At 71.4% G+C, this 56,857-nt stretch carries 50 protein-coding genes and 1 tRNA gene (1 of these 51 running past the window's edge); 25 read left to right on the top strand and 26 right to left on the bottom strand.

Annotated elements, in window-relative coordinates:
- The first annotated feature begins 105 nt into the window (after positions 1-105).
- A tRNA-Val gene (locus tag AB0K28_RS23525) sits at positions 106-180 on the top strand.
- A 266-nt stretch (positions 181-446) separates the two neighbouring features.
- Complete coding sequence (locus AB0K28_RS23530) at positions 447-896, top strand: NUDIX hydrolase (protein WP_364373566.1); 450 nt, start codon at positions 447-449, stop codon at positions 894-896.
- 35 nt (positions 897-931) lie between these two features.
- Here AB0K28_RS23530 and AB0K28_RS23535 read toward each other — a convergent pair whose 3' ends face one another.
- From AB0K28_RS23535 to AB0K28_RS23550, 4 genes are all read right to left on the bottom strand, one after another.
- A complete protein-coding gene (locus AB0K28_RS23535; protein WP_364373569.1) occupies positions 932-1,597 on the bottom strand; it encodes a hypothetical protein in 666 nt (221 codons plus the stop codon).
- 61 nt (positions 1,598-1,658) lie between these two features.
- Positions 1,659-3,191, bottom strand: coding sequence for a hypothetical protein (locus AB0K28_RS23540; RefSeq protein ID WP_364373572.1), 1,533 nt, complete (start codon positions 3,189-3,191; stop codon positions 1,659-1,661).
- Between the two features lies 1 nt (position 3,192).
- On the bottom strand, positions 3,193-3,513 hold the full coding sequence (locus AB0K28_RS23545) for a hypothetical protein (protein WP_364373575.1): 321 nt from the start codon (positions 3,511-3,513) through the stop codon (positions 3,193-3,195).
- A gap of 195 nt (positions 3,514-3,708) precedes the next feature.
- Entirely contained in the window at positions 3,709-4,305 is a 597-nt protein-coding gene (locus tag AB0K28_RS23550; RefSeq protein WP_364373866.1) for a GntR family transcriptional regulator, read from the bottom strand.
- Between the two features lie 62 nt (positions 4,306-4,367).
- Between AB0K28_RS23550 and aceE the strand changes: the two genes are divergently transcribed.
- Positions 4,368-6,827, top strand: a complete 2,460-nt coding sequence (gene aceE, locus AB0K28_RS23555) for a pyruvate dehydrogenase (acetyl-transferring), homodimeric type (protein WP_364373578.1) — start codon at positions 4,368-4,370, stop codon at positions 6,825-6,827.
- Between the two features lie 27 nt (positions 6,828-6,854).
- On the opposite strand, the gene AB0K28_RS23560 is transcribed toward aceE, so the two are convergent.
- The 7 genes from AB0K28_RS23560 to AB0K28_RS23590 form a co-directional block, all read right to left on the bottom strand.
- Positions 6,855-8,144 (bottom strand): HAMP domain-containing sensor histidine kinase, encoded by a 1,290-nt coding sequence (locus tag AB0K28_RS23560; RefSeq protein ID WP_364373581.1) that lies wholly within the window; start codon positions 8,142-8,144, stop codon positions 6,855-6,857.
- Positions 8,141-8,830 carry a response regulator transcription factor gene (locus AB0K28_RS23565; RefSeq protein ID WP_364373584.1) on the bottom strand — a complete coding sequence of 230 codons (690 nt, stop codon included), beginning with the start codon at positions 8,828-8,830 and terminating at the stop codon, positions 8,141-8,143. The genes AB0K28_RS23560 and AB0K28_RS23565 overlap by 4 nt, the downstream gene beginning before the upstream one ends.
- A 93-nt stretch (positions 8,831-8,923) precedes the next feature.
- Positions 8,924-10,261: a cation:proton antiporter gene (locus AB0K28_RS23570; protein ID WP_364373587.1), complete on the bottom strand. Its 1,338-nt coding sequence runs from the start codon at positions 10,259-10,261 to the stop codon at positions 8,924-8,926.
- A complete protein-coding gene (locus AB0K28_RS23575; RefSeq protein ID WP_364373590.1) occupies positions 10,218-11,624 on the bottom strand; it encodes a cytochrome P450 in 1,407 nt (468 codons plus the stop codon). Before AB0K28_RS23575 ends, AB0K28_RS23570 begins: the two co-directional genes overlap by 44 nt.
- Complete coding sequence (locus tag AB0K28_RS23580) at positions 11,618-12,943, bottom strand: alpha-hydroxy acid oxidase (protein WP_364373593.1); 1,326 nt, start codon at positions 12,941-12,943, stop codon at positions 11,618-11,620. The genes AB0K28_RS23575 and AB0K28_RS23580 overlap by 7 nt, the downstream gene beginning before the upstream one ends.
- 11 nt (positions 12,944-12,954) lie before the next feature.
- On the bottom strand, positions 12,955-14,511 hold the full coding sequence (locus AB0K28_RS23585; protein WP_345386419.1) for an NAD(P)-binding domain-containing protein: 1,557 nt from the start codon (positions 14,509-14,511) through the stop codon (positions 12,955-12,957).
- A gap of 278 nt (positions 14,512-14,789) precedes the next feature.
- Entirely contained in the window at positions 14,790-15,542 is a 753-nt protein-coding gene (locus AB0K28_RS23590) for a DUF4352 domain-containing protein (RefSeq protein ID WP_364373597.1), read from the bottom strand.
- Between the two features lie 136 nt (positions 15,543-15,678).
- Here AB0K28_RS23590 and AB0K28_RS23595 point away from each other — a divergent pair, with 136 nt between their 5' ends.
- Positions 15,679-16,425, top strand: coding sequence for an SDR family oxidoreductase (locus tag AB0K28_RS23595; RefSeq protein ID WP_364373600.1), 747 nt, complete (start codon positions 15,679-15,681; stop codon positions 16,423-16,425).
- Positions 16,426-16,522: 97 nt separating this feature from the next.
- On the top strand, positions 16,523-17,407 hold the full coding sequence (locus tag AB0K28_RS23600) for a hypothetical protein (RefSeq protein ID WP_364373603.1): 885 nt from the start codon (positions 16,523-16,525) through the stop codon (positions 17,405-17,407).
- A 173-nt stretch (positions 17,408-17,580) separates the two neighbouring features.
- On the opposite strand, the gene AB0K28_RS23605 is transcribed toward AB0K28_RS23600, so the two are convergent.
- The 3 genes from AB0K28_RS23605 to AB0K28_RS23615 are packed head-to-tail and all read right to left on the bottom strand — an operon-like array spanning position 17,581 to position 22,814.
- On the bottom strand, positions 17,581-20,799 hold the full coding sequence (locus tag AB0K28_RS23605) for an AAA family ATPase (RefSeq protein WP_364373605.1): 3,219 nt from the start codon (positions 20,797-20,799) through the stop codon (positions 17,581-17,583).
- On the bottom strand, positions 20,783-22,081 hold the full coding sequence (locus AB0K28_RS23610; protein ID WP_364373607.1) for an oxygenase MpaB family protein: 1,299 nt from the start codon (positions 22,079-22,081) through the stop codon (positions 20,783-20,785). Before AB0K28_RS23610 ends, AB0K28_RS23605 begins: the two co-directional genes overlap by 17 nt.
- 22 nt (positions 22,082-22,103) lie before the next feature.
- A complete protein-coding gene (locus AB0K28_RS23615) occupies positions 22,104-22,814 on the bottom strand; it encodes a Crp/Fnr family transcriptional regulator (protein WP_345386401.1) in 711 nt (236 codons plus the stop codon).
- A gap of 179 nt (positions 22,815-22,993) precedes the next feature.
- On the opposite strand from AB0K28_RS23615, the gene AB0K28_RS23620 reads away from it, so the two are divergent.
- Complete coding sequence (locus AB0K28_RS23620) at positions 22,994-23,602, top strand: sigma-70 family RNA polymerase sigma factor (protein ID WP_364373611.1); 609 nt, start codon at positions 22,994-22,996, stop codon at positions 23,600-23,602.
- Position 23,603: 1 nt separating this feature from the next.
- Here the strand turns inward: AB0K28_RS23620 and AB0K28_RS23625 are convergent, their stop codons facing one another.
- The 3 genes from AB0K28_RS23625 to AB0K28_RS23635 form a co-directional block, all read right to left on the bottom strand.
- Positions 23,604-24,893 (bottom strand): hypothetical protein, encoded by a 1,290-nt coding sequence (locus tag AB0K28_RS23625; RefSeq protein WP_364373614.1) that lies wholly within the window; start codon positions 24,891-24,893, stop codon positions 23,604-23,606.
- A 245-nt stretch (positions 24,894-25,138) separates the two neighbouring features.
- Complete coding sequence (locus AB0K28_RS23630; RefSeq protein WP_364373617.1) at positions 25,139-25,558, bottom strand: hypothetical protein; 420 nt, start codon at positions 25,556-25,558, stop codon at positions 25,139-25,141.
- Between the two features lie 125 nt (positions 25,559-25,683).
- Entirely contained in the window at positions 25,684-26,850 is a 1,167-nt protein-coding gene (locus AB0K28_RS23635; RefSeq protein ID WP_364373620.1) for an alpha-hydroxy acid oxidase, read from the bottom strand.
- 89 nt (positions 26,851-26,939) lie between these two features.
- Between AB0K28_RS23635 and AB0K28_RS23640 the strand changes: the two genes are divergently transcribed.
- Positions 26,940-27,590, top strand: a complete 651-nt coding sequence (locus AB0K28_RS23640; protein ID WP_364373623.1) for a metal-dependent phosphohydrolase — start codon at positions 26,940-26,942, stop codon at positions 27,588-27,590.
- On the opposite strand, the gene AB0K28_RS23645 is transcribed toward AB0K28_RS23640, so the two are convergent.
- Genes AB0K28_RS23645 through AB0K28_RS23655 form a run of 3 tightly spaced genes read right to left on the bottom strand, consistent with a single transcriptional unit; the run spans position 27,543 to position 29,767 of the window.
- Entirely contained in the window at positions 27,543-27,806 is a 264-nt protein-coding gene (locus tag AB0K28_RS23645; RefSeq protein ID WP_345386385.1) for a DUF4031 domain-containing protein, read from the bottom strand. The genes AB0K28_RS23640 and AB0K28_RS23645 overlap by 48 nt on opposite strands.
- Positions 27,803-28,567 (bottom strand): HAD family hydrolase, encoded by a 765-nt coding sequence (locus AB0K28_RS23650; RefSeq protein WP_345386383.1) that lies wholly within the window; start codon positions 28,565-28,567, stop codon positions 27,803-27,805. Before AB0K28_RS23650 ends, AB0K28_RS23645 begins: the two co-directional genes overlap by 4 nt.
- Positions 28,568-28,585: 18 nt before the next feature.
- Positions 28,586-29,767, bottom strand: coding sequence for a cytochrome P450 (locus AB0K28_RS23655; protein ID WP_345386381.1), 1,182 nt, complete (start codon positions 29,765-29,767; stop codon positions 28,586-28,588).
- 371 nt (positions 29,768-30,138) lie between these two features.
- Between AB0K28_RS23655 and AB0K28_RS23660 the strand changes: the two genes are divergently transcribed.
- From AB0K28_RS23660 to AB0K28_RS23675, 4 genes are all read left to right on the top strand, one after another.
- The gene (locus AB0K28_RS23660) at positions 30,139-31,380 is read left to right on the top strand and encodes a hypothetical protein (protein WP_364373628.1); all 1,242 of its coding nucleotides are present in this window, start codon (positions 30,139-30,141) and stop codon (positions 31,378-31,380) included.
- A gap of 51 nt (positions 31,381-31,431) precedes the next feature.
- Entirely contained in the window at positions 31,432-32,118 is a 687-nt protein-coding gene (locus AB0K28_RS23665; protein WP_364373631.1) for a DUF2786 domain-containing protein, read from the top strand.
- An 89-nt stretch (positions 32,119-32,207) separates the two neighbouring features.
- On the top strand, positions 32,208-32,522 hold the full coding sequence (locus AB0K28_RS23670; RefSeq protein ID WP_364373634.1) for an Ldh family oxidoreductase: 315 nt from the start codon (positions 32,208-32,210) through the stop codon (positions 32,520-32,522).
- Between the two features lie 96 nt (positions 32,523-32,618).
- The gene (locus tag AB0K28_RS23675) at positions 32,619-33,383 is read left to right on the top strand and encodes an SDR family oxidoreductase (protein ID WP_364373637.1); all 765 of its coding nucleotides are present in this window, start codon (positions 32,619-32,621) and stop codon (positions 33,381-33,383) included.
- 130 nt (positions 33,384-33,513) lie between these two features.
- Here AB0K28_RS23675 and pgm read toward each other — a convergent pair whose 3' ends face one another.
- Positions 33,514-35,145 (bottom strand): phosphoglucomutase (alpha-D-glucose-1,6-bisphosphate-dependent), encoded by a 1,632-nt coding sequence (pgm, locus tag AB0K28_RS23680; RefSeq protein WP_364373640.1) that lies wholly within the window; start codon positions 35,143-35,145, stop codon positions 33,514-33,516.
- A gap of 97 nt (positions 35,146-35,242) precedes the next feature.
- Between pgm and AB0K28_RS23685 the strand changes: the two genes are divergently transcribed.
- Genes AB0K28_RS23685 through thrS form a run of 3 tightly spaced genes read left to right on the top strand, consistent with a single transcriptional unit; the run spans position 35,243 to position 38,814 of the window.
- Complete coding sequence (locus AB0K28_RS23685; RefSeq protein WP_364373643.1) at positions 35,243-36,145, top strand: LLM class F420-dependent oxidoreductase; 903 nt, start codon at positions 35,243-35,245, stop codon at positions 36,143-36,145.
- 39 nt (positions 36,146-36,184) lie between these two features.
- On the top strand, positions 36,185-36,781 hold the full coding sequence (locus AB0K28_RS23690; RefSeq protein ID WP_364373646.1) for a GH25 family lysozyme: 597 nt from the start codon (positions 36,185-36,187) through the stop codon (positions 36,779-36,781).
- Between the two features lie 41 nt (positions 36,782-36,822).
- Positions 36,823-38,814: a threonine--tRNA ligase gene (thrS, locus tag AB0K28_RS23695; RefSeq protein WP_345409254.1), complete on the top strand. Its 1,992-nt coding sequence runs from the start codon at positions 36,823-36,825 to the stop codon at positions 38,812-38,814.
- Positions 38,815-38,947: 133 nt separating this feature from the next.
- On the opposite strand, the gene AB0K28_RS23700 is transcribed toward thrS, so the two are convergent.
- A complete protein-coding gene (locus tag AB0K28_RS23700) occupies positions 38,948-39,673 on the bottom strand; it encodes a PIG-L deacetylase family protein (protein ID WP_364373649.1) in 726 nt (241 codons plus the stop codon).
- Positions 39,674-39,708: 35 nt separating this feature from the next.
- Positions 39,709-40,230: an Asp23/Gls24 family envelope stress response protein gene (locus tag AB0K28_RS23705; protein ID WP_364373652.1), complete on the bottom strand. Its 522-nt coding sequence runs from the start codon at positions 40,228-40,230 to the stop codon at positions 39,709-39,711.
- A 76-nt stretch (positions 40,231-40,306) separates the two neighbouring features.
- Between AB0K28_RS23705 and AB0K28_RS23710 the strand changes: the two genes are divergently transcribed.
- A complete protein-coding gene (locus AB0K28_RS23710; protein WP_364373654.1) occupies positions 40,307-40,837 on the top strand; it encodes an HIT domain-containing protein in 531 nt (176 codons plus the stop codon).
- Here the strand turns inward: AB0K28_RS23710 and AB0K28_RS23715 are convergent.
- The 3 genes from AB0K28_RS23715 to AB0K28_RS23725 form a co-directional block, all read right to left on the bottom strand.
- Positions 40,793-43,051: a hypothetical protein gene (locus AB0K28_RS23715; protein ID WP_364373657.1), complete on the bottom strand. Its 2,259-nt coding sequence runs from the start codon at positions 43,049-43,051 to the stop codon at positions 40,793-40,795. The two genes, AB0K28_RS23710 and AB0K28_RS23715, sit on opposite strands and share 45 nt — an antisense overlap.
- Before the next feature lie 170 nt (positions 43,052-43,221).
- Positions 43,222-44,784 (bottom strand): family 10 glycosylhydrolase, encoded by a 1,563-nt coding sequence (locus AB0K28_RS23720; RefSeq protein WP_345386362.1) that lies wholly within the window; start codon positions 44,782-44,784, stop codon positions 43,222-43,224.
- A 130-nt stretch (positions 44,785-44,914) separates the two neighbouring features.
- Positions 44,915-47,053 (bottom strand): elongation factor G-like protein EF-G2, encoded by a 2,139-nt coding sequence (locus AB0K28_RS23725; protein ID WP_364373660.1) that lies wholly within the window; start codon positions 47,051-47,053, stop codon positions 44,915-44,917.
- Between the two features lie 256 nt (positions 47,054-47,309).
- On the opposite strand from AB0K28_RS23725, the gene pgsA reads away from it, so the two are divergent.
- From pgsA to AB0K28_RS23775, 10 genes are all read left to right on the top strand, one after another.
- Positions 47,310-47,981, top strand: a complete 672-nt coding sequence (gene pgsA, locus AB0K28_RS23730; RefSeq protein WP_364373663.1) for a phosphatidylinositol phosphate synthase — start codon at positions 47,310-47,312, stop codon at positions 47,979-47,981.
- Positions 47,978-48,889, top strand: coding sequence for a phosphatidylinositol mannoside acyltransferase (locus tag AB0K28_RS23735; RefSeq protein WP_345386358.1), 912 nt, complete (start codon positions 47,978-47,980; stop codon positions 48,887-48,889). Before pgsA ends, AB0K28_RS23735 begins: the two co-directional genes overlap by 4 nt.
- Positions 48,886-50,016, top strand: coding sequence for a glycosyltransferase family 4 protein (locus AB0K28_RS23740; protein ID WP_364373666.1), 1,131 nt, complete (start codon positions 48,886-48,888; stop codon positions 50,014-50,016). Before AB0K28_RS23735 ends, AB0K28_RS23740 begins: the two co-directional genes overlap by 4 nt.
- Positions 50,017-50,056: 40 nt before the next feature.
- Positions 50,057-50,599: a hypothetical protein gene (locus AB0K28_RS23745; protein WP_364373669.1), complete on the top strand. Its 543-nt coding sequence runs from the start codon at positions 50,057-50,059 to the stop codon at positions 50,597-50,599.
- Between the two features lie 62 nt (positions 50,600-50,661).
- Positions 50,662-51,678: a DUF3048 domain-containing protein gene (locus AB0K28_RS23750; protein ID WP_364373671.1), complete on the top strand. Its 1,017-nt coding sequence runs from the start codon at positions 50,662-50,664 to the stop codon at positions 51,676-51,678.
- Positions 51,679-51,808: 130 nt separating this feature from the next.
- A complete protein-coding gene (gene pdxS / locus AB0K28_RS23755) occupies positions 51,809-52,723 on the top strand; it encodes a pyridoxal 5'-phosphate synthase lyase subunit PdxS (protein WP_345386354.1) in 915 nt (304 codons plus the stop codon).
- 204 nt (positions 52,724-52,927) lie between these two features.
- Positions 52,928-54,592, top strand: a complete 1,665-nt coding sequence (locus tag AB0K28_RS23760; RefSeq protein ID WP_364373674.1) for an alkaline phosphatase D family protein — start codon at positions 52,928-52,930, stop codon at positions 54,590-54,592.
- Positions 54,593-54,747: 155 nt separating this feature from the next.
- Positions 54,748-55,326, top strand: coding sequence for a pyridoxal 5'-phosphate synthase glutaminase subunit PdxT (gene pdxT / locus AB0K28_RS23765; RefSeq protein ID WP_345386351.1), 579 nt, complete (start codon positions 54,748-54,750; stop codon positions 55,324-55,326).
- 3 nt (positions 55,327-55,329) lie between these two features.
- Positions 55,330-56,079 carry a YebC/PmpR family DNA-binding transcriptional regulator gene (locus tag AB0K28_RS23770; RefSeq protein WP_345386349.1) on the top strand — a complete coding sequence of 250 codons (750 nt, stop codon included), beginning with the start codon at positions 55,330-55,332 and terminating at the stop codon, positions 56,077-56,079.
- Positions 56,080-56,305: 226 nt separating this feature from the next.
- Positions 56,306-56,857, top strand: the 5' end (the start) of a protein-coding gene (locus tag AB0K28_RS23775) for a sugar ABC transporter permease (RefSeq protein WP_364373678.1). Its footprint extends 1,476 nt past the window's final position; only the first 552 of its 2,028 coding nucleotides appear in the window; the start codon lies at positions 56,306-56,308; its stop codon lies beyond the right edge, outside the window.

Below are 56,857 nucleotides of genomic sequence, written 5' to 3' on the forward strand. Positions count from 1 at the left end.
CCTCTGACGCGGCCCACGACGGGCCTCCCCGGGCTATTGGTTTCGCCGTACGTCCCCGAGTGCGGTATGGTTTTCCCCGTCGGAACCGCAAGGGGCCGGCAGGGCGGGCGATTAGCTCAGCGGGAGAGCGCTTCGTTCACACCGAAGAGGTCACTGGTTCGATCCCAGTATCGCCCACCACAGCTCAGAGGCCACATCCCCGGTTGGGAGCGTGGCCTTTTGCTGTTGTTGGACGCCCCTGCCCGGGGGTGCCTGACCAACTGCCTGACGACGACTCCTGATCATCGCCGCGGGGAAGATGCTGTCCATCGCGCTCGCCCCTGCTCCATCACGGACCGTATCCGCTGCCGGCAGCCCCCACCGGTGACCTTCCATGCTGGCCCCACGCCAGCCGCTAGCGTGGTCTGTTCCACCGGTTCTGTGTGCGCTCGTGAGGAAGTCAGCCCGTGAACCATTCCGAGGAGCCGCCGGCCATCGCCGCGGCCATCATCGTCGACCAAAAGCGGGTGCTGCTCATTTGTCGGCGGCAGGCTGAAGGGTCACTGCTGTGGACGTTCCCCAGCGGCAAGATCGAGGCCGGTGAGACCGGCGAGGATGCCGCCGTACGGGAAACGCGCGAAGAAGTCGGCATGATCGTGCGCGCGGTGAAGACACTGGGCGAGCGCATTCACCCGAGCACCGGCTGCCTCATGATCTACGTCGTGTGCGAGGCGCTCGCCGGCGAAGCCCACGTCGCCGATGCTGACGAGGTCACCGCCGTTGAATGGTGCTCACGCAAGCGGGTCACGGAGCTGGTGCCGTACCCGTTCTTCGAGCCCGTGCAGGCTCATCTGGACGCCAACGTCGAAGAGGAGGTCGCCAGTGGAGCCGCACTCCACCTTGGTTCAGGGCGTTGATCTTCTGAGGCCGGTGGATACGGGCCCGACGGTTGTCATAACTGGCGTCTCGCCTCCCCGACATGGCGGAGTATGCCGTGGGCGTGTGCGGTGGCGGCGAGTGAGGCGGCTTCGTCGAGGAGCGTCAGCGCCTTGTCACGGTGTCCTTGCGCGGCGGTGAGATAGGCGAGGCCGATGAGGTTGGCGGCTACGCCGGGGAGGAAGCCGATCTTTCGGCGGAGATGGGTCGACTCCTCCAGCCGTGCCTGTGCCTGGTCCAGGCGACCCGCTTTATGGTCCGCCATGCCCAGGTGCCGGAGGGCGTAGGACGCGGTCAGGGGGTCGTCGGCTTGCACGGCCTTCTGATGGGCTTGTTCGAGCACGGGCAGTGCGGTGGTGTCGTCGGCTCGTACGACCTGGTGGAAGCAGCCGATCCAGAACAGGGCCTCCGCCTCGCCGTGCACGTTTCCCAGGTTCCGGTGGAGTTCGGCTGCACGCTCGAACAGACTCAGCTCCTGCGGGTCCTCGTGTCCGTCGTTCAGGAAGCGCGCGTGCGCAATGCGGCCTCGCGCTAGGGCCAGGTCCGCCTCCACCGCGTCGAGTTGCCGTTCGGCCGTCCCTACGGCGTCGGTGTCGCCTCCGAAGAGTGCTCGTTCGTAAAGCCGCCTGGCCTGCTCGATCCGATCGTCCGCACTCATCCGGTGTTCGGTCGCTTCGTCCATTCGTCGAACCTTAGAAGATCTAGGATGTGCGGGCGCCTGTCTTCTTGGAGGTGGATGCCGGTTACGTCCTTACGGTGCTGGCCGCGATGCGTCGGCGTATGGTGGCCAGTGCGCGGTCGGCTCGGGAGAAGTCGACGCGCGTTCCCTGCCCGTCATCCGTGCTGACCTTGGTCGTCACGGTGAAACGGTCGCCTGGCACGATGAGAGTGAACCGTTCTGCCACGGTGTTCTTTTCCGGTGCGTCCACAAAAGCGTAGGTCGGTTCGGCGTCCTCGGTCTTCTTGGCGTCCGGAGGAAGATCCAGCCGGACCGTCTTCACATTTACCGAGACGATGTCCCGATAGCGGTATTCGCTGGTTTGTTCTTCCCGCTCACGCCGACCGGTCACGGAATCCAGCGCCGTGCGGTATGCGCCGAGTTTGTGATCCGCCATGCACACGACGAAGACGGTGTAGCGGGATGCGACATATCCAGGTCCGATCCGATGATGTCGCACCAGTTTAGTTCTCGGAGGATCGGCGGGGCCGACGATTACAAGGGGTTCGGTAATGCGCCCGGTGCTGTGCAACTCCTCCATCACGATGCCCAAGCGGGCTAACGCGCGATCGACCACCACAGCCACGTCATGCTGCAACCATCGGCTGATCTGCGCATGCGAGGGAAGGGCATCCTCATAGACGCGCAGCTTCTCCCTATAGTCGTTCACAGCGCGGTTGAACGCGTGGTTGTTCCTCCAATTGGAGATCAGCGCCCCGCTGGTCAGCCGGCCGCCGAGTAAGGCTGCGGCGAGGCCGGTGATGCCGATGTAGGGAGCCGGCGAGAGCAGCGAGCGAAGGGGGTTCGGGTAGGTGGTTAAGAGCGCCATGGCCACCCAGATGATCGTGATCCCGCCGGCCAGCGGAAGAATGCCGTAGAGGGGATTCAACCGCGGCTCCCGCACGGGAATCGCCGGAGGCGGCGTGAACAGGGTGCTCATGCGATGCACGCGCTCGGTTCGTTCCTCGTCACTGAGCGGAGGAACACGCATGGGTACGGTGCCGCCACGGTGGACCCGCCGGTCGAGTTCCTGCCAAGTGGGTGATTCATGAACTCTGACGGTCGTGACGATGCGCCGTGCCCACTCCAGATCGAGGTCGGCGCTCGCCTTCCTGGTCTCCTCAGAAGGGCCGACCTCGCTTGCGAAGGCGTGATCGAGATCCTCGTCGCAGATGGCCATGAGAACGGCGGCCGCTGGCGATTCCGGATCGAGTTTGCGTGCTTTGAGAAGGAGCGCGTGAATCTCGCTATTTGTCGGATCCGGATGAGCGCGAGGACGCCTTCCCCGTAGCTTCGCCAAGGCGTACTCGGTGCGGGTGTCGGCCATTCTCTTGGGCAGGGCCGGTGGTTCGCGCTCCAGATAGTCGGCGTAACTCTTGCAGGCCTGTTCCCATTGATGTTCGGCCAGTGCCCTGCGCGCCGCGTCCAAATAGTCCTGCGGTGTGCGGCTTTCGGCGTAGAAATTGTTCTGCTGGTTCTCGACCTGGGCGAAGTTGTTGACGCGCATCTGGCCAGGATCGGGATCGGCTGTGTCGCTGTCACTGGCGAGATCGGTCATGTCAACCGCCGATGATTCCTGATACCGCGGTGATCGCGCCTGCGATCTTGGCCACGTCGTCGGCGGAGGCTCCCCCGATCGCCAGCATGTCCCGAAGCCTTTGCAGTGAGGCTTTGAGGCGGCCGGTGGGCTGCCCGTTCGCCTCGTTCAGGCTCTGCTCGACTTCGGTGACGACCTCCGTGCCGATCGCCTGCGGAATGGATCCGGCGGCGATCAGTTGGCGGAGCTGTGCGATTCCCGCCTGGACGTCGGCCTTGGGAAAGGAGAGGCTGCGGTCGATGTTGGTCTGGTTGGTGACCGGCCCGAAGTTGTTGACCTGCACGTCGCCTCCTGTTGGTCTAGCGTGCCCATCTCCTCGCCGAACGCGGGGAAATACGGCGACGCTGATCGCATGTCATTCCGAGAGGCTAGGAGCACTCCGCTCCGTGGTGGCGTACCGGGACCGGAGAAATGTATCCGAACGGATAGCTGCTCTCGAGGGTGCCAGATCGTTGGACCGCGCTTCGCGGGAACCGGGTCAGGGGGCGTAGGCGAGGACGTGGTTTCTTATCAGGACGGGGAGGGCCGGGTCGTCGCGTTCGATGGCCTCCACCAGAGGCTCGTGGTCCAGGGCGTTCTCGTGGGGGCGCAGGCCCAGCAGGCGGATCGACAGGTGGGTCCAGACTTCGACGCCCAGCGACTCCCAAACGGACAGCAGCACCTCGTTGCCGGCCGCCGCGACGATCTCGCGATGGAAGGCGACGCCGTGGCGGACCTGGTCGGTGCGGGAGCCGGTGGCGATGGCCTGCCGCAGGTGGGCTAGGTTATCCCGGAGCGCGTCGGGGGAGGGGCGGCCGAGACGGACGGCCGTCTCCTCCAGGCCGGCTCGCACCTGGTAGACCTCACGCAGGTCGGCCTCGGTGAAGCCGCGCACCTGCGCGCCCTTGTTAGGGGAGGTTTCGATCAGGCGCAGTGTCTCCAGCTCGCGCAGCGCCTCGCGGACCGGGGCCTGGCTGACGCCGAGCTCCGCCGCGAGCCGGCGCTCGACGATGCGGTCGCCGGGCGCCCACCGGCCGTCGATCAGGCCCTCGATGATCGAGGATCTGATCCGGTCGCGCAGCGGGACCCTCACCACCGGTTTCACGCCACGATCCTAGCCGTCTTCGCACATGGGATGATCGATCATAGGATGGATGTATGGAGACAGACTGGGACCCCCAAGAGACGGCGGAATGGCTGGAGTCGCTCGAAGCCGTCCGCCGGGAGGCCGGCCCCGACCGGGCCGAGTTCCTGCTGCGGCGGCTGGCCACGAGCAGCCGCTACGTCAACACGGTGGCGACCGATGACGAGCCCGACTACCCGGGTGATCTTGAGCTGGAGGAGCGCGTAGCGGCGTACGACCGCTGGAACGCCGCCGCGATGATCACCAGGGGCAGCAAGCTGGGGCTCGGCGGCCACCTGTCCACCTACGCCTCGGCCGCCTGGCTCTACGAGGTCGGCTTCAACCACTTCTTCCACGGCGAGCACGACCAGGTCTACTTCCAGGGTCACGCCTCGCCGGGGATCTACGCTCGCGCCTTCCTGGAGGGCCGGCTGAGTGAGGAGCAGCTCGACCTGTTCAGGCGGGAGCCGGAGGGCGGCCTGCCGTCCTACCCGCACCCGAGGGCGATGCCGGGGTTCTGGCAGTTCCCGACCGTGTCGATGGGGCTGGGGCCGCTCAACGCCGTCTATCAGGCCCGGTTCAACCGCTACCTCCTCAACCGCGGCATCAAGGACACTTCGGCCTCCCACGTGTGGGCGTTCCTGGGCGACGGCGAGATGGACGAGCCCGAGGCCACGGCGGCGCTGACGCTGGCCGCGCGCGAGGGCCTCGACAACCTCACGTTCGTCATCAACTGCAACCTGCAGCGGCTCGACGGCCCCGTACGCGGCAACACCCGCATCGTGCAGGAGCTGGAGGGCGTCTTCAGGGGCGCGGGCTGGAACGTGGTCAAGGCGCTGTGGGGCCGCGACTGGGACCCGCTGCTCCAGAACGACGAGCTGGTGGCGCGGCTGTCGGAGACGCCCGACGGCCAGTTCCAGACGTTCGCCGCCTCGCAGGGCGACTACATCCGCGAGAAGCTGTTCCACGGCATCGAGGTGCCCCACTCCGACGAGGAACTGCGCCGGATCGTCGGCGGCTCGCGGGCGGGCCACGAGCCGCGCAAGGTGTACGCCGCCTACCGCCGCGCGCTCGACCACCGGGGCGGCCCGACGGTGATCCTCGTCCAGACGGTCAAGGGCTGGACGCTGGGCGCCGGCGTCGAGGCGCGCAACGCCAACCACCAGATGAAGAAGCTCTCCCAGGACGAGTTCCGCGACCTGCGCGACCGCCTGGGCCTGCCGATCAGCGACGCCGCGCTCGACGGCGACCTGCCCCCGTACGCGCACCCCGGCCCCGGCTCGCCCGAGGCCCGCTACGTGGCCGAGCGGCGCGCAGCGCTGGGCGGCCCCGTGCCGTCGCGGAAGGTGTCCCACCACCCGCTGGCGGCCCCCGACGCGCGTCCCTTCGACAAGCTGGCCAAGGGCTCGGCGCAGCCGGTGGCGACCACGATGGCGTTCGTGCGGCTGGTGAAGGACCTCATGCGGGAGCCGGAGACGGGCCGCCGCTGGGTGCCGATCGTGCCCGACGAGGCCAGGACGTTCGGCATGGAGTCGCTCTTCCCGTCGGCGAAGATCTACTCGCCGCTCGGCCAGCGCTACGAATCCGTCGACCGGGACCTGCTGCTCGCCTACACCGAGTCCACCGAGGGACAGATCCTGCTGGAGGGCATCACCGAGGCGGGCTCGATGGCGTCGTTCACCGCCGCCGCCTCCAGCTACGCCACCCACGGCGAGCCGATGATCCCGTTCTACATCTTCTACTCGATGTTCGGCTGGCAGCGGACCGGCGACCAGATGTGGGCGCTGGCCGACCAGCTCGGCCGGGGCTTCCTCGTCGGCGCCACGGCGGGCCGCACCACCATGACGGGTGAAGGGCTGCAGCACGCCGACGGGCACTCCCAGCTCATCGCCTCGACCAACCCGGCGTGCATGGCGTACGACCCGGCGTTCGCGTACGAGGTGGGCGTGATCGTCCGCGACGGCCTGCGGCGCATGTACGGCGAGGCCGGCGAGAACGTGTTCTACTACCTGACCGTCTACAACGAGCCCAAGCCGCAGCCCGCCATGCCGGAGGGTGCCGAGGAGGGCATCGTCAAGGGCATGTACCGCTTCTCCGAGGGCGGCGGGCAGGCGCAGCTGCTGGCCAGCGGCACCGCCATCCACTGGGCGCTGGCGGCGCAGGAGCTGTTGCGCGAGGAGTACGGCATCGGCGTGGACGTCTGGTCGGTCACCTCGTGGAGCGAGCTGCGCAGGGACGCCATGACGGCGACCGGCGTGCCGTACGTCCAGGAGGCCCTGGCCGGGGCGCGCGGGCCGGTGATCGCGGTCAGCGACTGGATGCGGGCGGTGCCCGACCAGATCGCCCCCTGGGTACGTCAGCCGTGGACCTCGCTCGGCACCGACGGCTTCGGCCTGTCGGGCACCCGCGAGTCGGTGCGGGAGCACTTCGGCGTGGACCCGCGCTCGATCGCCGACGCGGTGCTCAAGGCCGTGCAGGAGGAGTCCGGCGCCTGAGCCGGCATCGTCAGGCCCCGCCGGTGTTCAGGGCTTCGAGGCCGGTTCCGGGCGGGGTTCTGCGGTGAGTCCGGGGTGGTGGGCGGGCAGGCGTACGGTGAAGGCGGCGCCTTCGCCCGGCCGCCCGTCCGCGGTGATCGTGCCGTGATGGCCCTCCACGACCTCGCGCACGAGCGCCAGCCCCAGCCCGAACCCGGTCCCCTCGAACCGGCCGAACAACCGCTCGGTGTCCGCCGGGTCGAGGCCGACCCCGTCGTCCTCGACGGTGAGCAGCACGACGCCGGGCTCGCACGACAGCCGCATCCCGATGTGGCCGCCCGGCCCGGTGTGGCCGAGCGCGTTGTCGAGCAGCGCGGAGACGACCCTGCGCAGGGCCGACTCGACGCCGCGTACGACGTGGTCGCCGGGCCCGTCGCAGCGCACCTGCACGTCCACGCCGCGGGCGGCGGCCCGCGCGCCGTCGGCCGCGGCCACCTCGGCGGCCAGCACGGCGAGGTCCACCGGCCCGAACGGCCGCCGCAGGTGCTGGAACTGGGCGGAGCACAGCAGGTCCTCCACCACCTCGCCGAGCTGCCTGGTGCCGATGACGAGGTGATCGGCCTCGTCGATGAGCAGGATCGGGTCGGTGCCGCCGCGCAGCCGCCTGGACAGCAGCTGGGCGCGGGTGTTCAGCCGGGTCAGCGGGGTGCGCAGCTCGTGGCTGACGTCGGCGGCGAAGCGCCGCTGCCGGGCCAGCGCCTCGCCCAGCGGCGCGATGGCGCGGCGGGCGACGACCTGGCCGACGACCAGCGCGGCCAGCAGCCCGGCCACCTCGGCGCCGAACAGCGTCTGCAGCAGCCGCTGCCGCTCCGACACCTGGTAGCGCAGGTCGAGCGCGGCCTGCACGATGGTGTCGCCGCGGCGGCGGGTGTGCACGAGATACTCCTGGCCGGCCACCGTGACCTGCACGGTCTCCTCGGGCACGCCGCCGGAGACGTGGTTGATGGAGCTGCGCAGGGGCAGCTCGGCGGGCGCGCCGGGCGAGGCGGTGATGGTGCCGTCGGAGCGCAGCTGGTACAGCCAGACGCAGGGCGGCGGGTACGCCACCGGCGATCGCGCGGCCGTGACCGCCAGGTCGCGCATCGCGGCGGTGCCCTGGCTGTGCACCATCGCACACCACACCAGCACGCCGACCAGCGCCAGCACCACCGAGAACGCCCCCGCCACCTGCACGGTGACCCGGCGGCGGGCCCGTCTCAGCAGGCGGCGGCCAGGATCGGGCTCCGGCTCAGGACGCCGCCCCGGGTCGGCCGGGCGGTGCGGCGCGATGACGCTCACAGCGCGCCCAGGCGGTAGCCCACGCCGCGTACCGTGCTCACCACGCCCGCGCCCAGCTTGCTGCGCAGGTAGTACACGTAGGTATCCACGATCGACTCCTTCTTCGCCCCGTCGAAGACCTGCTGGCGCAACGCCCTGCGGGTGTGCACCTGGCTCGGGCGCGCGGCCAGCGCGCTGAGCAGCCGGCACTCCTGCCCCGACAGCATCACCTGCTCGCCGCTGGGCAGCCGGACGATGTGGGACTCCGCGTCCAGCCAGCCCTCGCCCAGCGGCAGCAGCGTGGCCATGTCGAGGTTGCGGCGGTGCAGCGCCCGTACCCTGGCCAGGAGCTCGTCGATGTCGAAGGGCTTGACGAGATAGTCCTCCGCGCCGGCGTCGAGCCCGGTGACCCGGTCGGACACCGAGCCGAACGCCGTCAGCAGCAGCACCGGAGTGGTGACCGCCTGCCGCCGCAGCCGCCGCAGCAGGTCGATGCCGTCCATCGAGGGCAGGCCGCGGTCGACGACGAGCACGTCGTACGCGCGGCTCAGCCCAAGGTGCAGCCCTCGCTGTCCCTCCAGCGCCAGATCGACCGTGTAACCCTGTTCGGTGAACAGGTCGACCAGCATCGGCCCCAGTTCGCGGTCGTCCTCGACGAGCAGCAGCCGACGGGAGGGCGGGTCGGCCGTGCCTGAAGTCCCAGCCACGGCACCACGGTTACACCACTGTGGCGGAAAAACCAGATCCACCCGTCTCATTGGCCTTCCAGAAGAAGTGTCCACACCCGCCCACCTGGGCGATCACGGAGAGTTGGATGGAACTTCCACGGGCCGCTCGGCCGGCGCCTCGGCCTTCGTGGTCAGCTCCAGCCGCTCGGGCAGCGCGAGCTTGTACAGCGGCAGGGCGGCCGCCGTGGTCAGCACGGCCACGAGCACCAGCATCGAGAACAGCTCCGTGGTGATCATCTGCTGGGCGAGCCCGATGTTGATGAAGATGAGGATCATCAGGCCGCGGGCGTTCATCAGCCCGCCCACCGCGTACGACTCCCGCCACGAGAACCCGAGCCCGCGCATCGCCAGCGAGCACCCGAAGTACTTCCCGGCGAACCCGGCCGCCAGGATCAGCAGGAACGCCAGCACCATGGCGCCGCCGGTGATGCCGCCGAGCTGGGTGTTCAGCCCGGAGAAGGTGAAGAAGACCGGCAGCAGCAGGGTCGAGACGACCTCCATCATGCGGCCGTGCAGGACCTGGCGGAACTCGGGGTTCCGCGGCATGGCGAGGCCGGCGAAGAAGCCGCCGAAGACGGAGTAGACGCCGATCCAGTCCGTCATCCAGCCGGCCGCCAGGGGGACGAGGATCACCACGTACATGCCGGTCGGGCCGAGCCGCCCGGTGCGCGCGACGCTGTCGCCCATCGGCCGCAGCAGCGGGGCCACGACCTTGAGCATGACGATGGCGAACAGCGCGGTCAGCGCGACCGTCGGCAGCGCCCCCGCAGGGCCGTCACCGAGGTGCATGGCCGTCAGCACGGCGAGCAGGCACCAGGCCAGCGCGTCGTCGATGGAGGCGCCCAGCAGGGACAGGCGGCCGAGCGGGGAGTTCTCCAGGCCGCGCTCGTACAGGATCCTGGCCAGCATGGGGAAGGCGGTCAGCGACAGCGCGCCCCCGACGAACAGGGCGAACTGCAGGGGCGGCACCTCCGGGCGGGACAGCAGGTCGTACAGCACGAGGCCGGTGCCCGCGCCGAGCAGCAGCGACGGCAGGATGCCCGACGCGGCCAGCACCGACGCCTTGCGCGCCTCGCCCGGCGTGCCCGCGCTGTGGTCGAGTCCGGCGCCGACCAGGAACATGTAGAGGGTCAGGCCGATGGTGCTCAGCACGTACAGGACCGGCCGGACCTCCGGCGGGAACAGGGTGGCCTGCGCCTCGGGGAACAACCAGCCGAACAACGTGGGCCCGAGCAGCACGCCGGCGACCATCTCGCCGAGCACGCGCGGCTGCATCACGAGCTGGGCCAGCCTGCCGCAGATCGCCGCCGTGATCAGGATGACGACGAGGGCGGGCAGGACCTTGAGCACCAGGGAGAGGTTCGGGTCAGAGGGAGCGACGTGCGCCAGGTTGATGACCAGGGTGGGCATACCGGTCCTCCGCATCGGAAGCGTCAGGGGGGTTGGAGGCGGCCTCGGCGAAGTGGCGCTCGCACAGCCGTTTGCGGTGCGCGTCCCACACCATGTACGTGCCGAGGACGAGCTGGACGAGGCCGCGCCAGACGTCCTCCCAGCGGTCGCGCACCCGCAGGTACGCCAGCGCGAGCCGGGGCCGGTGCGCGGCCCCGCGCGGGGTGAGCAGGCAGGGCCCGCGGCTGGGCAGGGATCTGGTGTGGGTGACGGAGGAGTCGAGGACGTAGCGGCCGAGCACCTCCCGCGCCACCGCGCGCATCGCGATCGGCGCCAGCCGCCAGGCCGGGCACGGCCGGTTGGCCGCGACGCCGAACGGGACGTGGTTCAGCTCCTTCGCCGGCCGATCGCAACGGCCGGGGTCGAAACGGGCGGGGTCGAAGCGGCCGGGGTCGGCGAACCCCGTCCGGTGGAACTCCGGATAGTTGAAGCACAGCACGGAACCGGCCGGGATCGTGGTGTGCTCGTCCAGCGCGATGTCGCCGCTGGTGATCCGGTGGGCGATGCCGAACAGCGGGTAGAGCCGCAGCGTCTCGTTGATCACCCGGTCGAAGTGGCGGTCATCGGACGTGCGCGCGCGTTCCTGCTCCCCGGGGTGCTGGGCGAGGACGAGCAGCAGATGCGCCATGGCCTCACTGAGCTGCACCACGGCGGTGTTGAAGAACGCGCCCTGCAGGTAGTACGCCTGCTCCAGCGGGGTCAGGCCGCCGGGCAGCGGCACCCGTACCCTGTCCAGGCGGGGCAGCAGGTAGCGGGTCAGGCGGTCGCGGCGGCCCATGTGCCGCAGGCCCGTGCACTTGAGCGAGGTGACCACGTCGTCGGCGTTGGCCGCGATCAGGTCGCGGGCCTCGCGCGGGCAGCGCTCGGCGAAGACCAGCTCGTACGCGAACTCCGCCCACACCGGCATCATCAGGTCCCGCAGCCTGACCAGCCCGCGCACGCCCGCCACGCCGCGCACGGCGCACCGGCGGGCCAGCTCCTCCACCTCGCCCTTCGGCACCGCGAGCAGGGCGCGGGTGGTGCGGGCCACGGCGTCGTACCGCTCGCCCGGCTCCAGGTGCTCCTGGTGCATCTCGGGGCCGGGGGCCAGCCAGTACCAGAACAGGTCCGACAGCGCCGCACCCTTGCTGCGGCCGTTCGCGGCCGGGTGCGCGTACAGCTCGCGGAAGCGCTCGACGCCTACCAGCTCGCCTGGCACGGGCACGCCCTCGTCGCCGTTGATCCGGGCGAACACCCGCTCACGCAGCGCCACCACCCGGCGCGGCAGCCACCACGGCAGGCTCATCAGTACGGCCACCACCAGCAGCACGACGGCGATCAGCATGGCCGCACCGTGTCCCGCACCGTGTCCCGCACCGTGTCCCGAACCATGTCCCGGCTGAGGCCGGCCAAGCCGGCGCAGCCGCACAGCGTCATGGCCTCCTCGAACTGGGCCCGCAGCAGGCCGAGCACGCCGGCCGCGCCCGCCTCGCCGCCGGCGGCGCGGCCCCACAGCACCGGACGGCCGACCCCGACCGCGGCGGCGCCCAGCGCCAGCGCCTTGACCACGTCGGTGCCGCGCCGCACCCCGCCGTCCATCAGCACCGGCACCGCGCCCGCGACCTCGGCCACGACGTCCGGCAGCAGGTCGATCGCGGCGGGCATGCCGTCGAGCTGCCGGCCGCCGTGGTTCGACACCAGGATCGCCGCGGCGCCGTGGTCGATCGCGAGCCTGGCGTCGGCCGGGTGCGTGACGCCCTTGACCACGAGGGGCAGGTCCGTCATGCGGCGCAGCACGGCGAGGTGCTCCCATGACAGCTCCGGCCACATCACGATCGGCCGCACCGGGCCGTCCGGGCCGTCGCGCAGGTTCTCGCAGTGCAGGTGGGCGGGCAGGTCGTGGAAGCCGTTGCGGACGTCGCGCTCGCGTACGCCCATGACCGGCGAGTCGGCCGTGACCACCAGCGCCGTGCAGCCCGCCGACTCCGCGCGGCGCACGACGCGCTCGGTGAAGGCCAGGTCGGGCTGGACGTAGAGCTGGAACCACAGCTCGGCGCCCGGCGCCGCCGCCACCTCCTCGACGGCGACCGTGGCGGCCATGCTGACGATCATGATGGTCCCGGCCGCCGCCGCGGCCCGCGCGGTCGCCCGCTCACCCTGCGGGTCGGCCAGGCGGTGGAACGCGGTCGGCGCCACCAGCACCGGCATGGACGCGCGGCTGTTCAGCAGGGTCACGCCGGTCTCCGGTATGCCCGCGCCGCGCAGCACCCTCGGCACCAGAGCGAGCCGGTCGAAGGCGGCCTCGTTGGCGCGCAGCGTGATCTCCTCGCCCGCGCCGCCCGCGAAGTAGTCGTAGTGCGCGGGGGCGAGGCGCTCGCGGGCGGCGTCCTCGAAGTCCCGCAGCCGCCAGCCGCTCATCGGGCCGCGCGGGCGGGTGGCGGCCGGGCCGCGCGGCCCGGCCATGGGGTCGCGGACCGGGCCGTGCGTCGGGCCGTAGCGGGGGTCGCTCAGCGGGACGGCCGGGAGGGGCGGCGGGCCGTTCACCGGGCCGTTCGCGGGGCCGTTCGCGGGGCCGTTCGCCGGGCCGGGCGGCGGGACGGGCGGCGGGGTGCGGGCCGGGTCGCGCGGCGAGGTGCGGGCCGGGTCGTGGACGGGGCTGCTCATCGTCGGGCGCATCACGCGGGGACCGCGGCCGTGCGCCGGGCGAAGAACGCCCGCAGCGGCTCCACGTGCACCTCGGGGGAGTCCCACTCGTTCTCCAGGTTCTCCGTCACGTGGTGCACGGCGACCGGCTGCCCGGGGAGATGGTGGCGGACGACCGGATGCAGGTAGTGGCCCTCGTGGGCGCGGGCCGCGTCGCCCTGGCCCGGCCGGGCGACCTCGATGTCGAAGGGATCCACCTTGTCGTGGCCGGGGCCGTACTCCAGGGTGATCGAGAAGTGGCCGTGCTCACCGATCGGGTGTTCGCGCAGGTCGTACGGCACCTCCTCGTAGTAGCGGGCGGTGCCGCCGTCGAGTGTGATCACGTCGGCCAGCAGCCCGAACTGCTGCCACAGGGCCGAGGTGCGGTTGATCCTGGCGACCACCGCCGCCGCCAGCGCCGCCGGGTCGGCCGGCAACTCCTGGGCCGGCCAGGACACCCCGTGGTGGCGCGACTCCAGCACGCGGTGCAGGGCCCGCACGCCGTAGCGGAAGCCGTGGATGAAGCCGCTCGTGCCCTGCTTGAAGTCGCGCGACTGGGTGATGGTGCCGGCGAAGTACAGGCCGGGGACGTCCACCGACTCGTACGCGGGCGTCAGCGCCGGGAACCTGCCGTCGCACGCGAGCGCCGGCCGGCACCCGGGCGCGAAGATCGAGTCGTCGAAGCGGAACCCGGTGCAGACGATGACCCGGTCGTACGGGATGTCCTTGGTGATCTCGTCCACCCGGACGAAGGCCACGCTCACCAGGTACGTGCCGTCGGGTTGCCGCTCGATGTTCCTGACGTGCCCGTCGAGCACCGCGTTCTGGGACTTGAGCTGGTAGGTGTCCAGCATGCTGTTGTTGATCGCGCGCAGGTGGCCCACGTAGTGGGTGCGCCAGGCCAGCCGCACCGAGCGCGGCCCGGCGACGTGGATGACGGCGGCGGTCTCGACCAGGTTGTCGGCCGTCTCGAACGCTGAGTTGCCCTTGCCGATGATGAGCACCCGCTGGTCGGTGTAGTCGGCGGGGTCGATGGACGCGTCGCCGTACAGGTCGGCCGTCTCGATGCCCGGGATGGGCGGGATGTTTGGCTTGCTCACCCCGGTCGCCACGACGACCCGCCGCGCCTCGAACGTCCGGCCGTCCTCGGCCGTCACCACGAAGGGACCTGGCCGCTCCACCCTGGCCACCTGGGCGCCGTACTCGATCCGCAACCCGCAGGACCGCGCGAAGTCGCCGAGATAGCGGACCATGTCATCGGCATGCGGGAAATACCGGTCGCTGTAGCGGGTGAACAGCAGCTCCGGGTCGTCCGACAGCAGGGAGTTCCAATCCATCCGCAGGTTGAGCTCGGGGTCGTCCCAGCCGGTGTGCTTCTTGTTGATCGAGATGAGCGTGCGGTGGCGCGGGAACGTGCGGAAGAACAGGCCCGGTGCCGCGCCCGCCTCGAGGATCACGTAGCTGCGGCCGGACTTGTGGAGGAAGTGACCGAGCTGGAGGCCCGCGGGCCCGGCGCCGATCACCACATAGTCGAGGGGGTTGTCCGCCATGTACGCCTCCGTCACGACAAAGTGCTTGACAGGACGATCGACATTTTTGGCAAGCAATTCTCAGAGAATGCTCAGAGCGCGCGGCCGCCGTGCCGGGCCGGGCACGCTTGCCCGGTGCCGGTCCGCTCGTCGGGGGGCCGACCGCGCACGCCTCGTCCACGTCAGGATGGCCGGCCTGGACCCGCTCGATCGGGCCGGCTGTACATGACGATCGCATTGACCATGATCACTCAGGTCGGTCTCAACTGCCGCTGGTGAACGTCAGCGCCGCCGATGTGCTAGGCCAGCGTCCACTCGGCCTTCTGCGAGCCGAGGCCGGCGTTGATCGCGTACTGGAGCTTGGCGGCTCGTGCCGCCTGCGGCACCTCGAACACCACCACACCCATGCGCGAGTCGCCGCCGCTGATCGACACCGTCGCGCCGAAGTCCTGCCCCTCGCTGATCTGCTTGACGCTGGGGCGGTATTGCCGGTTCTCGTGGTCGATGAGCCAGGCGCTCAGCAGCGGGGAGTCGGTGAACTGGGTCTGGCCGGTGTTGGTGAAGGTCATCTCCACGGCGACGAGCTTGCTGCCCGCCGCCGGCTTCACGAACTCGGTGGCGGGCGTGGCCTGGTCGATGACGCGGCTGACGGTCGCGGTGAGCCGCAGGGCGGGGTCGATGGACTGGAGCGCGATCGACCCGCCGAGCCCCGCCGGCCCGGTCTGTTGCGGAAGAATTTGGTCAGCCTGCGTCGGGGCTGGGTCGGTCTGGGCTGGGTCGGTCTGGGCGGGGTCATTTTGGGCTGGGGTGGTCTCCTGGGCGTCGGCCAGCGGCTCCCTGGACGGCATCACCATGGTCGCGGAGCTCGGTGAAGGCCCGCCGCCGGTGTCGGTCAGCACCAGCGCGAGGGCCGCGCCGCCGCCGAACAGCAGCATCGGCAGGCCGACCACGAACAGCACGATCAGGGGAAGGTTGTCGTTGCGCGTGGCGGGCGGCGGCCCGTAAGCCGGCTCATAGGCCGGCCGGTGGTACGTCGGGGGCGGGTATCCCACGAGTGACTCCTGATGGGGGACGGGAGTGTTGGGACGTTCCACCCGGCCATCCGGTTGTCCTTGATCGGTTTCCGGGGGCGCTGTCCATCCTAGGCCGCCGGAAGGCGCTTGCCGAGCATCCCCTATCGTGCGGGGGATGAGTGGACGTGGAGTACTTGTCACCGGAGCGTCGAGGGGCATCGGCAGGGCCGTCGCGGCGGCCTTCGCCGAGCGGGGAGACCGGGTCGCCATCCATCACCGCGACTCGGCCGGCGACGCCGCTAGCCTGCTCGGCGCGCTGCCGGGCGATGGGCACGCGGTGGTCCAGGCGGACCTGGCCGACCCCGAGGCGGTCAGGTCGATGGTGGCCGCGGCGGCCGAGGCGCTGGGCGGCCGGATCGACGTGCTGGTCAACAACGCGGGCGTGTTCCTGCACCACCCGATCACGGAGCTGACGTACGAGGAGTGGCAGGACGCCTGGCAGCGCACCCTGGGCGTCAACCTGATGGGCGCGGCCAACACCGCCTGGTGCGCGCTGCGGCACATGGGCGAGGGCGGCAGGATCGTCAACGTCTCCTCGCGCGGCGCCTTCAGGGGCGAGCCCGACAGCCCGGCGTACGGCGCGAGCAAGGCCGGGCTGAACGCGCTCGGCCAGTCGCTGGCCATCGCCCTCGCGCCGCGCGGCATCGCGGTGGCCACGGTCGCGCCCGGGTTCGTCGAGACCGACATGACCAACGAGCACCTCAAGGCGCCGCGTGGCGACGCGATCAGGGCGCAGAGCCCGTTCGGGCGGGTGGCGCGGCCCGAGGAGATCGCCGCGGCCATCGTGTACCTGGCCTCGCCCGAGGCCGAATGGGCCAGCGGGGCCGTCCTCGACCTCAACGGGGCCTCTTACCTGCGCTGATGCCGGTCTGCCGGGGATCCCGTGATCTGTCGGCATTCCGCGGCTATTGTGAATTCTCAGGACGCCTCGGAACTCGTTCGTTCGTGAGGGGGTCGGTGTGGCCGGTCGCCGCGGGTACGCGTGGTCATCGCTGGCGATCTGCGTCGCGATCGTGCTCGCCGCCCTCCTCCTGCACGGCGTGTTCGGCGACATCGGGCTGCTCTACACGGTGCTGCTCATCCCGATCGGGCTGGCCGTCTTCATCGTGGCGCACGACGTCCTGCACCGCAGGAACGCGGCCGCCGCCGAGCGGCGGCAGCTCGCCAGGGAGCGCGATCACGTCCGGCGCACCGTGGACTTCATCGCCGACCCCGACCTGACCGAGCAGGAGCGGCTGGCCGTCATCGACGCCTTCATCCCGCGCTTACGCCGCGAGCCTGCGGACTCGCTCCACGATCGGCCTGCGGACTCGCTCCACGATCGGTACGTGCTCGTGCCCGAGCTGGCCGCGCCCGCCCGCGCCCTGCTCGAACGCGCCAGGCGGGCCGTCATGTCCGTCTACACCTCGCAGGCCATGCGGTTGCGGCTGCTCGACGGGCTGGCCAACGAGGTGCTGCTGCCCCGGCAGATCTGGGAGATCGCGGTGCTGCTGCGTACCCAGACCCGGCTGTGGCAGGAGCAGGAGCGGGCCATGAGCGGCGTCGTCACGCCCGAGCTGCGGGCCGTGCTGGCGCCGCAGCAGGAGGCGCTGCACCGCTCGGCGGCGGCCGTGGAGGCCCGGGTGACCCGGCTGGAACGCTACGCGCACCGGGTCGCCGAGGCCGACGCCGCCCTGCGCGCCCGCGACGCGCTGGCCCGTAACGACGCGTACCGGGCGCTGCTCGCCCACACCGACGACACCGACGGCCTCGCCGCCCTGGAAGCCCAGGGCGAGGCGCTGGAGGAGACCCTCGCAAGGACCGTCCGCCAGGCCGTCGAAGCCGGCCACACCCTCGCCACCTGATCACCGGCCTGTGTTGCCGTCGCTTTGGGGGAAGGGCGGGGTGTTCTCCGCCGGTGTGGGCGGGTGTCCGTTGACGCTCCCGCCCGCGACCCCCGCCGACCCCGAGCGGCCGCCCGTGGTGACCTTCGGCAGCCCGGCCCCACCTCCAAGGGACGGCAACACAGACCGGTGGGCTAGGTCGTGGCGCGGCGGTCCAGTAGCAGGGCGCCGCGGCCGGAGAGCAGGGTGCGGCACCAGGTGCGCAGGTCCGAGGGTTTGGGGCCCTCGAGGTCGCTCTCGTCGAGCAGGTCGGCCCAGTCGAGGAGCGACTCGGCGAGCATCAGGGGGACGCCGCGGCGTTCGTGGACCTCGGCGGCCGCCTCGAAGTGGCCGGCGGCGCGCTGCTCGTCGCCCATCGCCACGCACAGGTGGGCGAGGTAGTGGTGGCCGCAGTGGTGGGCGACCGTTCCGTGGCCGAACGTCTCGCCGCCGCCGGAGAGCGCGTCGTACAGGCGTCCGGCCAGCTCGGCACGCCCCAGCCGGGCGGCGGCCACGGCCAGGTTGTCCAGCGCGGGCCGGTGCGCCATGTTGCGCGGCGGGGTCTCGCCGCCGTCGGCGAGTATGCGGTCGAGCAGCGGCCCCGCCTGCTCGTCGGCCAGCTCGCAGAGGTAACGCAGCACCGCGTGCACCGGATCGACCCGGGGCGCCTGCCCGGCACGGCGCAGCCGGTCGCGCAGCTCCCACAGCCGGCCCTGCAGCCGCCGGATCTCCGCGATCTGCTCGGAGAAGATGGCCACCGCCTCCAGCCGCCGGCCGATCTCGGAGCCGAGCCGCAGCGCCGCCTCCGCCTCAGCCTCGGCCTGCGCGAGGTCGCCCTGCATGAGGGTGAGCCCGGCCTTGGAGTAGCCGATCAGCCAGTTGAGGTGCGGCTGCCCGAGCCGGTGCGCCAGCTCGTCGGCCCGGTCGAGCAGGTCGGCCGCCTTGGTGGCGTCGCCGCTGTCCAGCACGGGGGGCGTGCGCTGCACGTACGCGTGGAACAGCGCCAGGTCGTCACCCGTGCGGCGGGCCGCCTCCAGCATCTCGTCACCGTCGCGGTGGCGCTGGTGCAGCGGGTCGGCGGGGATGATGGTCAGGCTGCGCATGCCGAGCACGCTGGCCAGCGTGCGCGGGTCGCCCGACTTGCGGGCCAGGGCCACCGCCTCGTCGCTGAGCGCGAAGCGCCGCTCGCCGTCGGGCGCCCAGATCAGCTCGGAGGCGAGCTGCGCGGCCAGCAGCGCGCGGGTGCTGACGTCGGTGGAGTCGACGACCTTGCGCGCCTCGGTGAGCAGCGCGATGCGCTCGCGGTCGGGGGCCGCCGAGATGGAGGAGCCCCGGTCGCCGCCGAGCGCGGCGGTGACGATCAGGTCGTGGCGCTCGCACTCCCTGGCCAGGTCGGCCGCGTCGAGCAGGGTGCGGCGGGCGTCGGGGTGCCCGGCCAGCCACATCGCCCTGCCGCACTCGACCAGCAGCTCGGCGCGGCGTTCGCGGGCCGCGCCTGGGGAGTCGGGGAGCAGGGCGAGCGCCCGCTGGTACCAGGTGACCGCCTCGCGGTGGGCGAGCCCGGCCAGCGCGTGCTGGGCGGCGTGCACGGCCGCGTCGGCCGCCGCGCTCACCCGTGCCGGGTCGCGGCCCTGCTCGGCGGCGGCCAGCAGGTGGGCGGCCACCACGTACGGCCTGGTCCGCATCGCGTGGGGGTCGGTGGCGAGCAGCGCGTCGGCGACCCGCCCGTGCAGCAGCGCGGCGCGCGGCGCCGAGAGCGTGGTGCAGAGGGCGGTCCTGGTCAGCTCGTGGGAGAACCGGCAGGACCCGTTGTCCAGCATCGTCACCAGCCCCGTGCCCATGGCCTCCTCGACGGCGGCCACGAAGCGCGGCTCGTCCAGGTCGAGGCCGCCGCGCAGCTCGGCCGAGTCCATCCGCTCGCCCACGGCCAGCAGGCTCACCAGGTCGCGGGCGTCGGGGTGGAGCTGCGCGACGCGGGCCGTCACCATGCGGGTGACGGAGTCGGGCACGGCCAGCGCGTCGAGGTCCTTGCCCGCGCCCAGCTCCCTGATCACCTCGCTGACGAGGAACGCGTTGCCGCCGGTGATGCGGTGCAGCCGCTCGGCGTCGGCGCGGGCCCGCGACTGCGCGAGCGCGTCGCTCACCTCGCCGGGCCCGAACGCCGGCACCGGGATCACCCGGGCGTCGGCGGTCAGCTTGTGCAGCTCGGGCAGCGTCTGCGAGGGCGCGGACTCGACCGGCACCGGCCGCGACATGGCGAGGACGAGTAGCGGCAGCGCGTCGGAGTCCCACATCAGGGCGCTCAGCATCTGCAGCGACTCCAGCGTCGCCCACTGCAGGTCGTCGATGATCAGCAGCACCGGGCGTACGGTGGCCAGCCGCTCGATCAGCGTGCGGGCCGCGGCCATCAGCTGGTAGCGCTCGGAGACCGGCTCGGTGGCCGGCGGCACCTCCAGCGACAGCGGCGGCGCGGCCAGCGAGGGCGCCAGCCGGACGAGCTGCCCGCACTGCTGGTCGATGCCGGCCCGCAGCAGCAGCGCGGGCGAGGTGCGGGCCAGCCGCTCGACGGCGCCCGCGACCGGCTCGTACGCCTTGCGCGCCGGATCCGTGCACCGCCCCGCCAGCACGGTGAACTGCCGCTTGAGCGCCCGCCTGGCCGCCTCGGAGGCGAGCCGGGTCTTGCCCACGCCCGGCTCGCCCTCCAGGATCACCAGCTTGCCGCCGAACTCCGCCGCCGCCAGCTCGCCGTCCAGCGCCCGCAACTCCTCCTCGCGGCCCACGAACGGCAGCGCGCCCCCGTCGTCCAGCCACGGCGCGAGCCCGCCGCCGAGGTGGTGATCGGCGCTCTGCCAGTGCAGCTCGTACGTGTGCAGCGGCTCGCGCAGCCCCTTGCCGGGCAGCCGCCCGAGGTCCTTGAACTCGTGCCTGCTGCGCCCCTGGGCCAGCCGCCTGACCAGGTCGGTGCAGAGCACCTGACCGCCCTCGGCGATCGCCACCAGGCGGGCCGCCTCCACCGTGGGCAGCCCGCTCACGTCGTCGTGCCCCCAGCACACGTCGCCGGCGGCCAGCGCCGCCCTGATGGAGATCTTGTCCATGGCGCGCTCGTTCTCGTCGGCCACCGCCTGCTGGACCGCGATGATCGAGTCGAGCCCCGCCGTGGCCGAGTCGAACACCGCCATCAGCCCGTCGCCCAGGCTCTTGGTGAACGACGAGCCGCTCGCCGTCACGACCGAGCGCAGCAGCTCGTACAGGCGGCGGAAGACGACGTTGGCCCGCTCCTCGCCGAGCCTGATGCGCAGTGCGGTGGAGCTGACGACGTCGGTGAACAGGATGGTCGCCGTGGTGAGCGTGCCCGGCTCATGTGGGGCTGTCACTGTGCGGCCCTTTCCGCCCGCGGGCGGGCGCTCGTAGCCTCGTGCGTACGTTCCTGCGGATCGCGCGGGTCTGTACGGCCGCGCGCGACTGCCTGATGCGCCAGGCGCGGGCCAGCTCGTCGGGGATCCTGAACGCCGCCTGCCCGTCGGAGTGGCGGTCGATCAGGGCGACCACGATCTGCCGCCCGGCCTTGCGTACCAGCCAGCGAATCACACCGTCCACCGGCCCGGCCAGCCACGAGGAGCCGTGCGCGGCCTTCGCGGCGGCGAACAGGGCGGTGAACCACCAGGCGGGCGCGGGCACGCCGAGCAGCTCGGGCACCCGGTCGGCGCCGTGGGAGGCGTGCCGGAAGATCCAGTGGACCAGGCTGCGCGGCATCTTGCGCCAGCCCAGCGGCATGAACGCCTCCATCTCCTTCAGCATCACCGCCATCAGCAGGCGGCCCTCGTCGCTGGTCTCCAGCAGCCGGCCGAGGCGCGCGCTGACCGGCTCGACGTCGCCGAGGGTGAGCGGCCCCTCGCGGCAGACCTCGATGCCCATGAGGTGGCCGAAGACGCTCCACGTGTAGAGGTTGGCGGCGCGTTCCTCGTCGCTCAGCACCACGCCCATGGTCTCCATGGCCTCCCACGTCACCACGGAGAAGTCGAAGAGCGTGGCGAGCAGCAGCTCCTGGTTGACCGGCGCGCCCAGCCGCTCGGTGTCCCAGTGGTCGGCGTAGCGCTCGTCCACCAGGGCGCGGACGAACGAGTGCAGGATGCGCAGCCCGATCGCCGTCGTGTGGCCCGGCCGGCCGGGCTGGAGGCTGTCGGTGCTCTTCAGCCCCATCACGTCCACCAGCATCTGCCCGGTCTCGGCGACCCTGCGGGTCATCCCGTGCGTGGCGAGGTTGGAGACGCCGGCCAGCACCTTGGCGCTGGACACCTCCGCGTACGCCATCGGCAGGCAGGCGAAGAACAGCGCCGCCGACTGGTAGAGCCCGTGGTCGGCGAACACCGCCTGCCCCCTGGCCAGCAGCTCCCTGTCGTCACCCCACTCCGGCAGCTCCTTGGCGAAGTCGAGCGCGTCGAAGATCCGCGACGCCGGCGGCTCCCCCGACGGCTCCCTGGCCTCCCGTTTGGCCGCCCCCAGCTCCGCGACCACCGCCTTGACCAGCTCCAGCGCGCCCCGCCCCGGTGGCTGCTCCTGCAGGTATCCGGCGACCACCTTGTCGACGTCGGGATCGGCCTGCTCCCGTAGCTGCCGGAATCTCTCGTCCGGCCAGCGCCCCTCAGGATCGTTCATGTGCCCCGTACTCCAGATTCGGTCAGAGGCCGCCCCGTTTCCGCAGGGCGGCGACGTCCAGCAGCCTGATCGTCCGGCCTTTGACGGCGATGAGGTTGCGCGCCACCAGCGACTGCAACGCCCGGTTGACGGCCGGGCGGGAGGCGCCGATCAGCGCGGCCAGGTCGGACTGGGTCAGCCCGGGCAGGTCCACCACCCCGCCGGCCTGGCCGTGCTTGTCGGCCAGCTGCAGCAGCAGCTTGGCCAGCCGCCCGCCGAGGTCGAGGAAGGCCAGGTCGGCTGCCTGGTCGGTGAGCCTGCGCACCATGCGGCCGAGCAGCCGCAGGAACTCGTCGGCCAGCCCAGGATGCTCGCGCATGAGCTCCAGCAGCCGCGCCCTGGGCAGCGCGAACACCCAGGCGGGCCGTGCGGTCACGATGGAGGCCGAGCGCGGCGAGTCGTCCAGCAGCGCCATCTCGCCGAAGGTGTCGCCGCGGCCCAGCATGTTGAGGACGATCTCGTCGCCGTGCTCGGTGGTGAACACCACCTTCACCAGACCGTCCAGCAGGACGTAGAGCGACTCTCCCGGATCGCCCTGATGGAAGATGATCTGCCCCGACCGGTAGCGCCGGGTCAGGCCCGCCCGCGCCGTGCTGCGGATGCCGCTCTCTCCGAGCACCTGGAACAACGGGATCTCCGCCAGCACCGCGGCGACCGGCTCGGCGTCGTGGGGAAGGCCGCTGCGCCCGTTCATGCGAGAACTCTAGGCCGCATTCCGCCGGGGGACAGCTTCTGGATAGCGATCTTTGAAATGTGACCAGCGACACACCCAGGCTGTCACGTCCGGAACAGTCTTTCCGGATCATCCGGCGCACGGTGGGTGAGCCGGCCGGAGTCGACCCCCCGAGTGTCCGGACCGGCAGGGAGAACGACATGCACGTGGACACCATGGAACGCCTCGACACCCGTCCCGACCCGCGCCCCGACCCGCGCCCCGGCACAGGAGCCTTGGTGGCCGCCGCCCAGGAGGGCGACGCGCTCGCCTGGGAGCGGCTGGTCGAGGAGTTCAGCCCCATGCTCAGGGCCCGCATCCGCAGGTTCAGGCTGAGCCACGAGGACGCCCAGGACGTCCTGCAGACCACCTGGCTGCTGGCCTGGCAGAACCTCAAGAGCGTCGAGGACGGCCAGCGCATGGCGGGCTGGCTCGCCACGATCGCCTTCCGCGAGTGCCTCAAGCTCACCCGCAGGACGAAGGAGATCTGCACCCCCGACCTCGACTCGCTGGGCAGCACCGACGACGTCGACAGGGAACTGGCCAGGATCTGGCTGGCCGGCACCCTCGAAGAGCTCGTCGAGGAGCTGCCCGCGGCCCAGCGGGTGCTGTTCAGAGCGCTCACGGAAACCTCCGAGCCCCACTACGTGGACGTGGCGCGCAGGCTGGGCAGGCCGGTCGGCAGCATCGGGCCCACCCGAGCCCGCTGTTTCGCGAAGCTACGCGGCCTGCTGCAGGCGCGCGAGATCACCCGCGACTTCCTCGACTGACCTAGTCACCGGGCTTGCCTGACTGAGCGGACGTGTCGGGCGGGTCAAGCTGGATCGCCTCCAGGAACGGCTCGAAGTCGAAGTGCGCCATCTCGTACGCGTCGGGGTCGGTCTCCGACGGGTACCGGTAGAGCCTGCGTGGCCGCAGCCCGGGCCGGTCGACGAACATCTGGCTGATCGCCTCGGGGACGAGCCCCTTGCGCATCTCCTCGGCCAGCCCTTCGGCGACCTCCTTGTCGAAGGGCACCCGGTAGAGGGCGTCCACCTTCTGGTAGACGCGGAAATAGCTGACGATGAAGCGCATCCGGTCGGGATAGGACACCCAGTCGCGCACCCCGGCCAGCGACGCCTCGCGGTCCTCGGTGATGAACTCCTCGGCCAGCTTGCGCACCTTCTCGTTCTGGATGGGCGCCCACGCCTCGTCGAGGCTCACGCCGGGCGGCGGGGTCAGCGGCCTGCCGACCTTGACGTCGCTCAGCGGGGTGGCCACGGCGAACAGGTGGCGGGTGTAGAGCGAGGACCACAGGCCCTCCAGCGTGCGCGTCAGCCAGGGCTGGTCGGCGTGCGCGGCGGCGTACAGGCGGAAGCGGGGGAACGGGCGGCGCGTCACCAGGGAGCGCAGCGAGCGCCACGACACCCGGGTCAGCCAGCGCACCGGGCGGTACAGCACGAGTTCGAGCGCCGCCTGCGCGCGCGCCTGCTCGTACGCCGACAGCGCGATGTTCGCCCCCAGCATCAGCTCGGCCCGCTCGGCCGGGTCCTGCGTCGCCGCGGCCGCCACCATGAGCTGCGCGGCGTCCTTCAGGTAGCGCGGGTCGGCCGGTGACAGCAGGTCGGTGAGGAACTCCGGCGGCGTCGGCGTCACCTCGGACTCGGGGCTGACCTTGAGGAAGCGGTCGGGCGTGTCGTTCCACAGGTTGACCGCCAGGCTGGCGGTCTCCAGGAAGATGGCCCGGTTGGCCAGCGCCAGCCCCAGCTGGTAGCTCGGCCCGAGCAGGGTCAGCAGCGCGGCCCTGAACAGCCGGCGGGAGCGCTGCGGCACGCGCAGGCGGCGGCCGAAGTCCTCGATGAACGGCGAGCCGGGGCCGAGGTCGAGGCTCTCCCCGACGGCCTTGGAGGTCCAGGTGGCGTAGCAGTACCAGTTGTTCGCCTCCCGGCCCAGGTGGGCCGCGAGGTCGGCGGCCACGCGGTGGTAGCTGTAGGCGATGACCATCGCTTCGAGTGCCGCGCTCCGGTCCTTGTACGCCGCGATGCGCAGCACGTCGTCGGCGGTCATCGGAGTGTCGGACATCAAGTCTCCCGTTGTGCCGGTCCCGTCGCCCCCGGGCATGCTCATGGAGTTAAGAGCGCCCCCAGGAGCGTCAGATACAGTCGGCGGCCTGCTTTGCCCCGTGGCCGCCAGGGCTGGAGCGTAGGAGTGTCCGCTTGCGGGGGGCTTGCAATAACATCGCCACGCTTCTCAGACTTGGTGCTGATTCGTACATCGGCCCGTCCCCAGAACCGCCCCGGGCGGTCGCCGCCCGGGGCGGGTGCCGCTCACTCCTTGACGGTGATCTTGCTGATCACCACGAATCCGCCGAGCGCCCCCGCGGTGCCGGCGGCCGTGGTGGTGGTGAGGTTGACCACGAGGTCATAGGTGCCGGGGGACAGCTGCCCCCGCATCGGTATGGAAGCCGTGTATCGCCCGGAGCCCGGGGTGAACGTCATCTCAACGGGCGGCGCGGGATGCCGCGACTCGCCACCGCCGATCCGGTCGGCGATGATCTCCAACTGCCAGCGGCCCACCAGCCAGTCGACAAGTTCACCGGTGACCTCCCAGCTCACGTCCACGGTCCAGCCCTCGCCACAGTGGACGACGTTCGTGGGCTGCGCGCCGGGATCGATCACCTGGCCATGGAGAATGCCCGCCAACTGCTCGGCCGGCACTTTCATCACCTGGAATTCTCCGGTCGCCATCGCGATCTCCTCTCCGCGGGACGGGTCCCCGTGCGAAGGAGCAGAGCGACGACGGCGGCGGCGAAATACGAGCTTTTCGCCTCTGACATGGCGCCGTTTCTTCTGGCGGTCCCCGGGACCCGGGGTCAGCGGTCCCTGAGCCTGACCAGGTCGGGGCCCAGCCCCTCGACGCCGCCCGCGCCGAGCAGTTGCAGCGTGCGCACGAGCTCGGCCCGCAGCAGCGCCAGCACCCGGTCCACGCCCGCCTCGCCACCGGCCATCAGGCCATAGAGGTAGGCCCTGCCGACGAAGCAGGCGCGGGCGCCCAGCGCCACCGCGGCCGCCACGTCGGCGCCGCTGCGCACGCCGCCGTCGAGGAAGACCTCGGTGCGGTCGCCCGCCGCCGCCACCACGGCGGGCAGCAGCTCCAGCGGGGTGGCCGACCGGTCTAGCTGGCGCCCGCCGTGGTTGGACACCACCACGCCGTCCACGCCCAGCGCCGCCAGCTCCTTGGCGTCGTCGGCCCGCTGCACGCCCTTGACCAGCAGCCGTCCCTGCCACGCCGACCTGATCCACTCCAGGTCGGCGAAGGTCACAGAAGGGTCGAACATCAGGTTCGTCAGCCCCGCGAGGTCCTCGGGAGCGCCGTCCACGGTGGCGAACCTGAGCGGCTCACCGGTCAGGAAGTCGAACCACCACGCCGGATGCCGCACCGCCTCCAGCACGCCGCGCCAGCGCAGCGTGGGCGGGACCGTCAGGCCGTGGCGCACGTCGCGCAGCCGCGCCCCCGCCACCGGCACGTCCACGGTCACCACCAGCACGTCCATGCCGGCCCCCGACGCCATCGCCAGCGTCTCCAGGGTGCGGGCGCGGTCGCGGACCACGTACAGCTGGAACCAGTTCCAGCCGTCGGGCGCCGCCGCCGCCACGCCGGCCGCCGTCGTGGTGCCCATCGTGGACAGCGTGTACGGGACGCCCGCGCGCTGCGCCGCCCGAGCCACCGCCCGCTCACCGGACCGGTGCATCATGCGGGTGAACCCGGTCGGCCCGAGCACGACCGGCATCGAAACGCGCCGGCCCAGGATCTCCACCGAGGTGGGCGCGTCGGAGACGTCACGCAGCACCCGGGGCGCGAACTCCACCCGCTCGAACGCCGCCACCGACCTGGCCAGCGACAGCTCGGACTCGGCGGCGCCGTCGACGTAGTCGAACACCATGCGCGGAGCCCGCCGCGCGGCCAGCCGCCGCAGATCTGCCACGTCGGCCGCGGCCGCCACCCGGGCCGCGCGCGACCACCGGGGGCCTCGCGGCATGACGGCCCGCAGCTCCCGCCACCGGGGCAGGCGCCGAGCGTCTCCGCCTGTCGTACCGATGCCAGGAACGCTACCACTACGGTGGAAACATGATCGAGGGTGCGACGTCCTTCCCGCGGTGGGCGGAGCCGGCGGGGGAGTCGCGCGCCTCCCGCGCCGTGCACGCCGAGCTGCTGGCCCGCTGGTCCGAGCCGCACCGCCGCTACCACACCCGCGACCACCTGGCCGCCGTGCTCGCCGCGATCGACCTGCTGCCCGGCGAGGCCGGCGATGAGGCCGCGGTACGCCTGGCCGCCTGGTTCCACGACGCCGTCTACGACGGCAGGCCGGGCTGGGACGAGGAGCGCAGCGCCCAGCTCGCCCAGTCGCGGCTCCCGCGCTGCGGCGTGCCGGCGCGCCGGGTGTCGGAGGTGGCCAGGCTGGTACGCCTCACGGCGGCCCACGACACCCTCGCCCCCGGCGACCGCGACGGCGCCGTGCTCTGCGACGCCGACCTCGCGGTGCTGGGCGGCCCCGGCTACGACGCCTACGCCCGCGCCGTCCGCCAGGAGTACGCCCACGTGCCCGACGACCTGTTCGCCGCCGGGCGGAGCGAGGTGCTGCGCCGGCTGCTCGCCACGCCCGTCCTGTTCCGCACGCCACGCGCGCGGGAGCTGTGGGAGGAGCCCGCGCGGGCCAGCATGACCGCCGAGCTAGCGGCGCTTGCGGCGGCGCAGACCGGCCGCGATCAGCCGCTGTAGCAGCTCGCGCGAGCTGACCGCCTCGGCGCCCAGCTCCACCGCCGCCGCGTGCACGGTCTCCGGCACGTCGTAGTGGTCGCGGTCGAACGCCCGCGGCGGCACGCCCAGCCGTCCCGCGAAGTCGTGCAGCTCATCGAGCGAGGCGTCGCTGACGAGGTGCGACCACATCAGGCCGCGCGGCCCCGGCCAGTTGGGCGGATCGATCAGTACGGTCACCCGCTCAAGGGTAGAACCCGCCCACGCACCCCAAGCTCACTCAGATCACCCACGACGACGAGCCCGCCCGCCGCGTCACCCGCCGCGTCACCCGACGTGTCACCCGCCTTCGCGCCGACCGCGACCACCGTGCCGAAGCCGCCCTTCCTGCCCGCCTCGACGGCCGGCAGCGCGGAGGCCACCACGGCGATCCCGGCGGCCGGCAGGTCGAGCCGGCGCGCGGCCTCCAGGAAGAGCGCCGGGTCGGGGGTGCCGGGCAGGTTCATCAGCGCGGCGTCGTTGCCGTCCACCATGAGGTCGAACAGGTGCATCACCCCCGCCGATGTGACCAGCCTGCGGCCGTGCAGGCCGGCGGAGACGGCCGCCGTACGGGCGCCGCGCCTGCGCAGCTCGTGCAGCAGCGCCACCGTGGGCGGGAAGGCGGCCACGCCGTACTTGCCGACCTGCTCCAGGAAGGAGCGGTCCTTGGCCAGGCCCAGCCCGTGCACGGTGGGGGCGCCCGGCTCGTCGGCCGGAGAGCCCTCCGGCACGGTGATGCCGCGCGCGGCCAGGAAGGTGCGGATGCCGTCGAGCCGCGGCCGGCCGTCCACGTGCCGCAGGTAGTCGTCGCGGATGTCGAACGGCTCCGAGCGGCCGCGCAGGAAGGCGTCGAAGACGTGCTTCCAGGCGGCCGCGTGTCCCCGAGCGGTGTCGGTGACCACGCCGTCGGTGTCGAAGACGACGGCGCTGATCACGGTCAGGTCGATGACGTGCTCGTCCACATGGCGAACGTAACCGCTCTACCAGGCGACGGGTAGCTCTTTGACGCCGTAGACGATGGCCAGTTCCCTGAACGGCACCTCGCCCGCCACCCGCAGGCCGGGGAAGCGGCGCAGCAGCGCCGGGAAGGCGATGCGCATCTCCATCTGGGCGAGCGGCGCGCCGACGCAGCGGTGGATGCCGTGGCCGAACGCCATGTGCGAGCCCGCCGTCTCGCGGCCCGGGCGCACCTCGTCCATGCCCTCGCCGAGCGCGGGGTCGCGGTTGGCGCCGGTGAGCGAGCACAGCACCATCTCGCCCTTCTTGATCGGCACTCCGTGCAGCTCCAGGTCGTCGCGGGCGAAGCGGGGGAAGGCGACCTGCACGACCGTCATGTAGCGCAGCAGCTCCTCGACCACGTCCACGATGTGGCCGTCGACCTCGCGCACCTTGGCCGCCTGCTCCGGGTTCTGGATCAGCCACAGGGTGCCCAGCGCGAGCATGCTGGTGCTGGTGTCGTGGCCGCCGGTGAGCAGGCCGTCGGCCATGCTGGCGAGCGTGCGGTCGTCCAGCTCGTCGCCGTGCTCGCGCAGCAGCTGGCCGAGCAGGCCGTCGCCGGGGTTCTGCCGCTCGCGGGCGACCAGGTCCACGAGGTACGTCATCGCGTCGTTGATGGCCTGCAGCGACGCCTCGGGCCCCGCGGTGAAGTCGAACCGGTCCTTGCTGATCTTGACGAAGCCGGCCCGCTCCTCGTAGGGGACGCCGAGCAGCTCGCACACCACCAGCGAGGGGATCGGCAGGCAGAACTCCTCCATGAGGTCCACCGGCATGCCCCCGGCGCCCTTGGCCTCGATGCGGTCGAGGTGCTCCTCGACCATGGCCTCGATGCGCGGCTCCAGGCGGCGCAGCCGCCGCATGGTGAACTCGGGTGTGAGGAACTTGCGCAGCCGCGTGTGCTCGGGCGGGTCGCGGAAGCCCAGGCCGCCTGGGTCCTCCTGGTTGGAGCCGAGCCCGATCACGCCGGCGAAGTCGTTGCTGAAGCGCTCGTGGTCGCCGAGCACCGCGCGGACGTCCTCCCAGCGGGTGACGAGGTAGACGGTCTGCCCTCCGGGGATCTCCATCGGGAAGACCGGGTGCTCGTTCCTGATGCGGCCGAGCTCGCCCACCGGGTCGAACCCCTCACGCATGAACTGGACGAGCGGGAACTCTTCTGTCTCTGACATCGATATCCGTCCTGCTGGGATGCATCACACCAAGTTGGGATAAATCCCTGCATCGATGGTCCCATCCGGATGGGCGGGTGTTGCCCTCCGAAAGGAGGAATTTACCCCTCCGACTGGCCGACGACGGCGGCAGGGTCACCGGCTGAGCTGCCTCTTCCGGGTCTCATTGTGCGCGGGCCGCCCGAGCCGGTGCCACCCCTCGGGCGCGCGGGATGGCGCGTTCCAGGCGGTACGTTGCGTCAAGGTCACAGAACTGCCGTGAAACCAGGGCAAACTGGGGCAGCAGACGGCGTTTGGCGTACAAGATGGCGACATTCTGCGATGATCTCGTCGCATAGAGCCGGAGTTTGAGCCCTCACGGATAGTGACAGATGCCGACATTTGAGGAAATAACAGCCTTCATCACCGAGAAGCCGCTCGCCACCGCCGTCATCGCGCTGCTGAGCCTGGCCGGGCTGGTCCTGGCCTTCCTGGTGCTCAGGGTCGTCTGGCGCGTCGTCGCCTGGTTGTGGTCCCGGTACGTCGCCCCGCGCCCCATCGAGGACGTGCTGACCGTCGTGGCCGCGTCCATCGCCACCGGCGTGTCCGCGCAGGGCATGTGGCGCTTCTCCGGCGACGTGCTGGGGCTCGACGGCCCGCTGCGGTTACTGCTGTTCGCGTTCATCGAGGTCGCGATCATCACCAGCGCCGTACGCGCCCGCCGCAACATGCGCGAGAACTTCTCCGCCGGCATCGACGGCATCGCCGTGTGGGCCCTCACCTGCCTGACCGCCGTACTGTCCAGCATGGACGCGCGCAGCCTGCCCGAGGCCGTCTTCCGCCTCGCCGCCCCGCTCGTGGCCGCCTGGCTGTGGGAGCGCGGCATGGCCATCGAGCGCCACCGCATCCGCGGCACCGGCCGCATCAACTGGCGGCTCACCCCCGAGCGGCTGATGGTCAGGATGGGCCTGGCCGAGGTCAGCGACCGTACCGCCAGCGAGGTCGACGCCCACCGCCGCCTGACCAGGGTCGCGCTGGCCGCCAAGAAGGCCAAGGCGCTGCGCGAGGGCGGCGCGTCCGAGCGGAAGATGCGCGTCGCGCTCGCCAAGCTCGACAAGGCGATGGACCAGGCCGTCGAGCACACCGGCCTGGCCGTCGACCCGCAGCGCCAGGAGGCCCTGCTGGCCCAGATCGCCGCGCTCTACAACACCTCCGCGCTCATCGACGCCGACCCCCGCGTGCCCTGGGAGCAGGACGCCGAGCAGCACCCCGTGCCCGCCCGCCCCGCGCTGTCCCCCGCCCTGGTCGAGCTGGTCCGCGAGGAGGACGAGGACGTCACCGTGCTCGACGCCACCCCGCAGGTGGTCAGCACCGCCGAGCGCGCCGCCCTCATGCGGGCCGCCCGCGAGTTCTGGGACCGGCAGATCGCCAAGGGCATCGTCCCGCGAACGGTGGACATCGCCCAGGAGATCGGAATCTCGCTGGCCACCGCGCGCGAATACCGCTCCCTGTGGAAGCTGGAGCCCCGCGCGCACGCCCTCATCGAGGCGCTCTACCAGCAGCACGGCATCGTTGACACCGGCGCCTTCCCCGCCATCGCCGACGACGGGCGGGTCCTGACGAGCAAGTCCTAGCCCCGGCTAGCATCGTTCCCGCAGACAAGCGGGCACGGGAGGGGGCCTCGGTTGCGGGAGCGCACGCTCGACCGCGTCAGGAAGCTGCTGGCCAAGGCCGAGCGCACCGACAACGAGCACGAGCGGGCCACGTTCATGGCCGCGGCGTCGGCGCTGATGGCCAAGCACGGCATCGACTCGCTGCCGCCCGCCGGCACCCGCCAGACCCCCGCCGACCGCATCGTCACCCTGCCGCCCCCGTGGGCCAGGGAGAAGGCCAGGCTGGTGAGCCTGGTGGCGCAGGCCGTACGGTGCCGGCCGCTGCTCATCGGGCGCGGCGACGGCGGGCAGCGGGTGCACGTGTTCGGCTTCGCCGCCGACCTGGAGCGGGCCGACGTGCTCGCCACCTCGCTGCTGCTGCAGATGGCCTCCGGCCTGGCCAGGACCGAGCCGCCGGCCGGCGCCGTCCGCGCCTACCGGCGCTCCTGGCTGCTCGGCTTCACCGACGAGGTCTACCGGCTGCTGTGCGCGGCCGAGAAGCAGGCGGCGGCCGAGGCGGCGCCCACCGGCACCGCGATCGTCCTGGCCGACCGCAGGGCGGAGGTCGAGCGGGTGGTCGCCGCGCACTATCCGCACGTCCGCATGAGCGTCCCGCGGACCAGCGGCACCGGCTACCGCGCGGGCGTCGCCGCGGGCCGCAGGGCCGACCTCGGACGTACGGGCATGAGCACTGCCACGGCCCCCGAACTCGGGCGGTAAGCCCTTTCCGGACGGCCGTTTGGCCCCCTGGCGATTCGGGCATAAGCGCGCACACGGAACGCAGTCCTGCCGAAGCGAGACCGGTCACCGTGAACGCATCCGTACGTGTCCTCGCCGCCGACCACCTCCGCCCCCTCGCCCGCGACCTCCTGACCGCCGCGTCCGTACCGCACGACACGGCGTCCGCCGTCGCCGAGCCGCTGGTGGAAGCCGACCTGGCCGGTCACGGCCCGCACGGCGCGCGGCGCGTCAAGCCGTACCTCGACCGCGTCGAGTCCGCGTCGAGTCCGCGTCGAGACCGGGGCGATCGTCCGGGGAGCCGTCCCCGAGGAGGTCGTTCCGGGGGAGCCCGAGGCCAGGACGCGCGCCGAGCGGCTCGTCACGGAATGCGCTGCTCGGCGTGAACCTGTCCGGGCTGACCGTCACACCGCCTTCTACGCCTCACGCGGATCCAAGGACATCGACATCGCGGTCTTCGACCCACTCAAGGAGTGACCGGCATGGACATCAACGGCAGCGTCGCCGTGATCACCGGCGGCGGCACCGGCATCGGCGCGGCGGTGGCGGAGCGGCTGGCCGCCAGGGGCGCGGCGGCGGTGGTCGTCAACTACTCCCGCTCGGCCGACGAGGCCCGCGCCACCGTCTCGCGGTTGGAGAGCATGGGCTGCAAGGCGTCGGCGGTGGCGGCCGACGTGTCCGACGACGCCGCCGTACGCCGGATGGCCGAGCGGGTGCTCGCCGACCACGGGCGGGTGGACGCGCTGGTGTGCAACGCGGGTACCACCACCTGGGTGCCGTTCCCCGACCTGGAGGGGCTGACGGACGAGGTGTGGCGGCGGCTGCTCGGCGTCAACCTCATGGGGCCGTTCTACTGCGCCCGCGCCTTCGCCCCCGCCCTGCGCGCGTCGCGGGGCGCCGTCGTCAACGTCGCCTCCATCGCGGGGCTGCAGGCCACGGGGTCGTCCATCGCGTACGGGGTGAGCAAGGCGGCGCTCATCCACCTCACCCGTGACCTGGCGGTGGCGCTCGGCCCCGAGGTCAGGGTGAACGCCGTCGCGCCCGGCATCGTGGCCACCCGCTGGCACATCGACCGGGTGGGGGAGCAGGTGTTCTCGGAGATGGCCGCCAAGGAGGAGCTGAAGGCCCCGCTCCGCCGTACCGCCCAGCCCGACCACATCGCCCAGATGGTCACCGGACTGCTGGAAGCGGACCTGGTGACGGGTGAGGTGTTGATCGGCGACGGCGGCCGCCACCTCGGCTACTGACTCTCGGCAGGCATTCGGGCGGCGGGCCTCCGACCGGCGGGCCCTCACCCGAGGCCCGCTCCCGCCCGAGGTCCGCTCCCGCCCGAGGTCCGCTCCCGCCCGAGGTCCGCTCCAGCCTGGGGCGGGCCGCTCAGGCGAGGGCGGCGGAGACCAGGGAGCGGGCCTCCTCCTGAACCTCGGCGAGGTGGTCGGGGCCCTTGAAGGACTCGGCGTAGATCTTGTAGACGTCCTCGGTGCCCGAAGGCCGGGCCGCGAACCAGGCGTTCTCCGTCGAGACCTTCACGCCGCCGAGCGCGGCGTCGTTGCCGGGCGCCGACGTCTGCACCGCCGTGATCGGCTCACCGGCCAGCGACGTGGCCGTCACCTGCGCGGCCGTCAGCTTGCCGAGCACGGCCTTCTCCTCGCGGGTGGCGGGCGCGTCGACGCGGGCGTACGCGGGCTCGCCGAACCGCTCGGTCAGCCCGCGGTAGTGGGCACTCGGCGACTCGCCGGTGACGGCGAGGATCTCGGAGGCCAGCAGGGCGAGGATGATGCCGTCCTTGTCGGTCGTCCACACCGACCCGTCGCGCCGCAGGAACGACGCACCCGCGCTCTCCTCGCCGCCGAACCCGAGCGACCCGTCGAGCAGGCCGGGCACGAACCACTTGAAGCCGACCGGCACCTCGTACAGCCGCCGCCCCAGCGACTGCGCCACGCGGTCGATGATGCCGCTGCTCACCATCGTCTTGCCCACGCCTGCGCCGGCGGGCCAGCCGTCGCGGTGGGCGTAGAGGTAGGAGATGGCGACGGCGAGGTAGTGGTTGGGGTTCATCAGGCCGCCGTCGGGGGTGACGATGCCGTGCCGGTCGGCGTCGGCGTCGTTGCCGGTGGCGATGTCGTAGGTGTCGCGGGCGGAGATGAGGGAGGCCATCGCGTACGGCGACGAGCAGTCCATGCGGATCTTGCCGTCCCAGTCGAGCGTCATGAACCGCCACGTCGGATCGACCAGCGGGTTGACCACGGTCAGCGACAGCCCGTGCCGCTCGGCGATCTCCCCCCAGTAGGCCACGCTCGCCCCGCCCAGCGGGTCGGCCCCGATGCGCACCCCGGCCGACCTGATCGCGTCGAGGTCGACGACGCTGGGCAGGTCGTCGGCGTACGTGCCGAGGAAGTCGTAGCGGCCCGCCCGCTGCAGCGCCGTGGCGTAGGGGACCCGGCGCACGCCCTTGAGACCGTCCTGCAGCAGCTGGTTGGCGCGGTCCTGGATCCACGAGGTGGCCTCGGTGCCGGCCGGTCCGCCGTGCGGCGGGTTGTACTTGAACCCGCCGTCGCCCGGCGGGTTGTGCGACGGCGTCACCACCACGCCGTCGGCCAGGCCGCTCGTGCGGCCCTGGTTGTGGCGCAGGATGGCGTGGGAGACGGCGGGCGTCGGCGTGTAGCCGTCGCGCGAGTCGATCAGCACGTCGACGCCGTTGGCCGCGAACACCTCAAGGGCCGACACGCGCGCGGGCTCCGAGAGCGCGTGGGTGTCGATGCCCAGGAACAAGGGGCCGTCGGTGCCCTGGTCGCGCCGGTATTCGCAGATCGCCTGGCTGGTCGCCAGAATGTGGTCCTCGTTGAAGGCCGTCTTCAGCGACGAGCCCCGATGCCCCGAGGTGCCGAACGCGACCCGCTGCCCCACCTCGCCGGCGTCGGGATGCAGCGCGTAATAGGACGTCACCAGCCTGGCGACGTCGACCAGGTCGGAGGGCCGGGCGGGCTGTCCTGCGCGTTCGTGGGTCATGTAGGTCACTTTACAAACGGGGAGCGGCCCGGCGGGTGATCGCGTGGCGGCGTGGGGGGATACATTCGCCTCAGTCACTAGAACGGAGTTCTGTTCCATGCGATACGGCATCCTGCTCTCGGAGTCCGCCAAAGACGGTGACCCCATCACCGGCCTGCGCGACCAGATCGCCGGCGCCGCCGAGCGCGGCTTCACCTCGGCCTGGCTGTCCAACATCTTCGGCCTCGACGCCATCACCGCCCTGACGGCGGCCGGCGTGCAGGCCCCGCCTCTTGAGCTCGGCACCGCGGTCGTGCCCACCTACCCGCGCCACCCGGCCGTGCTCGCCCAGCAGGCCATGACCGCCAACGCCGCACTGGGCGGCCGGTTCACACTCGGCATCGGCCTGTCGCACCAGGTCGTCATCGAGGGCGTCTACGGCTACAGCTTCGAGCGGCCCGGCAGGCACATGAAGGAGTACTTGGACATCCTGCTGCCGCTCTCGCGCGGCGAGCAGGTGTCGTACCAGGGCGAGACGCTCAAGGCCGAGCTGAAGCTCGGCACGCCGGGCGCGGGCCTGCCCGTGCTCGTGGCCGCGCTCGGCCCCCGCATGCTCAAGCTCGCCGGCACCGTCGCCGACGGCACCGTGCTCTGGATGACGGGGCCGAAGACGATCGCCGAGCACATCGCGCCGACCATCAGGGCCGCCGCGGCCGAGGCCGGCCGTCCTGAGCCGCGCATCGTCTGCTCGCTGCCCATCAGCGTCACCGACGACCCCGAGGGCGCCGTCGCCCGCGCCAACGAGATCTTCTCGGTGTACGGGACGCTGCCCAGCTACCGTGCCATGCTCGACAGGGAGGGCGCGGCGACTCCCGGCGACGTCGCCGTCGTCGGTGACGAGGACACCGTGCTCGCCAGGCTCGACCAGCTCAGGCAGGCCGGGGTGACCGACTTCGTGGCCTCGCCGTTCGCCGGCCGGCAGCGCACACTCGACCTGCTGACCGGCGCGGCGAAGAGCTGAGCGCCCGGCGTCCCCATAAGATCCGACAAGGTGAAGAGCGTGCTACATGGCATTGATGTGTCCAACTGGCAGGGCACCGTCGACTGGGCAGGTCATGCCGAGGCCGGGGTCGCCTTCGCCTTCGCCAAGGCGAGCGAGGGCGGCGACTTCACCGACAAGTGGTTCGCCCGCAACTGGAACGGCATGCGGGAGAGCTGGATCGTCTGCGGCGCCTACCACTTCGCCAGGCCCAAGGGCGACCCCATCGAGCAGGCCCGCCACTTCCTGCGGGTGATCCAGTCGGCCGGCGGGCTCCGCCGCGGCGACCTGGTCGCGCTCGACCTGGAGACCAACGACGGCGCGCGGCCCGAGCGGGTGGCCCGCTTCGCGCGCCGCTGGTGCCACTACGTCGAACGGCACGGCGGCGTGCGGCCGTTCATCTACACCTTCAACGCGTTCGCGCGCGGCGGCCACTGCGCCGGGCTGGCGGAATACCCCCTGTGGATCGCCAGCCCGCACAGCCCCCGCGGCCGTCCTTCCGTGCCCAGGCCCTGGCGCGACTGGACCATTCACCAGTACGCCAGCAGCCCCGTCGACCGCAACGTCTTCCACGGATCACGGCAGGAGCTGACAAAGCTGGGGTTTCACCCGCGATAGCATCGGTGTTCTCATCACCGAACCCTGCCTCGGTGCCGGGCATCGAGCGCGATCCACGAGGAGTCACCGTGTCAGCCGAGCTACGCATCACCCTCGCCGGAGCCGAGCGTGTGGTCGCGGCCGGCACGACGGCCGGTGAGGCGCTCGAGGCCGACGGCCGCACCGTCATCGCCGCCCTGGTCAACGGCGAGCCCCGCGACCTCGCCCATCCGCTGTCCGACGGCGACGCGGTCGAGCCCGTCGAGGTCTCCAGCGAGATCGGCCGGTCCATCGTCCGCCACTCCACCGCCCACGTCATGGCGCAGGCGGTGCAGGAGCTGTTCCCCGAGGCCAAGCTGGGCATCGGGCCGCCCGTCGACAACGGCTTCTACTACGACTTCGACGTCGCCCAGGCGTTCAACCCCGACGACCTCAAGCGCATCGAGAAGCGCATGCGCGAGATCGTCAAGCAGGGGCAGCTGTTCTCCCGCCGGCCCGTCTCCGACGACGAGGCGCGGGCCGAGCTGGCGGCCGAGCCCTACAAGCTGGAGCTGATCGGGCTCAAGGGCGGCGCCGACCAGGAGGAGTCGGTCGAGGTGGGGGCGGGTCAGCTCACCATCTACGACAACCTCGACCCCAAGAGCGGCGAGCTGCGCTGGAAGGACCTGTGCCGCGGGCCCCACGTGCCCTCCACCCGGTCCATCCCGGCCTTCAAGCTCATGCGCTCCGGCGGCGCCTACTGGCGGGGCAGCGAGAAGAACCCGCAGCTGCAGCGCATCTACGGCACCGCGTGGGAGTCCCGCGACAAGCAGGACGAATACCTCAAGCTGCTCGAAGAGGCCGAAAAGCGCGACCACCGCAAGCTGGGCGCCGAGCTCGACCTGTTCAGCTTCCCACCCGAGCTGGGCAGCGGCCTGCCGATCTTCCATCCCAAGGGCGGGATCATCCGCAAGGAGATGGAAGACTACATGCGCAGGCGGCAGGCCGAGGCGGGCTACGAGTTCGTCAACACGCCCCACATCACCAAGTCGTCGCTGTTCGAGACCTCCGGCCACTTGCCGTGGTACGCCGACGACATGTTCCCCGCCTTCGAGCTCGAGGGCACCGAATACCGCGTCAAGCCGATGAACTGCCCGATGCACAACCTGATCTTCAGGGCGCGCGGGCGCTCCTACCGCGAGCTGCCGCTGCGGCTGTGCGAGTTCGGCTCGGTCTACCGCTACGAGAAGTCCGGCGTCGTCCACGGCCTCACCCGCGTGCGCGGCATGACGCAGGACGACGCCCACATCTACACCACCCGCGAGCAGATGGCCGACGAGATCAAGTCGCTGCTGCGGTTCGTGCTGAGCGTGCTGCGCGACTTCGGGCTCAACGACTTCTACCTCGAGCTGTCGACCCGCGACGACTCCGAGAAGTTCATCGGTGACCCGGCCGAGTGGCAGGAGGCCACCGACGCGCTGCGCCAGGTGGCCACCGAGTCCGGCCTCGAGCTCGTCGACGACCCGGGCGGCGCGGCCTTCTACGGCCCCAAGATCTCCGTCCAGGCCAGAGACGCCATCGGCCGCACCTGGCAGCTGTCCACCATCCAGCTCGACCTCAACCAGCCCAAGCGCTTCGGCCTCGAATACCAGGCCGCCGACGGCTCCCGGCAGACCCCGGTGATGATCCACCGGGCGCTGTTCGGCTCCGTCGAGCGCTTCCTGGGCGTGCTCACCGAGCACTACGCCGGCGCCTTCCCGCCCTGGCTCGCCCCGGTCCAGGTGGTCGGCATCCCGATCGCCGAGGCCCACGTCCCCTACCTGCACGACGTCGCCAAGCGGCTGCGCGCGAGCGGCGTCCGGATCGAGGTCGACGCGGCCGACGACCGCATGCAGAAGAAGATCCGCAACGCGCAGAAGGCCAAGGTGCCGTTCATGCTCCTGGCCGGCGACGACGACATCGCCAACGGCGCGGTCTCGTTCCGCTACCGCAGCGGCGAGCAGAAGAACGGCGTCCCGATCGAAGACGCCATCGCCGAGATCGTCAGCGCCGTGGAGCGCCGCATCCAGGTCTGACCCCACCGAAGCCTCAGCCTCCCTCTCAGAGGGAGGCTGACGCTTTTCAAGGGAGGGCGGTGTTCCCGGCGGGTGCCCTCTGGGCGGTGCTTCTGGCGGGTGCCCTCTGGGCGTGCCCCCTTTGCCAGGAGCCTCAGCGGGGGTAGAGGCGGAAGGAGACGGCGGGGGTGCCGCCGAACCGGGAGGCCTCGTCGTGCGCCGAGCCTTCGAGGAAGTCGCGGGCGTATTTCTCGGGGTCGGTGCCGGGCTGGAGGGCTTCGATGTAGGTGCGGTGTTCCGTGAGGGAGCGGACGCCGCGCTCCAGGCCCTGGGTGACGTCCACGGCGTGGGTGGGGGTGTCGGAGCCTGCCACGGCGATCCAGCGGACGCCGTTCCAGGGCTCGGGGCCCGCGTCGGGGAAGATCCAGCGGTTGCCGGCGTCGCCGACGGCGTCCATCGTGGCGCGGCCGACGGCGCGGTGGTCGGGGGTGTTCCAGATCGTGCCGCCCCAGGTGTCGTCGAAGTTCAGTGTGATGACGAGCTCAGGGCGGTGCCGGCGGATGGCGGTGGCGAGGTCGCGCCGGAGCCGGGTGCCGTACTCGATCACCCCGTCGGCGTGGTCGAGGAACTCCACGCTGCTCACTCCGACGACCGCCGCGCTCGCCCGCTCCTCGCGCTCCCGCAGCGGCCCCGCCTCGGCGGGGGCGAGCGTGTCGATGCCCGCCTCGCCCCTGGTCACCATCACGTACGCGACGTCGCGGCCCGCGTCGGTCCAGGTCGCCACCGCCGCCGCGCAGCCGTATTCGAGGTCGTCGGGGTGCGCCACGATGGCCAGGGCGCGCTGCCAGTCCTCGGGCATGGGTTCAAGCTGATCGGTCATACCCGCCATCCTGGCAGCCGCCCGCCGGGAGGGTGTCAGGACTCCGGGGAGGCGTCGTCCTCGGGGGCCTCGCGGGGAGCGGAGCGGCCCTCCCCGGGGAGACGGACGTCGTCCACCGTGACGTTGACCTCGGTGACGCGCATGCCGAGCATCCGGCTGACGGTCCGCGCCACGTTCGTCTTGACCTCGGAGGCGACGTCCATGACCACGTGACCGTACTCGACCACGATCGTCAGGCTGACCGCCACCTGGCGGTCCTGGATCTGCGCGCTGACACCCTGGTTGCTGCGGCGGGAGCCGATGCCGATGCGGTCGCGTACGGACTCGAAGGCCCGCACCAGATCCCCGCCGAGGTCGGCGACGCCCGGCACCTCCAGGGCGGCCAGCGCGGCGACCTTCTCCACGACCTCGTCGGCCACCTTGATCCGCCCCTTGACGGCGGCATCGGCGGTCGGCGCCTCTATGTACGACGGCTCGCTGCCTCGGGAGCCTTCGGAGGGTGGGTCGGCGGGTGGGGCGGTCTGTTCGGCCACCTGTTCGGCCAGGGCTTCACTCATCGCGTCCTCCTGTTGGGGGTGCACAGGATTGTGCCGGAAGAAGACCCGGTTTGTCCGGGGTCCTATGCTGCTAGATATGCACGATCAGGCAGGGGCAGGGTCCCCCGACAACTTCGAACGGCTGTGGACCCCGCATCGGATGGCCTACATCAAGGGCGAGAACAAACCGACCGGCACCGGGCCCGGCGACGGGTGCCCGTTCGACGCCATCCCGAAGATGACCGACGAGGAGGGCCTGATCGTCAAGCGCGGGCAGGTGGTGTACGCCGTGCTCAACCTCTACCCGTACAACTCGGGCCATCTGATGGTGGTGCCCTACCGTCACGTGTCCGACTACGACGAGCTGGACGCGGCGGAGGTGGCGGAGCTGGGCGACTTCACACAGCGCTCGCTGCGGGCGCTGCGCAAGGCGAGCGGCGCGCAGGGCTTCAACGTCGGCATGAACCTCGGCCACGTCGCGGGCGCCGGCATCGCGGCGCACCTGCACCAGCACGTCGTGCCCCGCTGGGGCGGCGACACCAACTTCATGCCGGTCGTCGCGCAGACGAAGGTGCTGCCGCAGCTACTTCGTGACACCCGCCAGCTGCTCGCCGACGCCTGGGACTGACGGGCGCGACCGCCCGGCCGCGGGCAGCGCGCCGATGCCGGTGGCCAGCAGCAGCGGTACGGCCAGCGCGAGCGCCATCGACAGCACCGCCGCGCCCGAGTCGTTGACCAGCATGCCGACGACCCCGCTGACGAGCGTGCCGATGAGGCCGGCGCGCAGCGCGGGGGAGTGCTCGAACGCGGCCGGCACCACCCCCGCCGACGCCTGCTCGGGCCGCAGGATCGCGTAGCCGAGGAACGCCGCGGCGGCGATCACGATCGGCATCAGGTTCGGGCTGAGCAGGGTGGCCAGCATGGCGTGCAGCTTGCGCCAGATGACGTCGAGCGCCTCCCCGGTCAGCACCTGCCCCACGAACCTGCCGAGGTGCGACTGCTCGCTCGGCGGCCGCAGGTGGTTGAGCCAGGCGAAGCCCATCACGGTCACGCCGCCGGCCGCGCAGCAGGCGCCCAGCTTCACCAGGGAGACCCGGCGGCCGGACAGGATGAGCGCGGTCACCGCGATGCCGGGCACGAACGCGATCACGCCGCCGAAGTCGCTGCCCAGCCCCGAGCCGCCCAGCACCATCGCGAACGCGCCCAGCGTGACGATCGCGCCCACGCCCGCCCGGCCCGGCCAGCGGTGCGCGATGACGGTGGCGGCCAGCAGCGTGCCGGTCGCCAGCAGCGCGAACGGGATGTTGCCCAGCCCGTAGTAGCGGGCTCCGACGTCGGCGCCGTACCCCATGACGCTGTTGAGCTGCAGCGTCGTGCCGGTCAGCAGGTCGCCGGCGAGCGTCAGCGCGGTCACCCCGGCCACCACGGCCGGGGGGCCGAGCGGCCTTCGCCGCCACGGGCCGGCGAACGCCACCGCCGTCACCGCCGCCGCCCACGCCAGCACGCCGCCGACGAGCTGCGGCAGGCCCGTCCACGGCAGCAGGTTGACCAGATAGCTGGAGACGGGCAGGGCGGCCAGCGCGACGGCGGCCACGCGTACCGGCGACAGGCCCCTGCGCCGGCGCAGCAGCAGGAACGCCGCCAGGTAGAACGCCACCTGCAGCACGGCCACCACGGTGAAGTAGACGCCCTTGACGGACCTGATGGACTGGGCGGTGGCGTCGTCCCTGCGCAGGTCCGCGATCGTGGCGCCGGCCGGGCCGACACGCAGCGGCGTGCCCACGACCGTGGCGGGCACCGGCACGCCCAGCTCGCTCAGCACGGTGGCGGTCAGGTCGGTGAGGATCGAGATGTCCTCGCGGTGGGTGGAGGCCGCGCCCAGCAGGTGCCCCTCCGTGCCTGGCGCGCGCATCGCGGCCACCCGCAGGTGCGGCACGGACCCGTGGTCCGACAGCCCGGCCAGCAGCACCGTCGTGCCCGCGGGCAGCACCGACAGCAGCGCGCCCGCCTTGGCATCGGCGAGCTGAAGCGCGTCACGCCGATCGGCGGCGGACAGCTTGTCCGGCACCCGGGGAAGCCGGCCACCCTCACCGACCTCAGCGCCGCCCCCTGCGCCGGTGCCCGCCCCCGCCCCTGCGCCTGGGCCGGTGGCCGCCCCCGCCCCTGCGCCTGGGCCGGTGGCCGCCCCCGCCCCTGCGCCGGTGGCCGCCCCCGCCCCTGCGCCGGTGGCCGCCCTCGCCCCCGCCCTCGCCCCCGCTCCAGCGCCTTCGGCGGTCAGGTAGGGGCGGATGAGGTCGTCGACGTCCATGGCGACCAGGGGGCAGCGGGCCAGGTCCGCGGTGCCGACGCGGAGCGGGGAGTCGTGGTAGCGGGCCACCGCGCCGTGCCGGTCGGCCAGGGCCAGCGCGGCGCCGGGGCCGATCGCGATCGAGCACCGGCCGGCCGCCCTGAGCGTCTCGCCGAGCGTGCCGGCGCTCCGCTGGCCCGCCACATCGATGAGGTAGCGGTAGCCGGGGATGACGGCGCCCTCGCCGCCGGCCTGCGGGAGCGGGGGAGCGCCGCACGCGTAGCCGCTGGCGGACCTGGTGCCCGCCGAGACCGTCAGCCAGCCGTCGTAGGGGCAGGTGACGCTGCCGACCGTACGGACCGACAGCGAGCCGACGGCGCTCGTCCTGGCCAGCTCCCACAGGTTGGGCGTGTCGTCCGGGGTGAGATCGTTCCAATGCAGCCCAGGCACCCCGATGAGCGCCACTCGCCCGGCGGGCGGCTCGGTGGCGGACGCCGCCTGGGCGGCCAGCACCTGACCGGCCAGAACGGCCAGTACGACCAAAGCGCGCCACACGCCGATGACCTCCCGCGCTCGCCTACTGAGGCACTGTGGCACGGCCACGGTCCCGGCCGCGTCACAGGACGTGACCACCCTCTCACGGGTCACTCCCATACGCGGGAGAACGGCGAAAGGGCCGGTCCCCGTCACGGGGACCGGCCCTCAACGGCTCAGCAGGCGAAGCGTCAGGTCGCGTCCACCTTCACCTTGACCGCCTTGCTCTCGTTGTGCAGCCGGTCGAGCGCGGTCACCAGGTAGGTGCCGGCCGACTTCGCGGCATAGGAGGGGTCGCTCACCACGGCCACCAGGTTGCGCGCGTCGGTGGTGCGGCAGTCCTTGCCGGACTTCGGCACCTGGTAGACGGCGTAGCCGCGGGCCCCGTCGGACGGCTTCCACGACAGCTGCGCGCCGGACGCCTTGACGCCCGCGGGCGCGGCGGGAGCCTGGCCGCCGCGCTCCTTCATCAGCGGCTGCAGCGCCGGACGGCTGTAGTGGGTCTTGGCGACCCGGTCCATCGCGCCGAGCGGGTTGGTCAGCAACTGCTTGGCGCTGAAGTAGACGGCGCCGCTGACCTGCTTGCTGTCGCGGTTGAGGCCGATCTGGGCGGGCAGCTCGCCGGCCTTGGTCCAGGCCCTGTCGTCCTTGGTGCCGACGCGGTAGAGGCCCTGACCGATCCAGAGCTGCACGTCGCTGCCCTTGACCGCGTCGGACCACCAGCGCACCAGCGTGCGGTAGTCGGCCGCCTTGTGCCCGCGCGGCCAGTAGAGCTGCGGCAGGACGTAGTCGACGGTGCCGGACTTGATCCAGGAGCGGGCGTCGGCGTAGATCGCGTCGTAGGCGGACATGCCGGACGTCTTGGACCCGCTGGGGTCGTTGGAGGTGTTACGCCAGATGCCGAACGGGCTGATGCCGAACTTGACGTGGTTCTTCGCCTTGTGCACGGCCGAGTCGACCTGCTCGACGAGCTTGTCGACGTTGCCCCGCCGCCAGTCGGCGAGCTTCTGGCCCTTGCCGTACTTCTTGAACGCGGCGGCGTCGTCGAACGTCGCGCCCGCCACCGGGTAGGGGTAGAAGTAGTCGTCGAAGTGCACGCCGTCGATGTCGTAGCGGCCGACCACGTCGGTGATGACCTTGGTCACGTGGTCGCGCACGGCGGGCAGGCCGGGGTTGTAGTAGAGGCGGCCGCCGTATTTGACCGTCCAGGCGGGGTGCTTCTTCGCCGGGTGCCCGGCGGGCAGCTTGGCGATGCTGTCGTCGTAGGAGGCGCGGTAGGGGTTGAACCAGGCGTGGAACTCCATGCCGCGCTTGTGCGCCTCGTCGATGAGGAACGGCAGCGGGTCCCAGCCGGGGTCCTTGCCCGCGGTGCCGGTCAGGTATTGCGACCAGGGCTCCAGCGAGGACTTGTAGAGCGCGTCGGAGGCGGGCCGCACCTGCACGAAGACCGCGTTGAAGTTGCGCTTGGCGGCGCTGTCGAGGATCTTCACGTATTCGGCCTGCTGCCTGGCCTTGCTCAGCCCGGTCTTCGACGGCCAGTCGATGTTGGTCGTCGTGGCGATCCACACCCCGCGCAGCTCGCGCTTGGGGTAGCGGGCGTCGGGCTTGCAGGCGGCCGCGGGCGCGGCGGCGGTGGCCGTCTTCTTCGAGCTCGCCGCGTTGCCCGGCTTGGCGTCGGGGCCGAAGGCGTAGGCGGCGCCGGTGGTGGCGATCGCGAGGGCGGCGGCGGCTAGGAGTGGGCGTCCAGTTCGCATAGTGCCACCCAGTGTGACAGCTTCGGGGGCATGCTCGGGACGGAAACCGCAATCAAAGCGTGATACGTTCGTGACAAAAGTAAAAAGCTGTGCCGGGAGGGACGAACGCCCTCCCGGCACAGCTAACGGCTCAATCCGCGGCGGCCACCTTGCTCGCGAGGTTCGACGGCAGCGGTTCGTAGCGCAGGAACGTCCTCGTGAACGTGCCCGTGCCGTGTGACATGGATCTCAGGTCGATGGCGTACCGCGTGATCTCCAGCTCGGGCACCTCGGCCTTGACGAGCGTACGTCCGGTGCCCACCGGCTCGGTGCCGAGCACGCGCCCGCGCCGCGACGACAGGTCCGACATCACCGAGCCCACGTAGTCGTCGGCCACCAGCACCGAGATCTCGTCCACCGGCTCCAGCAGCAGCGTCGGCACCTTGGACGCGGCCTCCTTCAGCGCGAGCTGGCCCGCGATCTGGAAGGCCATGTCGGAGGAGTCGACCGAATGGGCCTTGCCGTCGTACAGGGTGACGCGCACGTCCACCATCGGATAGCCGGCGACGACGCCGCGCTCCATCTGCGCGCGCACGCCCTTCTCCACCGACGGGATGAACTGCCGCGGCACCACGCCGCCCACGATCTTGTCGACGAACTCGAAGCCCCCGCCCGACGGCAGCGGCTCGACCTCCAGGTGGCAGATGGCGTACTGGCCGTGGCCGCCGGTCTGCTTGACGTTGCGGCCCATCGCCTGGCACCTGCCGCCGAACGTCTCGCGCAGCGGCACCCGAAGGTCGATGCGCTCGACCTCGACGCCGTGCCGCTTGGACAGCCGGTCGAGCAGCACGTCGGTGTGGGCCTCGCCCATGCACCACAGGACGAGCTGGCGGGTCTCGGCGTTGTTCTCCAGGCGCAGCGTCGGGTCCTCGGCCACCAGCCTGCCGAGGGCCTGCGACAGCTTGTCCTCGTCGGCCTTCGACTTGGCCCTGATCGCCACCGGCAGCAGCGGCTCAGGCATGCTCCACGACGTCATCAGCAGCGGGTTGTCGACCTCGGACAGCGTGTCGCCGGTCTCGGCGCGCGACAGCTTCGCCACGGCCACGATGTCGCCCGCCATCGCCTTGGCGGCGGCGCGCTGGTGCTTGCCCAGCGGACAGGTCAGGGTGCCGATGCGCTCGTCCACGTCGTGGTCCTCGTGCCCGCGGTCGGCCAGGCCATGGCCGGAGACGTGCACGGTCATGTCGGGGCGCAGCGTGCCGGAGAAGACGCGGACGAGGCTGATGCGGCCCACGTACGGGTCGCTGGTGGTCTTGACGACCTCCGCCACGAGCGGCCCGTCGGGGTCGCACGTGATGCCCTTGACCGGCTTGCCCGACAGGTCGGTGATCTCCGGCATCGGGTGTTCGAGCGGCGAGGGGAAGCCCTGCGTCATCAGCTCCAGGATCTCCTGGGCGCCCACGCCCAGCCCGCTGCACAGCACCGGGTAGAAGCTGCCGCGCGCGACGGCCTTCTCCAGGTCCTCGATGAGGACCTTGGTGTCGATGGGCTCACCCTCGAGGTAGCGCTCCATGAGCGACTCGTCCTCGCTCTCCTGGATGATGCCCTCGATCAGGCTGCCGCGGTACTCCTCGATCTGCGTCTCGTACTCGGCGCCCGGGTCCTTCTCCGCGCGGGTGCCGGTGGCGTAGTTGTAGTACTTCTGGGTGAGCAGCCCGATGAGTCCGTTGACGTGGCCGTTGGTGATGACCGGGAGGTAGAGCGGTGCCACGCCGTCACCGAAGACGTCCTGGCAGGTGGTCAGCACCTCGTCGAAGTCCGCGCGCTGGTGGTCGATCTTGGTGATGACGACCGCCCGCGGCATGCCCACCTGCGAGCACTCCTCCCAGAGCATCTGGGTGAGCCCGTCCACGCCTTCGGACGCCGAGACCACGAAGAGCGCCGCGTCGGCCGCGCGCAGCCCGGCGCGCAGGTCGCCCACGAAGTCGGCGTATCCGGGGGTGTCGAGAAGGTTGATCTTGATGCCGTTGTGCACCAGCGGCGCCACGGCGAGGTTGACGGACCGCTGCTGCCGGACCTCGACCTCGTCGAAGTCGGTGACCGTGTTGCCGTCCTCGACCCGTCCAGGGCGCTGGATGGTGCCCGTCGCGGCCAGCAGCTGTTCGACGAGGGTCGTCTTACCCGCTCCTGAATGGCCGACCAGCACGACATTGCGTATCGCGTCGCACCTGTCGGCCGCGGGTGCCCTGCCCGCGGCTCCTACGGCGCCGCCAGAGTTCCTTTCCGCCACATCGCCTCCCGCTACGCTTCCCGTCTCATCGCGTGAGACGGCTCGGTCGATGGGGGGACGCCGTCCAGCCGCGTCCGGTAGCTCGCTCCCGTCGCTCCTCGGCCCAGGCGGCGTCGCTCCCTTCGCGTTGGTCCGTCTGCCAACGCCGCGCCCGCGCGGAGGGTGTCGGAAACCGCATGGACGCGGTGTGTTCACCAAATACCCCTGTGGCGGATATCACAAGGGGTCCGGGGCAAAGAAAGTTGTCAGGCCCTTCATGGCCTACGATCGGACCGCGATGCTCAAACTCCTGCGCCCGGCCATGACCCGGATACTCACCCCGCTGGGCAGGGCACTCGCCGGCCGCGGGATAGGCCCGAACGCCGTCACGGCGGTCGGCACCCTCGGCACGGTCGTGTCGGCCCTGCTCTTCTTCCCCCTGGGCCAGCTCGCCTGGGGGGCACTCGTGATCACCGTCTTCGTGCTGTTCGACCTGCTCGACGGCGTGGTCGCCCGGCTCGGCGGAAAGGGGGGCAGCACCTGGGGGGCCTTCCTCGACTCCACCTTCGACCGGGTCGCCGACGCCGCCATCTTCGCCGGCCTGATCCTCTACTTCGTCGGCCGCGACGACGTCGTGTCGGCCTCGGTGACGCTCGCCTGCCTGATCCTCGGCACCCTGGTGTCCTACGCCAAGGCCAGGGCCGAGGGGCTCGGGCTGACGGCTGACGTCGGGCTCGCCGAGCGGCCCGAGCGGCTGGTGGTGGCGCTGGTCGCGGCCTTCCTCGCCGGGCTCGGCGTCCCCTACGTCCTGCCGGCCGGCATGTGGCTGCTCGCCCTGGCCAGCCTGATCACGGTGGGCCAGCGCGTGATGATCGTGTACCAGCAGACGAGAGAACAGACCGGCCATCAGACGGGCCATCAGACCGGCCGTCAGACTGGGGAGAGATGAGCGACAAGGCATCGTTCGCCGACCGGGTCGTGGCCGCCGGGTTCGCGGCCGGGTGGAAGCTCGTGCCGCTGCTGCCCGAGCGCCCGACGGCCGCGGTCTTCCGGTTCCTCGCCGACCGGGTCCACGCCAGGCGCGGCAAGTCCGTACGCCGGCTGGAGTCCAACTTGGCCAGGGTGACCGGCCTCGACCCCGGCGGCCGCGAGCTGCGCGAGCTGACCAGGGCGGGCATGCGCTCCTACTTCCGCTACTTCCACGAGGTCTTCCGCCTGCCCAAGATGGACCGCGCCGAGGTGGTGCGGCGCACCCACGTCATCGGCGCCGAGCACATCCACGGCAACGTGGCGGCCGGGCGCGGCGTCGTGCTGGCGCTGCCGCACATGGGCAACTGGGACCAGGCGGGCGCCTGGCTGGTGGGCGTCGGCCACCCGTTCACCACGGTCGCGGAAAGGCTGCGTCCCGAGTCGCTGTTCCGCCGCTACGTCGCCTTCCGCGAGGGCCTCGGCATGGAGGTGCTGCCGCTGACCGGCGGCGACGGCCACAACTTCGGCACCCTCGCCATGCGGGTGCGCAAGGGCGGCGTGGTCTGCCTGCCGGCCGAGCGCGACCTCACCAAGAGCGGCGTCGAGGTGCGCTTCTTCGGCGCCGCCACCAAGATGCCCGCGGGGCCGCCGCTGCTGGCCGTGCAGACGGGCGCGGCGCTGCTGCCCGCCACCGTCTACTTCGTGGGCGACGACTGGGGCATCCACATCCACGAAGAGCTGCCCGTGCCCGCCGAGGGCACCCGGCAGGAGAAGGTCGCGGCGCTGGCCCAGGGCCTGGCCGACGTGTTCGAGAAGGGCATCTCCGAGCATCCCGAGGACTGGCACATGATGCAGCGGCTCTGGCTGGACGACCTGGACCCCCGATGAGGGTCGGCATCGTCTGCCCCTACTCCTGGGACATGCCGGGCGGGGTCAAACAGCACATCGACGACCTGGCGCAGGCGCTCATGGCGCAGGGCCACGACGTCTCCGTGATCGCGCCGGCGGCCGACGACGACGAGCTGCCCCCCTACGTGACGGGCGCGGGCCGGGCCATCCCCGTGCCGTACAACGGGTCGGTGGCGAGGATGTCGTTCGGGTTCCTGTCGGCCGCGCGGGTGCGGCGCTGGGTGCGTACGGGCGGCTTCGACGTGCTGCACATCCACGAGCCGCTGATCCCGAGCCTCGGCGTGCTGGCCTGCTGGGCGGCCAAGGGGCCGATCGTGGCCACCTTCCACGCCTCCTTCACCCGCTCGCGGGCGATCGCGGTGGCCGAGCCCTTGCTGCGCAGCGCGCTGGAGAAGCTGAGCGGCCGTATCGCGGTCTCCGACGCGGCCCGCAAGAGCCTGGTCGAGCAGTTCGGCGGCGACACCGTGCTCATCCCCAACGGCGTCACCGTCGCCCGCTACACCGAGGCCGAGCCGCTCGACGGCTGGGGCCCCGACGGCGCCACGATCGGCTTCCTCGGCCGCATGGACGAAGAGCGCAAGGGCCTGCCGATCCTGCTCGACGCGTTCGCCGTGCTGGCGGCGCGGCGGCCCGACGTGAAGCTGCTGATCGCCGGTCCAGGCGACGAGAAGGACGTCTACGAGCGGGTGCCGAAGCAGTTCAGGGACCGCGTGACGGTGCTCGGCATGGTGAGCGAGGCCGACAAGATCCGCGCGTACCACTCGGTCGACGTGTTCTGCGCGCCCAACACCCGCGGCGAGAGCTTCGGCATCGTGCTGGCCGAGGCCATGGCGTCGGGGGCGACGGTGCTGGCCAGCGACATCCCGGCCTTCCGCAGGGTGCTGGGCGACGGGCAGGCGGGCGCGCTGTTCGCCAACGGCGACCCGGCCTCGCTGGCGCGCGAGGCCGCCGCGCTGCTCGACGCGCCGGAGCGGCGGGCCAAGCTGGCGGCCGAGGCGCTGGTGGCGGTCAGGAAGTACGACTGGTCGACGGTGGCGCGCGACGTCGTACGCGTCTACGAGACCGTCACCACGAGCGGCGCGGGCCGCGTGGAGGAGGACCTGTGACGCGCATCGCGGGTGATGCGGCGCGGGTGGAGGAGGACCTGTGACGTCCACCATGATCGTGCTGATCGTGGGCATCGTGGTGGTGCTCACGGCCGTCTACATCTCCTGGCGGGCCGGCCGCCTCGACCGGCTGCACATCCGCCTTGAGCTGGCCCAGGAGTCGCTGGACGCCGCGCTCATGCGGCGCCGCGCGGTGGTGCTGGAGCTGGCGGGCTCCCGCCTGCTCGACCCGGCGACGTCGCTGGTGCTGGCCGCGGCGGCGCACGAGGCGCGCTCCGCGGGCCCCGACGAGCGCGAGCACGCCGAGAGCGACCTGTCGCGCACGCTGCGCGCGGTGGCGGACCAGGAGCGCTTCAGGGAGAAGCTGGCGGAGTCGCCCGGCGGCCGCGAGCTGCTTGAGGAGCTCGACGCGGCGGTGGCGAAGGTCGTCTACTCGCGCCGGTTCTACAACAACGCGGTCGGGGTCACGCGTACGGCGCAGCGCCGCTGGCTGGCCAGGACCCTGCGGCTGGCCGGGCACACCGAATACCCCCAATTCTTCGAGATTGATGACAATCCGCCCGCAGCTATGGCAACCGAATGACCTGATTTGGGGAAGCCAGTAAGCTTCATCCCGTTTTCGGGCTGAAGCGAGGAGAAGTGCACGTGCGGCTACCCCGGTTGATCACCCTCTGGCTGGCGGGAGCGGCCGTCCTGCTGCCCGTCGCGGCCTGTTCTTCCGACGAGCCGGCGGCGGGTTCCGCGCCGCAGGCCACGACGGACGCGCCGGCCGAGGCGCCGCAGGAGGAGGAGGTCAACGCCCACCCCTTCACCGGCAAGCCGTACGAGAAGCTCAGGCCGGTGCTCGCGGTCAAGATCGAGAACACCGCGGCGGGCAAGCCGCAGCTCGGGCTCAAGAGCGCCGACATCGTCTACATCGAGCAGGTCGAGGCCGGGCTGACCCGGCTCATGGCGATCTTCTCCTCGAAGCTGCCGGCCAAGGTCGGCCCGGTGCGCAGCGCGCGCATCTCCGACCTGCACATCGCCCCGCAGTTCGGCAAGCCGGCCTTCTCCTACTCGGGCGCGCAGACCAAGATGCTGCCGCTCATCGCCGAGGCGTCACTGTTCGACGTGGGCGACTCGCACAACCCGGGCGCGTACTTCCGCCAGCCGGGCCGCTTCGCCCCCTACAACCTGTTCGCCAACACCAAGCAGCTGCTGGCCAAGGCGCCCAAGGCGAGCAAGGCCAAGGACATCGGCTTCACCTTCGGCGACGCCCCCGAGGGCGGGACGCCGCGCAAGTCGTACACGGTCAAGTGGCCCGCCGCGCGCTTCACCTTCGCCTGGTCGGAGGCCAAGCAGCAGTGGCTGATCTGGCAGGACGGCAAGAAGGACATGGCGGCCGAGGGCGGCCAGCTCGGCGCGCCCACGATCGTCGTGCAGTACACCAAGACCGAGCGCTCGCAGTTCCACGACAAGAACCAGAGCTACACGCCGCTCGTGCACACCACGGGCAAGGGCTCGGCGATCGTGCTGCGGGACGGCAAGGCGTTCAAAGCGAAGTGGGAGCGGGAATCAGAGGACAGCGGCACGACGTTCACCACTATGAGCGGTGAGCCGATGAACTTCGCCCCCGGCCAGGTCTGGGTGGCCCTCGCCAGCCGCAAGCCCGTCATTCCGTAGCCGCCGTACCTTGACAAACCTGTATAGGTACGGCGCTAAATCCTGACATCTTGGCATGTCGGGGGAGGGGTCGTTCAGGACCTACGATGGGCTTGATAACTTACAGATTCGCCGTTGAGAGCCCGTGAGGATGACCGTGTCCAGCAGCACGCCAGAAAGCACCCCCGTCACCGGAACCGCCCGCGTCAAGCGCGGCATGGCCGAGATGCTCAAGGGCGGCGTCATCATGGACGTCGTCACCCCCGAGCAGGCCAAGATCGCTGAGGACGCCGGCGCGGTCGCCGTCATGGCCCTCGAGCGCGTGCCCGCCGACATCCGGGCGCAGGGTGGCGTCTCCAGGATGAGCGACCCCGACATGATCGACGGCATCATCGCCGCCGTCTCCATCCCCGTGATGGCCAAGGCACGCATCGGCCACTTCGTCGAGGCCAAGGTGCTGCAGTCGCTCGGCGTCGACTACGTCGACGAGTCCGAGGTGCTCACCCCGGCCGACTACGCCAACCACATCGACAAGTGGCAGTTCACCGTGCCGTTCGTGTGCGGCGCCACCAACCTCGGCGAGGCCATGCGCCGCATCACCGAGGGCGCGGCCATGATCCGCTCCAAGGGCGAGGCCGGCACCGGCGACGTCTCCAACGCCGTCACCCACATGCGCACGATCCGCGCCGAGATCAAGCGGCTCACCTCCCTGCCGGAGGACGAGCTCTATGTCGCGGCCAAGGAGCTGCAGGCCCCGTACGAGCTGGTCGCCGAGGTCGCGCGCACCGGCAAGCTGCCGGTCGTGCTGTTCACCGCGGGCGGCATCGCCACCCCGGCCGACGCCGCGATGATGATGCAGCTCGGCGCCGAGGGCGTGTTCGTGGGCTCCGGCATCTTCAAGTCGGGCGACCCGGCCAAGCGCGCGGCGGCCATCGTCAAGGCCACCACGTTCTACGACGACCCCGACGTCATCGCCAAGGTCTCCCGTGGCCTGGGCGAGGCCATGGTCGGCCTCAATGTCGACGAGATCCCGCAGCCGCACCGCCTGGCCGAGCGCGGCTGGTAAGCGTCGGCGTGTCGGCGCAGGTCAGCGGCCTGCGGGCGTGAAACGATCACTTCCGGGTGAACGTCACGCGACGACGGAGATTTCCGGAAAAGGCGGCATCCGTGAAGGATGTCGCCTTTTTCATGTCTGACGTTCACCCCAAAGTCATGCCGCTGAGTCAGGCTACGGGGGTCCTCGCCCTTGATCGTCACAGGGAGCTCCCAGGTGTCCAAGCTGAACCGCAGGCACTTCCTCGTCACAGGGTTAGCGGCAGGGGCCGCATCGGCCATCCCCGCCGTCGTCCCCGCAGCCGCGCACGCCGACCCAGAAACGGCTTCTCCCGGGCTGCGTACCGACCCCTTCACGCTCGGCGTCGCGTGCGGCGACCCCGACCACGAGGGGTTCGTGCTGTGGACCAGGCTCGCCCAGCAGCCGCTGGCCGAGGACGGTCTCGGCGGCATGCCGCAGCGGCCCTTCCCCGTGCGGTGGCAGATCTACGCCGACGAGCGGGCCCGCCGCGTCGTGCGCTCCGGCGTCACCGTCGCCGCCCCCGAGTGGGGCCACAGCGTGCACGTCGAGGTGCAGGGGCTGAGCTCCGACCGGGACTACTGGTACCGCTTCCGCGCCGGCCCGTACGTCTCGCCGCTCGGCCGCGCCCGCACCGCCCCGCACCCCCTGTCGTACGGCGGCGCCCTGGCCATGGCGTTCGTCTCCTGCGCCCAGTACGAGCACGGCCACTTCACCGCCTACCGCCGCCTCGCCGAGGAGCACCCCGACCTGGTGCTGCACCTCGGCGACTACCAGTACGAGTACACCAGGGACACCTACACGATCCCCGGCGGCAACGTCCGCCACCACGAGGGCCCCGAGAGCGAGACCCTCGCGAACTACCGCCAGCGCCACGCCCAGTACAAGGCCGACCCCGACCTGCAGGCCGCGCACGCCGCCGCACCCTGGCTGGTCGTGTGGGACGACCACGAGCTGGACAACAACTGGGCCGGCGAGGTGCCCGAGAAGCCCGAGGTGCCGCAGCCGAACTTCCGCGAGCGGCGCGCCGCGGCCTTCCGCGCGTACTACGAGAACATGCCGCTGCGCCGCACCTCGATCCCGCGCGGCATCGACATGCAGCTCTACCGGCGCATCCGCTGGGGCAGGATGGCCACCTTCCACATGCTCGACACCCGCCAGTACCGCGACGACCAGAGCTGCGGCGACGGCTACAAGGACTGCCCCGCCGCCGTCGACCCCGCCCGCTCGATCACCGGCGCCGAGCAGGAGGAGTGGCTGCTGCGCGGCTTCCACCAGTCGCGCGCGCAGTGGGACATCCTGGGCCAGCAGGTCTTCTTCGGCCAGCGCGACAACAACCCAGGCCCCGCCAAGATCACCTCGCAGGACGCATGGGACGGCTACGCCGCCTCCCGCCGCCGCATCACCCAGGGCTGGATCGACGCCGGGGTGCGCAACCCCGTGGTGCTGACCGGCGACGTGCACGCCCACTGGGCCGGCGACCTCAAACTCGACTACGACGACCCGACAGGGCCCAGCGTGGGCTCCGAGCTGGTGACCACGTCGATCTCGACGGGCGGCGACGGGGGCGACTCCGACCCCGCGCAGCACCCGTTCCTGCAGATCAACCCGCACCTGAAGTTCTACAACAACCAGCGCGGATACGTGCTCACCACGATCGAGCGCGACCAGCTGACGGCCGACTTCAAGGTCGTGCCCCGGGTCCAGACGCCCGACGCCGAGGTCCACACCCGGGCCACGTTCGTCGTCGAGGACCGGGTGCCGGGGGTGCAGCAGACGTACCTGCGGCCGCTCGACCCGGCGCGCCGGCTCCAGCAGATCACGGTCGAGGACACCGTCCGCCTGGAGACCGAACGCCCGTAACGGCTCTCCTCGCAGCCCTTCTCCGCGAGCCCGGCCCCTGATCAGGGGCCGGGCTCGTCGCGGTCAGCGCCTGATCGGCGGGCCCCCGTCGGAAGACGACGGGATGTTCTGGTGTTGAATTGTCGGAAACCCGTACTCGGACGGAAGGATCGCCCGTGCCCACGATCGGTGTACTCGCCCTCCAGGGAGACGTGCGCGAACATCAGCGCATGCTTCAGGAGGCGGGCGCGACGGCCGTCGCCGTACGCCGCCCCGCCGAGCTGGACGCGGTCGACGCCCTGGTCATCCCTGGCGGCGAATCGACCACCATGTGGAAGCTCGCCGACACCTTCGACCTGCTGCAACCGCTGCGCGTCCGCATCAAGGAAGGCCTGCCCGCCTACGGCTCGTGCGCCGGCATGATCATGCTGGCCGACCGCATAGAGGACGGCATCGCAGGCCAGCAGACCATCGGCGGCATCGACATGGTGGTCAGGCGCAACGCGTTCGGCCGCCAGGTCGACTCCTTCGAATCCGATCTCGACTTCGCCGGACAGCAGGTGCACGCGGTGTTCATCCGCGCTCCCTGGGTCGAATCCATCGGCGCGGACGTCGAAGTGCTGGGCAGGTGCGAGCCTGGGGATAGGATCGTCGCGGTCCGTCAAGGTCCTTTGCTCGCTACGTCGTTCCACCCCGAGCTCACCGGGGACGTACGCGTGCACCGTTACTTCGTAGACATGGTGAGGGAGCTCTAGGTAATGTCCGGCCACTCCAAATGGGCGACGACGAAGCACAAGAAGGCCGCACTCGACGCCAAGCGCGGCAAGCTGTTCGCCAAGCTCATCAAGAACATCGAGGTGGCGGCACGGACCGGTGGCCCTGACCCGGACGCCAACCCCACGCTCTTCGACGCCATCTTCAAGGCGAAGAAGAACTCCGTGCCCAACGACAACATCGAGCGGGCGCGCAAGCGCGGCGGCGGCCTCGAAGCCGGCGGCGCCGACTACCAGACGATCATGTACGAGGGCTACGCGCCCGGCGGCGTCGCGGTGCTCATCGAGTGCCTCACCGACAACCGCAACCGCGCCGCCTCCGAGGTCAGGGTCGCGCTCACCCGCAACGGCGGCTCCCTGGCCGACCCCGGGTCCGTCTCCTACATGTTCAACCGCAAGGGCGTCGTGATCGTGCCCAAGAACGGGCTCGACGAGGACACAGTGCTCATGGCCGTCCTCGACGCCGGGGCCGAGGAGGTCAACGACCTCGGCGACTCCTTCGAGGTCGTCTCCGAGGCCAGTGACCTGGTGCCGGTCCGCAAGGCCCTCCAGGACGCCGGCATCGACTACGACTCGGCCGAGTCCAGCTTCCTGCCGACGATGAGCGTGCCGCTCGACGAGGAGGGGGCCAAGAAGGTGTTCCGGCTCATCGAGGCGCTGGAGGACAGCGACGACGTCCAGAACGTCTTCGCCAACTTCGACGTCTCCGACGACGTCCTCGCCGCCCTCGACTGACCTTCATCAGGGCCCTGCCCCTATGTCCGGGCCCCGCCCTTTCCCTGGTCCACGCGGCTCATAGGGGTGGGCCCGCGATCCCGCAGCCGTCCTGCCGGCTTCGGGATCGTTCAGGCGGGACGGCTACTGCCGCGCTCCTCCGCCTCGCATCCGGCGACGGCGAATCCTCCAGGTGACGGTCTGTCGGCGTGCGGGGGAGGGGGCCGGACGCGTAGGGTCGGGCGACGTGACTTCCCCCAACCCTCCAGCAACCGGCACCCGGCTGGTCGGCCTGCTGCTCGCCGTACCGGCGCTGGTCGGCACCCTCATCACGCTGGTGCTGCCGACCGCGCAGACCATCTGGCTCAGCTTCCAGAGCGGCGGCGTGCTGCGGAAGAGCACGTACGCGGGGACCGACAACTACGCCAAGCTGCTCGGCGACGACGCCTCCTGGCGGGCGCTGGGGTTCACGGTGTCGCTGGTCGGGTTCCCGCTGCTGGTGGCGTTGGTGGTGGGCCCGCTGCTGGCCCTGGCACTCGACCGGGCGGGCCCGTGGCCGCGCCGTACCGGGCGCGTCCTGCTCTCGCTGGCCGTCGTCACGTTCTCGCCGGTGGCCGTGGCGGCGTCCTGGCTGCGCGGCCTGATGCCCGAGGAGTCTGGCCTGGTCGCCCTCGCCGAGGGGCTGCGCGACCCGGCCACCGCACCTGGAACGCTCCGGCTCATCGTGGCCGCCGCCACGTTCGGGCTGGTGTGCGCGCTGGCCGTCATCGCGTTCCTGCCCGCCCTGCGCGGTCACACC

Origin of the sequence: Nonomuraea sp. NPDC049504, from assembly GCF_040676845.1 — a bacterium.
GTDB classification, from domain to species: domain Bacteria; phylum Actinomycetota; class Actinomycetes; order Streptosporangiales; family Streptosporangiaceae; genus Nonomuraea; species Nonomuraea salmonea.

Excerpts from the sequence above, each read along its gene's own strand:
- AB0K28_RS23535 (WP_364373569.1), bottom strand. The coding sequence starts at position 1,597 with ATGGACGAAGCGACCGAACACCGGATGAGTGCGGACGATCGGATCGAG.
- AB0K28_RS23540 (WP_364373572.1), bottom strand. The coding sequence starts at position 3,191 with ATGACCGATCTCGCCAGTGACAGCGACACAGCCGATCCCGATCCTGGC.
- aceE (WP_364373578.1), top strand. The coding sequence starts at position 4,368 with ATGGAGACAGACTGGGACCCCCAAGAGACGGCGGAATGGCTGGAGTCG.
- AB0K28_RS23570 (WP_364373587.1), bottom strand. The coding sequence starts at position 10,261 with ATGCCCACCCTGGTCATCAACCTGGCGCACGTCGCTCCCTCTGACCCG.
- AB0K28_RS23575 (WP_364373590.1), bottom strand. The coding sequence starts at position 11,624 with ATGCTGATCGCCGTCGTGCTGCTGGTGGTGGCCGTACTGATGAGCCTG.
- AB0K28_RS23580 (WP_364373593.1), bottom strand. The coding sequence starts at position 12,943 with ATGAGCAGCCCCGTCCACGACCCGGCCCGCACCTCGCCGCGCGACCCG.
- AB0K28_RS23585 (WP_345386419.1), bottom strand. The coding sequence starts at position 14,511 with ATGGCGGACAACCCCCTCGACTATGTGGTGATCGGCGCCGGGCCCGCG.
- AB0K28_RS23595 (WP_364373600.1), top strand. The coding sequence starts at position 15,679 with ATGAGTGGACGTGGAGTACTTGTCACCGGAGCGTCGAGGGGCATCGGC.
- AB0K28_RS23610 (WP_364373607.1), bottom strand. The coding sequence starts at position 22,081 with ATGAACGATCCTGAGGGGCGCTGGCCGGACGAGAGATTCCGGCAGCTA.
- AB0K28_RS23615 (WP_345386401.1), bottom strand. The coding sequence starts at position 22,814 with ATGAACGGGCGCAGCGGCCTTCCCCACGACGCCGAGCCGGTCGCCGCG.
- AB0K28_RS23620 (WP_364373611.1), top strand. The coding sequence starts at position 22,994 with ATGCACGTGGACACCATGGAACGCCTCGACACCCGTCCCGACCCGCGC.
- AB0K28_RS23625 (WP_364373614.1), bottom strand. The coding sequence starts at position 24,893 with ATGTCCGACACTCCGATGACCGCCGACGACGTGCTGCGCATCGCGGCG.
- AB0K28_RS23630 (WP_364373617.1), bottom strand. The coding sequence starts at position 25,558 with ATGGCGACCGGAGAATTCCAGGTGATGAAAGTGCCGGCCGAGCAGTTG.
- AB0K28_RS23635 (WP_364373620.1), bottom strand. The coding sequence starts at position 26,850 with ATGCCGCGAGGCCCCCGGTGGTCGCGCGCGGCCCGGGTGGCGGCCGCG.
- AB0K28_RS23640 (WP_364373623.1), top strand. The coding sequence starts at position 26,940 with ATGATCGAGGGTGCGACGTCCTTCCCGCGGTGGGCGGAGCCGGCGGGG.
- AB0K28_RS23655 (WP_345386381.1), bottom strand. The coding sequence starts at position 29,767 with ATGTCAGAGACAGAAGAGTTCCCGCTCGTCCAGTTCATGCGTGAGGGG.
- AB0K28_RS23660 (WP_364373628.1), top strand. The coding sequence starts at position 30,139 with ATGCCGACATTTGAGGAAATAACAGCCTTCATCACCGAGAAGCCGCTC.
- AB0K28_RS23675 (WP_364373637.1), top strand. The coding sequence starts at position 32,619 with ATGGACATCAACGGCAGCGTCGCCGTGATCACCGGCGGCGGCACCGGC.
- pgm (WP_364373640.1), bottom strand. The coding sequence starts at position 35,145 with ATGACCCACGAACGCGCAGGACAGCCCGCCCGGCCCTCCGACCTGGTC.
- AB0K28_RS23685 (WP_364373643.1), top strand. The coding sequence starts at position 35,243 with ATGCGATACGGCATCCTGCTCTCGGAGTCCGCCAAAGACGGTGACCCC.
- AB0K28_RS23700 (WP_364373649.1), bottom strand. The coding sequence starts at position 39,673 with ATGACCGATCAGCTTGAACCCATGCCCGAGGACTGGCAGCGCGCCCTG.
- AB0K28_RS23705 (WP_364373652.1), bottom strand. The coding sequence starts at position 40,230 with ATGAGTGAAGCCCTGGCCGAACAGGTGGCCGAACAGACCGCCCCACCC.
- AB0K28_RS23710 (WP_364373654.1), top strand. The coding sequence starts at position 40,307 with ATGCACGATCAGGCAGGGGCAGGGTCCCCCGACAACTTCGAACGGCTG.
- AB0K28_RS23720 (WP_345386362.1), bottom strand. The coding sequence starts at position 44,784 with ATGCGAACTGGACGCCCACTCCTAGCCGCCGCCGCCCTCGCGATCGCC.
- pgsA (WP_364373663.1), top strand. The coding sequence starts at position 47,310 with ATGGCCTACGATCGGACCGCGATGCTCAAACTCCTGCGCCCGGCCATG.
- AB0K28_RS23735 (WP_345386358.1), top strand. The coding sequence starts at position 47,978 with ATGAGCGACAAGGCATCGTTCGCCGACCGGGTCGTGGCCGCCGGGTTC.
- AB0K28_RS23740 (WP_364373666.1), top strand. The coding sequence starts at position 48,886 with ATGAGGGTCGGCATCGTCTGCCCCTACTCCTGGGACATGCCGGGCGGG.
- pdxS (WP_345386354.1), top strand. The coding sequence starts at position 51,809 with ATGACCGTGTCCAGCAGCACGCCAGAAAGCACCCCCGTCACCGGAACC.
- AB0K28_RS23770 (WP_345386349.1), top strand. The coding sequence starts at position 55,330 with ATGTCCGGCCACTCCAAATGGGCGACGACGAAGCACAAGAAGGCCGCA.